General features: G+C 67.3%; 50 protein-coding genes, 1 tRNA gene and 1 pseudogene (2 of these 52 cut by a window edge). 25 read left to right on the top strand and 27 right to left on the bottom strand.

The window, feature by feature from the left end; all coding sequences use genetic code 11:
- Positions 1-400: the 5' portion of a GatB/YqeY domain-containing protein gene (locus tag FSB78_RS09315; protein ID WP_147082107.1), read on the bottom strand. Its footprint begins 53 nt before the window's first position; the window shows 400 of its 453 coding nt (coding positions 1-400); its start codon is at positions 398-400; its stop codon lies beyond the left edge, outside the window.
- Positions 401-539: 139 nt separating this feature from the next.
- On the opposite strand from FSB78_RS09315, the gene carA reads away from it, so the two are divergent.
- From carA to FSB78_RS09290, 5 genes are all read left to right on the top strand, one after another.
- Positions 540-1,805 (top strand): glutamine-hydrolyzing carbamoyl-phosphate synthase small subunit, encoded by a 1,266-nt coding sequence (gene carA / locus FSB78_RS09310; RefSeq protein ID WP_147082105.1) that lies wholly within the window; start codon positions 540-542, stop codon positions 1,803-1,805.
- Positions 1,802-2,224, top strand: a complete 423-nt coding sequence (locus FSB78_RS09305; protein WP_147082103.1) for a hypothetical protein — start codon at positions 1,802-1,804, stop codon at positions 2,222-2,224. Before carA ends, FSB78_RS09305 begins: the two co-directional genes overlap by 4 nt.
- A gap of 1 nt (position 2,225) precedes the next feature.
- Positions 2,226-5,558 carry a carbamoyl-phosphate synthase large subunit gene (gene carB, locus FSB78_RS09300; RefSeq protein ID WP_147082101.1) on the top strand — a complete coding sequence of 1,111 codons (3,333 nt, stop codon included), beginning with the start codon at positions 2,226-2,228 and terminating at the stop codon, positions 5,556-5,558.
- 74 nt (positions 5,559-5,632) lie between these two features.
- Positions 5,633-6,109: a transcription elongation factor GreA gene (gene greA / locus FSB78_RS09295; protein WP_147082099.1), complete on the top strand. Its 477-nt coding sequence runs from the start codon at positions 5,633-5,635 to the stop codon at positions 6,107-6,109.
- A gap of 2 nt (positions 6,110-6,111) precedes the next feature.
- On the top strand, positions 6,112-6,750 hold the full coding sequence (locus FSB78_RS09290) for a rhomboid family intramembrane serine protease (protein ID WP_147082097.1): 639 nt from the start codon (positions 6,112-6,114) through the stop codon (positions 6,748-6,750).
- A gap of 101 nt (positions 6,751-6,851) precedes the next feature.
- Here the strand turns inward: FSB78_RS09290 and FSB78_RS09285 are convergent, their stop codons facing one another.
- The 5 genes from FSB78_RS09285 to FSB78_RS09265 all read right to left on the bottom strand — a co-directional run bounded on the left by FSB78_RS09285 (position 6,852) and on the right by FSB78_RS09265 (position 8,824).
- Positions 6,852-7,082 (bottom strand): DUF4170 domain-containing protein, encoded by a 231-nt coding sequence (locus FSB78_RS09285; protein ID WP_147082095.1) that lies wholly within the window; start codon positions 7,080-7,082, stop codon positions 6,852-6,854.
- A 65-nt stretch (positions 7,083-7,147) separates the two neighbouring features.
- Positions 7,148-7,618, bottom strand: a complete 471-nt coding sequence (locus FSB78_RS09280) for a hypothetical protein (RefSeq protein ID WP_242008149.1) — start codon at positions 7,616-7,618, stop codon at positions 7,148-7,150.
- Between the two features lie 12 nt (positions 7,619-7,630).
- On the bottom strand, positions 7,631-7,930 hold the full coding sequence (locus FSB78_RS09275) for a DUF3618 domain-containing protein (protein ID WP_147082093.1): 300 nt from the start codon (positions 7,928-7,930) through the stop codon (positions 7,631-7,633).
- Positions 7,927-8,271 carry a phage holin family protein gene (locus tag FSB78_RS09270; protein WP_242008148.1) on the bottom strand — a complete coding sequence of 115 codons (345 nt, stop codon included), beginning with the start codon at positions 8,269-8,271 and terminating at the stop codon, positions 7,927-7,929. Before FSB78_RS09270 ends, FSB78_RS09275 begins: the two co-directional genes overlap by 4 nt.
- A gap of 4 nt (positions 8,272-8,275) precedes the next feature.
- Entirely contained in the window at positions 8,276-8,824 is a 549-nt protein-coding gene (locus FSB78_RS09265; RefSeq protein WP_147082091.1) for a hypothetical protein, read from the bottom strand.
- Between the two features lie 146 nt (positions 8,825-8,970).
- Here FSB78_RS09265 and eno point away from each other — a divergent pair, with 146 nt between their 5' ends.
- Complete coding sequence (gene eno / locus FSB78_RS09260) at positions 8,971-10,251, top strand: phosphopyruvate hydratase (RefSeq protein WP_147082089.1); 1,281 nt, start codon at positions 8,971-8,973, stop codon at positions 10,249-10,251.
- A gap of 29 nt (positions 10,252-10,280) precedes the next feature.
- The gene (locus FSB78_RS09255) at positions 10,281-10,604 is read left to right on the top strand and encodes an FtsB family cell division protein (protein WP_242008147.1); all 324 of its coding nucleotides are present in this window, start codon (positions 10,281-10,283) and stop codon (positions 10,602-10,604) included.
- 3 nt (positions 10,605-10,607) lie between these two features.
- On the opposite strand, the gene FSB78_RS09250 is transcribed toward FSB78_RS09255, so the two are convergent.
- Together FSB78_RS09250 and FSB78_RS09245 are read right to left on the bottom strand one after the other, a co-directional pair.
- On the bottom strand, positions 10,608-11,267 hold the full coding sequence (locus FSB78_RS09250; protein ID WP_147082087.1) for a hypothetical protein: 660 nt from the start codon (positions 11,265-11,267) through the stop codon (positions 10,608-10,610).
- Positions 11,268-11,419: 152 nt separating this feature from the next.
- Positions 11,420-12,244, bottom strand: coding sequence for an alpha/beta fold hydrolase (locus FSB78_RS09245; protein WP_147082085.1), 825 nt, complete (start codon positions 12,242-12,244; stop codon positions 11,420-11,422).
- A gap of 132 nt (positions 12,245-12,376) precedes the next feature.
- Here FSB78_RS09245 and FSB78_RS09240 point away from each other — a divergent pair, with 132 nt between their 5' ends.
- Positions 12,377-14,101 carry a DUF885 domain-containing protein gene (locus FSB78_RS09240; protein WP_147082083.1) on the top strand — a complete coding sequence of 575 codons (1,725 nt, stop codon included), beginning with the start codon at positions 12,377-12,379 and terminating at the stop codon, positions 14,099-14,101.
- Positions 14,102-14,238: 137 nt separating this feature from the next.
- On the opposite strand, the gene FSB78_RS09235 is transcribed toward FSB78_RS09240, so the two are convergent.
- Entirely contained in the window at positions 14,239-15,636 is a 1,398-nt protein-coding gene (locus FSB78_RS09235) for an MFS transporter (protein WP_147082081.1), read from the bottom strand.
- A 122-nt stretch (positions 15,637-15,758) separates the two neighbouring features.
- On the opposite strand from FSB78_RS09235, the gene FSB78_RS09230 reads away from it, so the two are divergent.
- Positions 15,759-17,864: a prolyl oligopeptidase family serine peptidase gene (locus tag FSB78_RS09230; protein ID WP_147082079.1), complete on the top strand. Its 2,106-nt coding sequence runs from the start codon at positions 15,759-15,761 to the stop codon at positions 17,862-17,864.
- Between the two features lie 99 nt (positions 17,865-17,963).
- Here FSB78_RS09230 and FSB78_RS09225 read toward each other — a convergent pair whose 3' ends face one another.
- The 7 genes from FSB78_RS09225 to FSB78_RS09195 form a co-directional block, all read right to left on the bottom strand.
- On the bottom strand, positions 17,964-18,392 hold the full coding sequence (locus FSB78_RS09225; RefSeq protein WP_147082077.1) for a cupin domain-containing protein: 429 nt from the start codon (positions 18,390-18,392) through the stop codon (positions 17,964-17,966).
- Positions 18,392-18,937, bottom strand: a complete 546-nt coding sequence (locus FSB78_RS09220; protein ID WP_147082075.1) for a glycine zipper 2TM domain-containing protein — start codon at positions 18,935-18,937, stop codon at positions 18,392-18,394. Before FSB78_RS09220 ends, FSB78_RS09225 begins: the two co-directional genes overlap by 1 nt.
- A 59-nt stretch (positions 18,938-18,996) precedes the next feature.
- Complete coding sequence (locus FSB78_RS09215; RefSeq protein ID WP_147082073.1) at positions 18,997-19,278, bottom strand: hypothetical protein; 282 nt, start codon at positions 19,276-19,278, stop codon at positions 18,997-18,999.
- Positions 19,279-19,393: 115 nt separating this feature from the next.
- Positions 19,394-19,996: a septation protein A gene (locus FSB78_RS09210; RefSeq protein WP_277872704.1), complete on the bottom strand. Its 603-nt coding sequence runs from the start codon at positions 19,994-19,996 to the stop codon at positions 19,394-19,396.
- Between the two features lie 120 nt (positions 19,997-20,116).
- Positions 20,117-21,052, bottom strand: a complete 936-nt coding sequence (ftsY, locus tag FSB78_RS09205) for a signal recognition particle-docking protein FtsY (protein ID WP_147082071.1) — start codon at positions 21,050-21,052, stop codon at positions 20,117-20,119.
- Positions 21,049-22,311: a tRNA (N(6)-L-threonylcarbamoyladenosine(37)-C(2))-methylthiotransferase MtaB gene (gene mtaB, locus FSB78_RS09200; RefSeq protein WP_147082069.1), complete on the bottom strand. Its 1,263-nt coding sequence runs from the start codon at positions 22,309-22,311 to the stop codon at positions 21,049-21,051. Before mtaB ends, ftsY begins: the two co-directional genes overlap by 4 nt.
- An 85-nt stretch (positions 22,312-22,396) precedes the next feature.
- Complete coding sequence (locus FSB78_RS09195) at positions 22,397-24,019, bottom strand: putative bifunctional diguanylate cyclase/phosphodiesterase (protein ID WP_147082067.1); 1,623 nt, start codon at positions 24,017-24,019, stop codon at positions 22,397-22,399.
- Positions 24,020-24,362: 343 nt separating this feature from the next.
- On the opposite strand from FSB78_RS09195, the gene ffh reads away from it, so the two are divergent.
- The 3 genes from ffh to rimM all read left to right on the top strand — a co-directional run bounded on the left by ffh (position 24,363) and on the right by rimM (position 27,144).
- Positions 24,363-25,877, top strand: a complete 1,515-nt coding sequence (ffh, locus tag FSB78_RS09190) for a signal recognition particle protein (protein WP_147082065.1) — start codon at positions 24,363-24,365, stop codon at positions 25,875-25,877.
- 120 nt (positions 25,878-25,997) lie between these two features.
- Complete coding sequence (rpsP, locus tag FSB78_RS09185; RefSeq protein ID WP_147082063.1) at positions 25,998-26,444, top strand: 30S ribosomal protein S16; 447 nt, start codon at positions 25,998-26,000, stop codon at positions 26,442-26,444.
- Positions 26,445-26,622: 178 nt separating this feature from the next.
- Positions 26,623-27,144 carry a ribosome maturation factor RimM gene (gene rimM, locus FSB78_RS09180; protein ID WP_147082061.1) on the top strand — a complete coding sequence of 174 codons (522 nt, stop codon included), beginning with the start codon at positions 26,623-26,625 and terminating at the stop codon, positions 27,142-27,144.
- A 99-nt stretch (positions 27,145-27,243) separates the two neighbouring features.
- Here rimM and FSB78_RS09175 read toward each other — a convergent pair whose 3' ends face one another.
- Entirely contained in the window at positions 27,244-28,149 is a 906-nt protein-coding gene (locus FSB78_RS09175) for an NAD(P)/FAD-dependent oxidoreductase (protein ID WP_147082059.1), read from the bottom strand.
- A gap of 86 nt (positions 28,150-28,235) precedes the next feature.
- On the opposite strand from FSB78_RS09175, the gene FSB78_RS09170 reads away from it, so the two are divergent.
- Genes FSB78_RS09170 through rplS form a run of 4 tightly spaced genes read left to right on the top strand, consistent with a single transcriptional unit; the run spans position 28,236 to position 30,001 of the window.
- On the top strand, positions 28,236-28,508 hold the full coding sequence (locus FSB78_RS09170) for an AbrB/MazE/SpoVT family DNA-binding domain-containing protein (RefSeq protein ID WP_147082057.1): 273 nt from the start codon (positions 28,236-28,238) through the stop codon (positions 28,506-28,508).
- A complete protein-coding gene (locus FSB78_RS09165; RefSeq protein ID WP_147082055.1) occupies positions 28,501-28,884 on the top strand; it encodes a type II toxin-antitoxin system VapC family toxin in 384 nt (127 codons plus the stop codon). Before FSB78_RS09170 ends, FSB78_RS09165 begins: the two co-directional genes overlap by 8 nt.
- The gene (gene trmD / locus FSB78_RS09160; RefSeq protein ID WP_147082053.1) at positions 28,881-29,612 is read left to right on the top strand and encodes a tRNA (guanosine(37)-N1)-methyltransferase TrmD; all 732 of its coding nucleotides are present in this window, start codon (positions 28,881-28,883) and stop codon (positions 29,610-29,612) included. The genes FSB78_RS09165 and trmD overlap by 4 nt, the downstream gene beginning before the upstream one ends.
- Entirely contained in the window at positions 29,609-30,001 is a 393-nt protein-coding gene (gene rplS, locus FSB78_RS09155) for a 50S ribosomal protein L19 (protein WP_147082051.1), read from the top strand. The genes trmD and rplS overlap by 4 nt, the downstream gene beginning before the upstream one ends.
- A gap of 193 nt (positions 30,002-30,194) precedes the next feature.
- Here rplS and hspQ read toward each other — a convergent pair whose 3' ends face one another.
- Positions 30,195-30,572 carry a heat shock protein HspQ gene (gene hspQ, locus FSB78_RS09150; RefSeq protein ID WP_147082049.1) on the bottom strand — a complete coding sequence of 126 codons (378 nt, stop codon included), beginning with the start codon at positions 30,570-30,572 and terminating at the stop codon, positions 30,195-30,197.
- 135 nt (positions 30,573-30,707) lie between these two features.
- On the opposite strand from hspQ, the gene FSB78_RS09145 reads away from it, so the two are divergent.
- A tRNA-Ser gene (locus FSB78_RS09145) sits at positions 30,708-30,797 on the top strand.
- Positions 30,798-31,050: 253 nt separating this feature from the next.
- Here FSB78_RS09145 and FSB78_RS09140 read toward each other — a convergent pair.
- On the bottom strand, positions 31,051-32,700 hold the full coding sequence (locus FSB78_RS09140) for a carboxylesterase/lipase family protein (protein WP_147082047.1): 1,650 nt from the start codon (positions 32,698-32,700) through the stop codon (positions 31,051-31,053).
- Between the two features lie 339 nt (positions 32,701-33,039).
- The gene (locus tag FSB78_RS09135) at positions 33,040-35,370 is read right to left on the bottom strand and encodes a membrane-bound PQQ-dependent dehydrogenase, glucose/quinate/shikimate family (RefSeq protein ID WP_199743150.1); all 2,331 of its coding nucleotides are present in this window, start codon (positions 35,368-35,370) and stop codon (positions 33,040-33,042) included.
- Positions 35,371-35,865: 495 nt separating this feature from the next.
- Here FSB78_RS09135 and FSB78_RS09130 point away from each other — a divergent pair.
- The 3 genes and pseudogenes from FSB78_RS09130 (at position 35,866) to FSB78_RS09115 (ending at position 41,010) form a co-directional block, all read left to right on the top strand.
- Positions 35,866-38,193, top strand: a pseudogene (locus tag FSB78_RS09130) (TonB-dependent receptor).
- A gap of 76 nt (positions 38,194-38,269) precedes the next feature.
- On the top strand, positions 38,270-40,423 hold the full coding sequence (locus tag FSB78_RS09120; RefSeq protein ID WP_147082039.1) for a glycoside hydrolase family 3 C-terminal domain-containing protein: 2,154 nt from the start codon (positions 38,270-38,272) through the stop codon (positions 40,421-40,423).
- Between the two features lie 44 nt (positions 40,424-40,467).
- Entirely contained in the window at positions 40,468-41,010 is a 543-nt protein-coding gene (locus tag FSB78_RS09115; protein WP_158637987.1) for an SRPBCC family protein, read from the top strand.
- A gap of 8 nt (positions 41,011-41,018) precedes the next feature.
- Here FSB78_RS09115 and FSB78_RS09110 read toward each other — a convergent pair whose 3' ends face one another.
- Together FSB78_RS09110 and FSB78_RS09105 are read right to left on the bottom strand one after the other, a co-directional pair.
- Positions 41,019-42,119, bottom strand: coding sequence for an alpha/beta hydrolase (locus FSB78_RS09110; RefSeq protein ID WP_147082035.1), 1,101 nt, complete (start codon positions 42,117-42,119; stop codon positions 41,019-41,021).
- A gap of 26 nt (positions 42,120-42,145) precedes the next feature.
- Entirely contained in the window at positions 42,146-43,372 is a 1,227-nt protein-coding gene (locus FSB78_RS09105; protein WP_158637986.1) for an MFS transporter, read from the bottom strand.
- 199 nt (positions 43,373-43,571) lie between these two features.
- Between FSB78_RS09105 and FSB78_RS09100 the strand changes: the two genes are divergently transcribed.
- Both FSB78_RS09100 and FSB78_RS09095 read left to right on the top strand, forming a co-directional pair.
- Positions 43,572-44,744: an FAS1-like dehydratase domain-containing protein gene (locus tag FSB78_RS09100; protein WP_147082031.1), complete on the top strand. Its 1,173-nt coding sequence runs from the start codon at positions 43,572-43,574 to the stop codon at positions 44,742-44,744.
- Between the two features lie 261 nt (positions 44,745-45,005).
- Entirely contained in the window at positions 45,006-46,289 is a 1,284-nt protein-coding gene (locus FSB78_RS09095; protein WP_199743149.1) for a CaiB/BaiF CoA transferase family protein, read from the top strand.
- Positions 46,290-46,343: 54 nt separating this feature from the next.
- On the opposite strand, the gene FSB78_RS09090 is transcribed toward FSB78_RS09095, so the two are convergent.
- Positions 46,344-47,393 carry an SMP-30/gluconolactonase/LRE family protein gene (locus FSB78_RS09090; RefSeq protein WP_147082029.1) on the bottom strand — a complete coding sequence of 350 codons (1,050 nt, stop codon included), beginning with the start codon at positions 47,391-47,393 and terminating at the stop codon, positions 46,344-46,346.
- Positions 47,394-47,494: 101 nt separating this feature from the next.
- Positions 47,495-48,679, bottom strand: a complete 1,185-nt coding sequence (locus tag FSB78_RS09085) for a (R)-mandelonitrile lyase (RefSeq protein WP_158637985.1) — start codon at positions 48,677-48,679, stop codon at positions 47,495-47,497.
- Positions 48,680-48,845: 166 nt separating this feature from the next.
- On the opposite strand from FSB78_RS09085, the gene FSB78_RS09080 reads away from it, so the two are divergent.
- A complete protein-coding gene (locus FSB78_RS09080; protein WP_147082025.1) occupies positions 48,846-50,501 on the top strand; it encodes a carboxylesterase/lipase family protein in 1,656 nt (551 codons plus the stop codon).
- Between the two features lie 9 nt (positions 50,502-50,510).
- Here the strand turns inward: FSB78_RS09080 and FSB78_RS09075 are convergent, their stop codons facing one another.
- From FSB78_RS09075 to FSB78_RS09065, 3 genes are all read right to left on the bottom strand, one after another.
- Positions 50,511-51,308, bottom strand: a complete 798-nt coding sequence (locus FSB78_RS09075) for an IclR family transcriptional regulator (RefSeq protein WP_147082023.1) — start codon at positions 51,306-51,308, stop codon at positions 50,511-50,513.
- A gap of 77 nt (positions 51,309-51,385) precedes the next feature.
- Positions 51,386-52,900 carry an MmgE/PrpD family protein gene (locus tag FSB78_RS09070; RefSeq protein WP_199743148.1) on the bottom strand — a complete coding sequence of 505 codons (1,515 nt, stop codon included), beginning with the start codon at positions 52,898-52,900 and terminating at the stop codon, positions 51,386-51,388.
- Positions 52,897-54,318, bottom strand: coding sequence for a serine hydrolase domain-containing protein (locus tag FSB78_RS09065; RefSeq protein ID WP_158637984.1), 1,422 nt, complete (start codon positions 54,316-54,318; stop codon positions 52,897-52,899). The genes FSB78_RS09070 and FSB78_RS09065 overlap by 4 nt, the downstream gene beginning before the upstream one ends.
- 182 nt (positions 54,319-54,500) lie before the next feature.
- Between FSB78_RS09065 and paoC the strand changes: the two genes are divergently transcribed.
- Together paoC and FSB78_RS09055 are read left to right on the top strand one after the other, a co-directional pair.
- Complete coding sequence (gene paoC / locus FSB78_RS09060) at positions 54,501-56,702, top strand: aldehyde oxidoreductase molybdenum-binding subunit PaoC (RefSeq protein WP_147082019.1); 2,202 nt, start codon at positions 54,501-54,503, stop codon at positions 56,700-56,702.
- Between the two features lie 270 nt (positions 56,703-56,972).
- Positions 56,973-57,255, top strand: the start of a protein-coding gene (locus FSB78_RS09055; protein WP_147082017.1) for a TonB-dependent receptor plug domain-containing protein. The gene runs 2,675 nt beyond the window's last position; 283 of the gene's 2,958 nt are visible here — the first part of the coding sequence; its start codon is at positions 56,973-56,975; its stop codon lies beyond the right edge, outside the window.

The raw sequence follows: 57,255 nt of genomic DNA, 5'->3' as shown, positions 1-57,255 counted from the left end.
TCGCGTGGCGCGCCTTCAGTTCCGCCATGACGCGGCCCATGTCCTTCATCCCCGCAGCCCCCAGCTCCGCCTTGATCGCCTCGATCGCGGCCGACGTCGCCGCCTCGCTCATCTGCTGCGGCAGGAAGCGTTCGATGACCGCGACCTCGGCGGTCTCGGCGTCGGCCAGTTCCTGGCGGCCACCCTTGGTGAACATGTCGATCGACTCCCGGCGCTGCTTCACCATCTTCTGCAGCACCTCGATCACCAGCGCGTCGTCGCTCTCGGGCGCCTTGCCGGTGCGTGCCTCGATGTCGCGGTTCTTGATCGCGGACTGGATCAGGCTGACGGTGTTTCGCGTGTCCTTGTCGCCCGCCTTCATCGCGGTGATCTGGGCAGCCTTGATGTCGTCGCGAATCATGTGTCGGTCTTTCAGGGGTTTCGGGATTGGGCGGGAGGATAGCGCAACCCTTCCGGGTTTAACAGATTGACGCTCCGGCGCGGGGGGCTTAGCGGACGCGGCTTAGCGACATCATCGAGTTTTCGGAGTGCCCAGCCTCATGGCCGACACCAAGCCAATAGCCATGCGCGCCACCGAGCAGCCGGGGGGCGCCACCGGCGTCCTGGTCCTCGCGAGTGGTGACGTGATCTGGGGCCGCGGGTTGGGCGCCGAAGGCACCGCGGTCGGCGAAGTGTGCTTCCACACCGCGATGACCGGCTATCAGGAGGTGCTGACCGATCCGTCCTTCGCCGGCCAGATGATCTGCTTCACCTTCCCGCATATCGGCAATGTCGGCGCGAACCCCGACGACATCGAGGCGGACGATCCCCATGCGCTCGGCATCATCGTCCGCGAGGACGTCACCGCGCCGTCGAACTTCCGCGCGGTCGAGAACCTCGACGGCTGGATGAAGCGTCACGCGCGCATCGGCCTGTCGGGCGTCGATACGCGCGCGCTGACGCGGCGGATCCGGGTGGGTGGGGCCCCCAACGCGGTGATCGCGCATTCGGCGGAAGGACAGTTCGACATCCCCGCGCTGGTCGAGATGGCGCGCGGCTGGCCGGGGCTCGAGGGGATGGACCTCGCGAAGGCGGTGTCGACCGAGACGCATTACGGTTGGGACGGCGGGATCTGGAAGCTGGGTTTCGGCTACGGAGAATCCCCCTCCCGCCTGCGGGAGGGGTTAGGGGAGGGCCTGTCCCCGAACGACGGCGCTGATGGACAGGCCCTCCCCCAACCCCTCCCGCAAGCGGGAGGGGAGCAGAAGCCGCACGTCGTTGCGATCGATTACGGCAGCAAGCGCAATATCTTCCGCAACCTTGCTGATGCGGGGTCGAAGGTATCGGTGGTGCCCGCGACCGCGACGTTCGAGCAGGTGATGGCGCTGGAGCCCGACGGCATCTTCCTGTCGAACGGCCCCGGCGATCCCGCGGCGACCGGCGAATACGCCGTGCCGGTGATCCGCCAGCTGCTGGAGACGGGCAAGCCGCTGTTCGGCATCTGCCTCGGCCACCAGCTGCTCGCGCTCGCGGTCGGCGCGACGACGACCAAGATGTTCCAGGGCCACCGCGGCGCCAACCATCCGGTCAAGCGGCTGTCCGACGGCACGGTCGAGATCACCAGCATGAACCACGGCTTCGCGGTCGAGCGCGACAGCCTGCCCGCCAACGTCCGCGAGACGCACGTGTCGCTGTTCGACGGGTCGAATGCGGGTCTCGAACTGACCGACCGCAACGCGTTCAGCGTGCAGTATCATCCCGAGGCAAGTCCGGGGCCGCAGGATAGCTTGTATCTGTTTGAACGGTTTGTGGGATCGCTTCGGTGAATGGAGCTCAAGACACCGATAGAAACATCAGTGTCTTACTGCGTCTTCATGACGAGCTTGATGAGGCGGCCGGTCCAATGACAGCACAGGCAATCGCCGCTAGTTTCAGGCCACCTGTGGCGGTTCAAACCGTTGAAAACGCTTTAGCGGACCTTCTAATCAAGGGATGGGTCATATCTACGCGCCGTTTCCCCCTTATGACTTACAAGATCAGCCGTAATGGTATTCTGGAAGTCGAGCGAACTCATGACATATCAACGACCGTCAATCCCGGTGATGGTATGATCTACAGGGCCTACAATTCTCGCCAGCCAGGCGATGTGCAATCGCATTTCGACTGGACAAAGTGGGGCACCATCGCGGCCTCGATTTTTGCCGTCATAGCAATCGTTGTCGCCATCTGGTTGGACTATAATTAAAATGCCAAAACGCACCGACATCTCCTCGATCCTCGTCATCGGCGCAGGACCCATCGTCATCGGCCAGGCGTGCGAGTTCGATTATTCGGGCACGCAGGCGATCAAGGCGTTGAAGGAGGAGGGCTATCGCATCGTCCTCGTCAATTCGAACCCCGCGACGATCATGACCGATCCCGAGCTGGCCGACGCGACCTATGTCGAGCCGATCACGCCCGAGATCGTGCGGAAGATCATCATCAAGGAGCGGCCCGACGCCGTCCTGCCGACGATGGGCGGGCAGACCGCGCTCAATACCGCGCTGGCGCTGTTCAACGACGGGACGCTCGCCGAATATGGCGTGCAGATGATCGGCGCGGATGCCGAGGCGATCGACAAGGCCGAGGACCGGCTGAAGTTCCGCGACGCGATGGACAAGATCGGGCTGGAAAGCGCGCGCTCGCGGATCGCGCATACGCTCGCGGAAGCGATGGAGGCGCTGGAGTTCACCGGGCTGCCGGCGATCATCCGGCCGAGCTTCACGATGGGCGGCAGCGGCGGCGGCATCGCGTACAACCGCGACGAGTTCATGGCGATCGTCGCGAGCGGGCTCGATGCGTCGCCGACCACCGAGGTGCTGATCGAGGAATCGCTGCTCGGGTGGAAAGAGTATGAGATGGAGGTCGTCCGGGACCGGAACGACAACTGCATCATCATCTGCTCGATCGAGAATGTCGATCCGATGGGCGTCCATACCGGCGATTCCATCACCGTCGCGCCGGCGCTGACGCTGACCGACAAGGAATATCAGATCATGCGCAACGCGAGCATCGCAGTGTTGCGTGAAATCGGCGTGGAAACAGGCGGTTCGAACGTCCAGTTCGCAGTCAATCCGAAGGACGGGCGACTCGTCGTCATCGAGATGAACCCGCGCGTGTCGCGGTCGTCGGCGCTGGCATCGAAGGCGACGGGCTTCCCGATCGCCAAGGTCGCGGCGAAGCTCGCGGTCGGCTACACGCTCGACGAGATCACCAACGACATCACCGGCGCGACGCCGGCGAGCTTCGAGCCGACGATCGATTACGTCGTCACCAAGATCCCCCGCTTTGCCTTCGAGAAGTTCAAGGGCGCCGACAACCTGCTCGGCACCGCGATGAAGTCGGTCGGCGAGGTGATGGCGATCGGCCGGTCCATCCATGAATCGATGCAGAAGGCACTCCGCGGGCTCGAGACCGGGCTGAGCGGGTTCAACCAGATCGATCACCTCGTCGGCGCACCCCGCGGCGAGATCGAGGCGGCGCTGGCGCTGCCGACGCCCGACCGGCTGCTGGTCGCGGCCCAAGCTCTCCGGGAAGGCTTCACGGTCGCGGAGATCCACGCGATCACCTTCTACGACCCCTGGTTTCTCGAACGGATTGCGGAAATCGTCGCGGCCGAGGCCGAGGTGATGAAGGACGGGCTGCCGATCGACGCGCCCGGCATGCGGCGGTTGAAGGCGATGGGGTTCAGCGACAAAAGGCTCGCCTGGCTGGCGCTGCAGTCGGCGAACCTGCGCGGCATGAGCCGCGGGATCGCGCGTGGGTCGGGGCTGGTGCACGAGGTCGTCAAGGCGATGACCGGCGGCGTCACCGAGGACGAGGTGCGCGCGCATCGGCACAAGCTGGGCGTGCGACCGGTGTTCAAGCGGATCGACACCTGCGCGGCCGAGTTCGAGGCGAAGACGCCGTACATGTACTCGACCTACGAGGCGCCGAGCTTCGGCGAGCCGGAGAACGAGTCCGAGCCGAGTGCGCGGCGGAAGGTCGTGATCCTGGGCGGCGGGCCGAACCGGATCGGGCAGGGGATCGAGTTCGATTATTGCTGCTGCCATGCGTGCTTCGCGCTGGCGGACGCGGGCTATGAGACGATCATGGTCAACTGCAACCCGGAGACGGTGTCGACCGACTATGACACGTCCGACCGGCTGTATTTCGAGCCGCTGACGGCCGAGGACGTGCTGGAGATTCTGCACACCGAGCAGCAGAATGGCGAGCTAGTCGGCGTGATCGTGCAGTTCGGCGGCCAGACCCCGCTCAACCTCGCGCGGGCTCTGGAAGCGGCCGGGATCCCGATCCTGGGGACGACGCCCGACGCGATCGACCTGGCGGAGGATCGCGAGCGGTTCGCCGCGCTGATCACCAAGCTGGGGCTGCGCCAGCCGGCTAACGGCCTCGCGCGCAGCCGCGACGAGGCGGTCGCGGCGGCGGAGCGGATCGGCTACCCCGTGCTGATGCGGCCGAGCTACGTGCTCGGCGGGCGCGCGATGGAGATCGTCGACTCGCTCGAACAGCTCGACAACTACATCTCGACCGCGGTGCAGGTGTCGGGCGACTCCCCCGTGCTGATCGACCAGTATCTGCGCGACGCGATCGAGGTCGATGTCGACGCGATCTGCGATGGCACCGACGTGGTGGTTGCGGGCGTGTTGCAGCATATCGAGGAGGCGGGCGTCCATTCGGGCGATTCCGCCTGCTCGATCCCGCCTTATTCGTTGTCCGCCGAGATCATCGCCGAGATCGAGCGGCAGACGGTGGCGCTCGCGCATGCGCTGTCGGTCGTGGGTCTCATGAACATCCAGTTCGCGGTCAAGGACGGGCTGGTCTACCTCATCGAGGTCAATCCGCGCGCGTCGCGGACCGTGCCGTTCGTGGCCAAGGCGATCGGCGTGCCGATCGCCAAGCTTGCGTCGCGCGTGATGGCGGGCGAGAAGCTCGCCGACCTGCCGCCCGTCGACCGGCACATCGATTATTATGCGGTCAAGGAGGCGGTGTTCCCGTTCAACCGCTTCCCGGGCGTCGATCCGGTGTTGTCACCGGAGATGAAGTCCACCGGCGAAGTCATGGGGATCGATCCCGATTTCACGATCGCGTTCGCCAAGGCGCAGCTCGGCGCGTCAACCATCCTGCCGAAGAGCGGCACGGTGTTCGTCAGCGTCAAGGACGGCGACAAGGCGATCATCGTCGAGGCGGTGAAGGCGCTGGTCGAGACCGGCTTCACGATCGTCGCGACCGCGGGGACGGCGGATCACCTGGCTCGGGCGGGGTTGCCGGTCGAGCGCGTCAACAAGGTGGCGCAGGGGCGGCCGCATATCGTCGACCGGATCAAGGACGGCGAGATCGCGCTGATCTTCAACACAACCGAGGGCTGGCAGAGCCTGCGGGACTCGCAGCCGATCCGCGCGTCGGCGCTCAAACAGCGGATTCCGTACTTCACCACCGCCCCGGCGGCGCTGGAGGCGGCGAAGGCGATCAAGGCGTTGACGACGCGCAGCCTTGAAGTGCGGCCCTTGCAATCCTATTATTCGCAGTCGCACACCTGATCCCGACATAGTTGCGAGATGTGCGGGCGAATCCCTGTGATTCGCGCGGGGATATGGAATTTGGGGACGAAGACATGGCGACCGTCGAGAAGATGCCGATGCTGCAGGAAGGCTATGAGACGCTCAGTGCGGACCTCAAGCGCCTGAAAGCCGAACGTCCGACGATCGTCGACGCGATCGAGGAAGCGCGCGCGCATGGCGACCTGAGCGAGAACGCGGAATATCACGCGGCGAAGGAGCGCCAGGGCCAAGTCGAGGCGTCGATCTCGGACATCGAGGACAAGCTGTCGCGCGCGCAGATCATCGACCCGAAGGACCTGTCGGGCGACAAGGTCGTGTTCGGCGCGACGGTGACGTTGCTCGACGAGAACGACAAGCCGGTGACCTACCAGATCGTCGGCCAGACCGAGGCGAACGCCAAGTCGGGCCGAATCTCGTACAACTCGCCGCTCGGTCGCGGGCTGATCGGGCGCAAGCTCGACGAAGAGGTCGAGGTGACGGTGCCGTCGGGTGACCGCTATTACGTCGTGTCGAAGATCGAATTCATCTGATCATGCGCTTTTTCGAGGCGCGGGCGACGGCGATCCTGACGATCGCGACGCTGGTCGTCTCGGGACTGATCCTCCTGACCGGTTCGCTGCCCTGGTGGGCGGTGAATGCCGGGTTCATCCCGTTGCGAGTCGATGCCGCATTCGCCGCGGCCGCGCATAACTTCGCCGTGCCGATGTGGGCGACGCCGTTGACGGCGACGTTCGTGCATGGCGGCGTGGCGCACGTCGCCTTCAACATGGTGATGCTCGCATTCTGCGGTCTCGCGGTCGAGCGCGCCATCGGGTCGGCGGGCGTCGTTGTGCTGTATGTCGTCGGCGCCTATGCCGCGGCACTGGGCCACTGGGCGTTCGGACCGCATTCGGTCGCGCCGATGATCGGTGCCAGCGGCGCGATCTCCGCCATCGTGGGGGCGTATGCGCTGCTGTACGGCGAGCGGCAGGCCAAGGCGCTGGGGCCGGTGCCCGCGGGCGTGGTGCATGTCGCGTGGCTGGCGGCGGCGTGGATCGGGATCCAGTTGCTCACGGGTCTCGCCGGGTTCGGCAGTGGCGCGCCGATCGCGATCGGGGCGCATATCGGCGGGTTCGTCGCGGGACTGATCCTCGCGCGGCCGCTGTTGTTGTGGAAGTATCGGGCGGCGTAGAGTCCGCCTTCGTCATCCCGGGCTTGTCCCGGGATCCAGAGTTTCAAACGTTGCGCTCCGTAACCCTGGATCCCGGGACACGCCCGGGATGACGGTCGGTATCAAGCGGCTGGTGGTGCCGTGAGGCTCGGCTCCATGAGCCGGTGCAGGTGGACGACGACGAACTTCATCTCTGCATCGTCGACCGTGCGCTGCGCTGCAGCACGCCAGGCCTTCTCGGCGGTGGGGTAGTCGGGGAACACTCCGACGAACTCGATCGCGTCGAGATCGTTGAAATCGAGCGTGCGGGGATCGGCAACGCGGCCGCCGAATACGAGGTGGAGCTTGCTCATGCGCGTGCTTTCCTGATGGAGGGGGTCGCGAGCGCTCCTAGCGTGTCCGGCGGCCCGATTAAACCTTAGACATCGGCCTTTTGCGTCGCGCCCTTCGCAGCTGCAGCACCGGCGGTGGAGACGGCTTGCACGACACCCTCGATGAGGTTGCGCACCTGGTCGCGGGCACCGTCCTTGGTCAGGCCGCGGGTTTCGAGTTCGCCCTGGCCGGCTTCGCGCGCGGACTGGACGGCGGCGCGGGCGCTGTCGCCAATGCGCTGGCCGAGCGGGGCAAGCAGGTCCTTCTCACGCTGCGACCGCGGCAGCAGCGCGCCGGCGATCAGGCCGACGGCGAGGCCGCCGACGAGGATGCCGACCGGGCTCGATTCGAGGCCGTGGACGGCGTCCGACGCCTTGTCGATGCCGGTATGATAGGCGTTCGACACGGTTTCCCGTGCCGTGTCGATGCCGTCGCGAACGCGGTTGGCGGTGTCGTGGCTGGCGGTGTCGTGGTTGGTGGTGTTGGGCATGATGCTGTCCTTTTTGTCGGCAGGCATGAAGGGGCGGGTCTAGAGAATGCCGTCCGGATCGATCTGGTCGCGCGACCTGCGGCGGAACAGGCCGGCGATGCGGTGGCGGGCGAGGAACAGGCCGGCGACCGCAGTGGCGCCGGCGACGGCACCCGGGTTGCGCTTGAGCGTGTGCGCGCCCTTGTCGGCGATAACGCTGCCCGCCTCGGTCAGGTCGCGTGCGGCGTTGCGTGCGAGCGTCCTGGGGTTGAGCCGGTCCTGCAGCTCGCCGAGCGTCTGCGTGACACGCGCGCGCGCGGCGTCGCGCTCGATCTCGGCCTGGGTGAGCGATTCGGTCATGACGGGGCTCCGGGTGTCAGCTTCGACTTGCCGACGAGGCCGAGGACGACCGCCAGGACGAGTACCACCCCCACGACGATCAATGTCGCGAAGCCGGGACCGACCAGCGGCGTCAGTGTCATGATCAGCCCGACCAGCAACGCGATCAACGCGGCCAGCGCAAGCACGCCCGCGACCGCGAAGAACATCGCCGCGGTCTTGTAGGCGGCCAGCGTGATCCCAAACCGCGCCTTGTAAACCGCGATCTCGGCGCCGGCGAGCGCGCGCGTCTCGCCGGCGAGCCGCGATACCATCGCCGGCAGCGTCTCGTCTTCGCTCAGGAACGGCACGGGATCGGCCAAGGGGTCAGGCTCCCGACTTCGGATCGGATGCCGTCGACGCGCCGGGCGCTGCCTCGATACCCGACTGGATCAGTCGCGCGACGACGAACCCGACAGCAGCGGCGGCGCCGATCGCGATGCCCGGGCTCTTGCGCACCAGTTCGCGCGCGTCGTCGACCAGTTCGTCGATGTCCTTGGCCTTCACTTGGTCGGAAAAGCCGGTGATCGAGGTCGCGGCAGTGCGGGCATAGCCGCCATATTGCGCGCCGAGCTTGTCGTCGACCTGGTCCGCGGCGTCGTTCAGCAACTGGGCGAGCTGGTCGAGCGCACCGCCGGCCTTCGCCTTGCCGTCCTCGGCGAACAGGCGGGCCTTGTCGGCGGCCTGGGTGCCGTAAGTGCCGACCGTGTCCTTGAACGCGGTCTTGGCGTCGCCGGTCGTTTCGGCAAGTGCGCTGCCCGTAGCGTTGCCGCCTTGGCTATCGGTCGTCGCGCCCTTCAGCGGCGCGGCCTGCGATGGCGTGTTGCTCGCGGAGACGTCGGTGTCGCCCATGGGCTGTACGTCGTTGTCTGGCATGACCATCCCTTTCAATAAATCGTTGCGGACTCAACCCCGTCGCTTCGCACACGTTCCATTCCGCCGGTGCGATTGCCCGATTACGCCCGAGCCGGTAAAGCGCGATCCGACGGCCTGAACGGTCGAAATCGTAGGAGCATCGTTACGTGACCGCAATCATCGACATTCATGCCCGCCAGATCCTCGACAGCCGTGGCAATCCGACGGTCGAGGTCGACGTGCTGCTCGAGGATGGCAGCTTCGGCCGCGCGGCGGTGCCCTCGGGCGCCTCGACCGGCGCGCACGAGGCGGTCGAGCGCCGCGACGGCGACAAGAGCCGCTGGGGCGGCAAGGGCGTCGACCAGGCGGTCGAGGTGGTCAACGAAGAGATCACCGACGCGGTGCTGGGCATGGATGCCGAGGACCAGGCCGATCTCGACCGCGCGATGATCGAGCTCGACGGCACCGAGAACAAGCGCCGGCTGGGCGCGAACGCGATCCTGGGCGTCAGCCTGGCGGTGGCAAAGGCCGCGGCCGAGGCGCGCGGGCTCCCGCTCTACCGCTATGTCGGCGGCGTGCAGGCGCATCTGCTGCCGGTGCCGATGATGAACATCATCAACGGCGGCGAGCATGCCGACAACCCGATCGATTTCCAGGAATTCATGATCGTGCCGGTCGGCGCGACCAACATCGTCGAGGCGGTGCGCTGCGGCTCGGAGATCTTCCACACGCTCAAGAAGGGCCTGAGCGAAAAGGGCCTGTCGACCAGCGTCGGCGACGAGGGCGGCTTCGCGCCCAACATCGGCAGCACCACCGAGGCGCTCGACTTCATCATGTCGAGCATCGAGAAGTCCGGCTACACGCCGGGCGAGGACGTGATGCTGGCGCTCGATTGCGCGGCGACCGAGTTCTACAAGAACGGCAAGTACGACATCTCCGGTGAAGGGCGCATCCTCGAGAGCGCCGAGATGGCCGAATATCTCGCCGACCTCACGCGCCGCTACCCGATCTTCTCGATCGAGGACGGCATAAGCGAGGACGACTGGGAGGGCTGGAAGGCGCTGACCGACCTGATCGGCGACAAGGTGCAGCTGGTCGGCGACGATCTGTTCGTGACCAACCCGGTCCGCCTCAAGCGCGGCATCGACGGCGGCATCGCCAACTCGCTGCTGGTGAAGGTCAACCAGATCGGCACGCTGACCGAGACGCTGGAAGCCGTGTCGATGGCGCAGCGCGCGCGCTACACCGCGGTGATGAGCCATCGTTCGGGCGAGACCGAGGACGCGACGATCGCGGACCTCGCGGTCGCGACGAATTGCGGGCAGATCAAGACCGGCAGCCTTGCGCGCAGCGACCGGCTCGCCAAGTACAACCAGCTGATCCGCATCGAGGAAGAGCTGGGCGACGCCGCGCGTTACGCGGGGCGCAGCATCCTGATCGGGGGCTGATCCCGAGAGACCGGAGACGAGGGCTGGGCATGGCACGCGCGACGAAGAGTTCGAAATTCCGCAAGACGATGCGCAAGGCCGTGTGGCCTGCGGTCGGACTGACGCTGATGGCGTTCTTCGGCGCGTATGCCGTGCTCGGGCCGAACGGGATGTTCGCGTACGGCGACTACAAGCGGCAGCTCGCGTTGCGCGGGAAGCATTACGCCGTGCTCGACCACCGGCGCGAGGTGCTCAAGAACCGGGTCGCATTGTTGAACCCAGACCACGCGAACCCGGACATGGTGGACGAGATGGTCCGCAAGGAACTGAACGTCGCGCATCCCGACGAGGTGATCGTCCCGCTGGGGAATTAGGGTTCACCACCACTGCGCATAGGCGGGGCACGCGAACACCGTCTGCGGGCCGGAGCGGCGGGCGCGCGGGGGAAACCACACCCGGACCGCCTCGTAACTGGCTTGGCGCCGGAGCGAGACACAATAGCGCCACGGCCGGCGAAGCGGGGCTGCGGCGGCCAGGACGTCGTGGTCGCGGTTCGATATTCCTATGGCGTCGGATTCACCGTCGGATCCGATCGACAGATAGGGACTACCCTTTGCCGATCCGACGGATCGGACCGGGAATGCGACCTCCGTGACGGGCGCGTCTGATCTCCAGAACAGCGCGACGTCGGCAAGCAGGTAAGCAACCGTGCTCCCGACGATGGCGCCGCAGAAAAACCCGAGCGCAGCGAACATGACGCGGGTCGCACGAGGTCGCGCCTTTTCTCGGTGGCGGGCGGCGGCGGCCTCCACCATGCCGATCGTCACGCCGATCTTGAGTCCTGCCATGCCGCCGAGCGTCGTTACTGCACGGATGAACCAGGGGTTGATCGGCGACACGATGATGGTCGAGGTGGCGTTGATCACCACGATCCATGCCAGGAAGGTCGCTACCGCGGTGCCGATCGCGGTCCGATAGGCTCGGCGCGACGGAAGTAGCCGGCGGCGGGTGCCGATTGTTGAAGAAATGAGGGGCACGCGGCCCTCATGGACCGAAGTCGTAAAGTTCCGGTTCTTGCGCCGCCCTCGTCATCCCGGGCTTGTCCCGGGATCCAGAGTTACAGGCGGTGTCGCTCGTTACCCTGGATCCCGGGACGAGCCCGGGATGACGGACGCGGGGCGGGCCGGTGTCAGCGCCCCAGGAAGGTCAGCAGGTCGTTGGTGAAACGGTTGCTTTCCGTGATGGTGAGGCCGTGGGGTGCACCATCATATTCGACGAGCTGCGAGCCGGCGATGCCCTTCGCCGCGGCGCGGCCGGTGGCGTCGATGGGCACGGTCTTGTCGCTTGTGCCGTGGACGATCAGCGTGGGGACGCGGAACGCGGCGAGGTCGGCGCGGAAGTCGGTGTGGCCGAAGGATTCGGCACAAGCGAGCGTCGGCTTGAGACCGGCCTGCATTGCGAGACGCCAGGCCCAGTCGACGACTTCGTCGCTGACCGGCGAGGTGATGAACCCGACGCCGAGGAACTGCTGCAGGAAGGTGCGGAAGAAGGCGGGGCGGTCTTCCTTGATGCCGTCGCCGATGCTCTGCAGCTGCGCCTCGGGCACGCCGTCGGGGTTGTCGTCGGTCTGCAGCATGTAGGGGACGACCGAGGCGATCAGACCGGCGGCGATGACGCCCTTGCCGTCATGGCGGCTCATGTAGCGCGCGACTTCGCCGCCGCCCATCGAGAAGCCGACGAGCGTGACGTCCTGCGTCGCGCCGGTGGCTTCAATGACGTCGGCGAGATCGTCGGTAAGGGTGTCGTAGTCATAGCCGGTCCAGGGCTGGCCCGACCGGCCGAAGCCGCGGCGGTCATAGGCGATCGCGCGGAAGCCGGCCTCGGCGAGCGCCATCGCCTGCGCGTCCCAGCTGTCGGACGACAGCGGCCAGCCGTGCGTGAGGACAACCGGGCGGCCGGTGCCCCAATCCTTGACGTAAAGGTCGGTACCGTCGCGGGTTTTTATATAGGGCATGGTCGCTCCGTCGTTCGGGAGATGGTCCGGGGGTAACGGTCGGCGTCAGCCCGCGTTCCGGTGCTGGCGCTGCCGTCCGGCGTCTGCCAGCATCGGCCCGACGACGAATTCGCGACGAATCAGGAGAATGGAATGCGGCTCGGTCTTGCACTGTCGGTGGCGGCGCTTGCGCTGGTGGGGGCGACGATGCCCGAGCGGCCGGCTGTTGCCGCCCAGTCCGCTGCAACGCCTGCCGCAAGCTGGGCGGGGTTCCGCGACGGGTTCATCGAGGGCTGGTTCAGGATCGACCCGGCTGGGGCGGTGTACCAGGGACGGCATGATTTCGACGGGGGGCTGGGCGACTGGAGCCCCGCCGGGTTGAAGGTGCAGGGCGATTTCCTGCGCGCGTCGATCGCGAGAGCGAAGGGGTTCACCGCGCTGACCGGCGCGGACGCGTTCGAGCGCGATTATCTGATCACCGTCGCGCAAGGGAAGCTGTTCTGGCTCGAGGATGCCGACCAGCCGCATCGCAACCCGGCCTGGTACGTCAACGCCGGGCTCGACCCGAACGTCTATGTCGCGCGCAACTATGCGCCCGCGGCGGTGCGGCTGAAGGCGCTGACCGTGTTCCTGGAGAAGGTACCGACGGCGACGGCGAACATCCGCGCGAACCTTAAGGCGCCGATGCCGCTCAGCTACGTCAATTTCGGCGCGGCGGCGTTCAATGGCTTTGCCGATTATTATACCGGCGATGCGAAGGCGGCATTCGCCAGCGTCAAGGACCCGGCGCTGCAGAAGCAGTTCGACGTCGCGGCGGCGGCAGCGTCCAAATCGATGAAGGCGCTGGGCGCGTGGCTGGAGAGCCAGCGGGCGACCGCGACGCAGGACTTCGCGCTGGGGCCGGATCGGTTCGCGCGGATGATCCAGGCGACCGAGGGGGTGGATACGCCGCTCGCGACGCTGACCGCGGTCGGCCAGGCGGATTTGAAGCGCAACCAGGCGGCGCTGGCGGAGGCGTGCGGAAAGTTCGCGCCGGGTGCGACGATCCCCGCCTGCATGGCGAAGATGAACGCGAACAAGCCGGTCGGCGGGCCGGTCGCGGCGGCGCGGCTGCAGATTCCGACGTTGCGCAAGTTCGTGGTCGATCACGACCTGGTGACGATCCCGGGGACCGAAGCCGCGCTGGTCGAGGAGAGCCCGCCCTATAACCGGCAGAACTCGGCCTATATCGATCCGCCGGGGCCGTTCGATAAGGGCGTGCCGTCGGTCTATTACATCTCGCCGCCCGATCCGAGCTGGACCAAGGCGGTGCAGGATGCGTTCGTGCCGGGGAAGCAGGACCTGCTCTTCACCTCGGTGCACGAGGTGATGCCGGGGCATTTCCTGCAGTTCCTGCACGCCAATCGCTCGCCGTCGCTCTTCGGCCGGTTGTTCGTCGGCTATGCGTTCGCCGAGGGCTGGGCGCATTATACCGAGGAGATGATGTGGGAGGCCGGGCTCAATGACGGCGATCCCGAGACGCATGTCGGGCAGATCTCGAACGCGCTGCTACGCGACTGCCGGTTCCTGTCGGCGATCGGGCTGCACGCGAACGGGATGACGCAGGAGCAGTCGTTTCGGATGTTCGTCGACCAATGCTACCAGGACGAGGGCAATGCCCGGCAGCAGGCGGCGCGCGGGACCTATGATCCGGCGTATCTGAACTATACGCTCGGCAAGCTGATGATCCGCAAGCTGCGGACCGACTGGACCGCGACACGCGGCGGGCGGAAGGCGTGGAAGGCGTTCCACGACCAGGTGCTGAGCTATGGCGGGCCGCCGATCCCGTTGCTGCGCCAGGCGATGATGGGGGAGGCGAAGGCGACGTCGGCGTTCTGACGGCTGCCTGAACCCAGATCCGTGATTCCCGCGGACGCGGGAATCACGGATCTGGCTGCCGTCGCGAATTGGTGTCGATGGCAGAGGATATGGATCCCCGCCTTCGCGGGGATGACGGAGTGGGTGGGGGGCTCCCTTTACCGCACCGTCGTCTGCGCGGGTTGGACGTCCTCTGCTTCCTCGGTCGGCGGGTTGCGGATCGAGGGGCGGAGGCGTGCGACACTGCACAGGCCGGCGATCAGCGCGAGGCCGGCGGCGACCAGCGGAGGCGCCATGCCTGCGCCGATCCCGCTCGCCAGCAACGCGGCGACCAGCGTCGCGCCGGTGGTCTGCCCAACCAGACGGACCGTCGAGACGAGCCCGCCGGCAGCGGCAGCGCGTTCGCGCGGTGCGCTGCCGATGATCAGGCGGGCGTTGGGGGGCATGAACATCCCGAACCCCGATCCGCACAGCGCCATCCGCCAGGCGACGTCGAAATAGCTCGGGTCCGCGGGCATGAACGCGATCAGCAGCAGCGCGGTGATCGAGATGCTCATGCCGATCCCGCCCAGGATACCGGCGGGATAGCGATCCGACAGCCAGCCGGCGAGCGGGGCGACGATCATGTTCGTCAGCGGCCACGGCGCGATCGCCGCGCCGACCTCGGCTGCTCCCCAGCCGAAGCCGTGCGTCAGCCGGAACGGCGTCGAGAGCAGCAACGTCATCGACGCGATGAACGCGGTATAGGCGCCGATCGCGGACAGTGCGAGGACGGGGCGGGCGAGCAGGTCGATCGGCAGGATCGGCTTGGTCTCGCCGCGTTCGCGCCGGACGAAGAAATAGCCGATCAGCATGCCGGTCAGCACGATTGCGGCCGAGACCACCGGGCTGCTGCCGTGCACCGCGGTCTCCGCGCCGCCGATGACGAGTCCGAACATCGCCGCGCACATGACTGCGCCGAGCACGTCGAACTTCTCCTCGCGCGGGACGGGATCCGGCAGCGCGCGACCGAGCACGAGGCTGGCGATCGCGAACGGCACCGCGCTGGCGAACACCCAGGGCCAGGGCGCGATCGCGAGCACGAGGCCGCCGATCGTGGGGGCGAGCGCGGCCGAACTCGACACCACGACCGAGTTGATGCCGAGCCCGCGGCCGAGCTGCTTTGCCGGGTAGATCGATCGGATCAGCGCCGATGATACGCTGAGTGCGGCGGCGGCGCCCAGTGCCTGCGCGGCGCGGACCACGAGCAGGAAGGGCAGGCTCTTCGCGAAGAAGCAGAGCAGCGTCGCGACGGTGAAGATCAGCTGGCCGTACTGGTACATCCGCTTCAGCCCGATGCGGTCGCCGAGGCCAGAGAAGGGGAGCAACGCCATCGCCAGGATCAGCTGGTAGACGGTGACGACCGTCACCACCGCGCTGCTGTCGACGCCCAGGTCGCGCGCGATCGTCGGCAACGCGACGGTCGCGATGCCGCCGTCGATGATCGTGAGCGCGGTCCCCGCCGAGATCGCCGCGACGGCGAGATAGCGGCGCGGTTTGGGAAGGCCGTCGTTCATCTACGCCCATACTCCGTCACCGCGGACTTGTTCCGGGGTCCATGGTGCCGCACACTCGACGCGGGCTGCTTTGCGGCACGGTGGACCCCGGAACAAGTCCGGGGTGACGATGGGGTTTTTGAATGCGCAAGATCTTGATGACGACGGTGGCGGCAATGCTTGCGGGCAGCAGTGCGCTCGCGCAAACGGGCGCGATGACGAAGATCGATGCCACCGACCCCTATATCTGGCTCGAGGACAAGGACGGCGCGAAGCCGCTCGCCTGGGTCGAGGCGGAGAACGCCCGCACCCTGCCGCGGCTGCAGAACGACCCGCGCTATGCGACCTTCCATGCCGAGGCGCTCGCGATCGCCGCAGCAAAGGACCGCATCCCGATGCCCGACCAGCGGTTCGGGCGAATCTACAATTTCTGGCGCGATGCCGAGCATCCTCACGGGCTGTGGCGCTGGACCAGCGAGGCGGACTATGCCGCCGCTGCGCCCAACTGGACGGTCGCGCTCGACCTCGACGCGCTCGGCAAGGCCGAGGGCAAGCAATGGGTGTGGAAGGGCGCGACCTGCCTGCAGCCCGAGGAGCGGTTGTGCCTCGTCGCGCTGTCCGAGGGCGGCGAGGATGCGGTGACGTATCGCGAGTTCGACCTGTCGACGGGCAAGTTCGTCGAGGGCGGCTTCACGCTGCCGACATCGAAGCAGAATGCGAGCTGGGTCGACAAGGACACGCTGCTCGTCGCGCGCGACTGGGGGGCGGGGACGACGACCGCGTCGGGCTATGCGTTCGTGATGAAGCAGGTGAAGCGCGGCCAGCCTTTGTCGGCCGCGACCGAGGTCTATCGTGGTGCCGCGACCGACCAGGGCGGCACCGCCGCCTCGGTGCTGACCGACGACAAGGGGAACCGGCTGGTCGTGATCCAGCGCCGCTCGACCTTCTTCGGCGCGGACAAGCTGATCTGGACGCCGTCCGGGACCAAGCCGATGGCGCTTCCGCCGCGGACCTTCCCGGTCGCTATGGTCGACGGGCAGGTGATCTTCTCGACCAGCGAGCCCTGGGGCAAGGTGCCCGCGGGCGCGATCGCGTCGGTGCCGCTCGCCGATGTCGAGCGCGGCACGATGACCCCAACGATCATCTTCGCGCCGAACGCACGGCAGTCGGTCGACGGCGTCGCAGGCACCAAGTCGAAGCTGATCGCGGTCGTCACTGACAATGTCCGCGGCCGCGCGATGGTGTTTGCGCACGGCGCCAAGGGCTGGACCTCCGCGCCGCTGACGCTCCCCGACAACGCCTCGATCGACGTGGCGAGCAGCAGCGATCGCAGCGACCATGCCTATCTGACCGTCACCGGCTTCCTGACGCCCACCTCGCTCTGGACGCTGGACGCGGCAGGCGGCGCGCCGAAATCGATCAAGACGCTGCCGCCCAAGTTCGATGCATCGAACGACGTGGTCGAGCAGTTCGAGGCGACCTCCACCGACGGCACCAAGATCCCGTATTTCATCGTCCACAAGAAGGACATCGTGCTCGACGGCACGACGCCGACGATCATGACCGCCTATGGCGGGTTCGAGGTGTCGATGACGCCCAGCTATTCGGGGTCGACCGGCAAGCTGTGGCTCGAGCGTGGTGGCTCCTACGTGCTCGCCAACATCCGCGGCGGCGGCGAGTTCGGGCCGGCGTGGCACGATGCGGGTCGCAAGACCAAGCGGCAGATCATCTACGACGATTTCGCGGCGGTCGCGAAGAACCTGGTCGCGCGGAAACTGACGAGCCCGGCGAAGCTCGGCATCTATGGCGGGTCGAACGGCGGGTTGCTGATGGGCGTCGAGTTCAACCAGCATCCCGACCTGTGGAAGGCGGTGACCATCCAGGTGCCGCTGCTCGACATGATCCGCTACGAGGGGATCGCGGCGGGTGCGTCGTGGGTCGACGAATATGGATCGGTGTCGGTGCCCGCGGAGAAGGCGTTCCTCGAGACGATCTCGCCCTATCAGAACATCAAGCGCGGCGTGGCGTATCCCGAGCCCTATATCTGGACGACGACCAAGGACGACCGCGTCGGGCCGCAGCACGCGCGCAAGTTCGCGGCGCGGCTGAAGGAATATGGGCTGCCCTATCTGTTCTACGAGGACACCGCGGGCGGGCATTCGGGCGATGCGGACATCGCGCAGGGCGCGCGGTTGCAGGCGCTGCAGATGACCTATTTCGCGCAGAAGCTGATGGGGCCGGCGAAGTAGCGTTTACTCCCCTCCCTGGAAGGGAGGGGCAGGGGGTGGGGTGGCCCGACGGGGACCGTCGCGTCCGCCCCAAGCCGACCCACCCCCGACCCCTCCCTTTCAGGGAAGGGAGTCTGGTGGCGTCCAGCCTGGGGGTGCAAGCTCGAAGCCGGCAAAGTCGAAGCCGGGGGTGACAAAGCAGCTGACCAGCGCCCAGCCATGGTTCGCTTCCGCCGACTGCCAAGCATCAGGCGGTACCAGCCCCTGCGGCTGCTCGCCGGCCAGCACGTCACCGCCGAGCAGCAGTCGCGCGTCGTCGATCAGCAGGTCGAGCGGGTGGCCGGCATGCCACATCCACATCTCGGCGGCGTCGACGCGGTGCCAGTGCGAGCGGGCGCCGGCGGGTAGCAGGAACAGGATCGTCGTCGCGAGCGCGCGGCCGCCATCGGAGCCGGGCTGGCGGAAGGTCTCGCGGTAGAAGCCGCCCTCCGGATGGGGGGCGAGGTCGAGCCGGGCGATCAGCGCGTCGACCTCGCCGTCCCGGGGCATCAGCGGCAGCGGACCTGGCTGTTGTTCTGGTCGACCGCACGACCGGCGAGACCGCCGACCGCGGCGCCGAGCAGCGTGCCGACGGTGCGCGACCGGCCGCCATCGATGACGTTGCCGAGGATGCCGCCGCCCGCCGCGCCGACGATCAGGCCCGTCGTGCCGTCGCTGCGCTTGCAGTAATAACGGCCGTCCTGCCCCGCATAGACGCGGTCGTCGTTGCTCAGCACGCGCTCGCGATAGTTCGGGCCGACGCGATAGTCGCGCGCGGGGTCGTAATTGCCCTCGTCGCGTTCGTCGGCGTAAACCTGGGTGTCGTAGCGGGCATCGGGCGCCTGGCGGTACGGGCCAGTCGATCCCTGGGTCTGGTAACCGCCGCGCGCGGAGCGGTAGCGGTCGGCTTCCTGGCGATAGAGCTGGTATTCGCGGTCGAACCGGCTCTGTGCCTGCGCGAAGCGGGCGTCGTCGGCGGTGCTCTGGGCGAGCACGGGGGCGGCAGCCCCGAGGCAGGTCGCAGCGATCAGAGAGAGGGTGACGGGCAGGCGCATCGTGGGTCCTTTCACATCAACGTGCGGGCGGCGACATCATGCCACCGCCCGCGATTTGATCAACGGCAGCGCTGGATGCGCTGGCCGCCGCGCGTCTCGAAACGGCAGCGCTGGCTGTAGCCGTTGCGGCGATCGTCGCGCCCGCGATAGCGACGGTCGTCGCGGCGGTCGTGGCGGTCATGCCGGAAACGGCGGTCGTCGCGACGGTCGTTGCCGTAATGGTTGCCGCGGTGGTCGCGGCTATAGCCACGGTCGTGGCGCTGCGCTTCGGCCGGGGCGGTGGCCCCGATGCTCAGCGTGGCGAAAGCGAGGCCGGCGGCGAGCAGCTGGGTGAACTTCATGCGGTATTCCCTTCGGACCCGAGTATCGGGCTGTGACGGGTGATACGGTTATGAAACGACATCGTTCCTGAACGGAGTTGTCGGCTGCGGTACAGGTTGGTCCGTGCGGCGGGTCTCAGTCGGCGGGCGGCAGGTCGAGCTTCTCGCCGGTCTGCAGGCCGTGCTTGAGCAGCATCGGGATGTTGGCGAACGCGAACAGCAGGGTCAGCGGGATCGCCCCCCAAAGCTTGAAGCCGACCCAGAAATCCCAGGTCGTGTTGCGCCACACCGCTTCGTTCAGCACCGCCATGAAGGCGAAGAAGATCGCCCAGTTGCGCGTGAGCTTGCGCCAGCCCTCGGGCGTCAGGCCGGGATAGGCGGTCTCGAGCAGCGACTGGAGCAGCGGGCGTCCGGTGACCAGCCCGAAGGTCAGGATCGCCGAGAACATCGCGTAGACGATCGTCGGCTTCATCTTGATGAAGCGTTCGTCGTGGAAATAGATCGTCAGCCCGCCGAACACGACGACCAGCGCGCCCGACATCCACAGCATCGGCGAGATGTGTCCGGCCTTCACCTTCGACACGATCATCGCGATCACGGTGGCGACGACGAACGCGGTGGTCGCGGCGATCACGCGGACGATCGGGAGGCCGGGGGTGAGGAAGTTCACCGCGAAGAAGATCGCGAGCGGACCGTAGTCGATCGCCATGCGCAGGCCGGGGGAGGGGGATTTGGTCACTGTGTCATCCAAAATATGGCCAATCGCCGTTCGTCCTGAGCGTAGTCGAAGGACCTTGCCACGAGCTGACCTGTCCTTCGACTGCGCTCAGGACGAACGGGGGGCGGTACGTGCCCCGCGCTACTTCCGAACGCCCTCGACGCCCGCAATGATCCGGCTGACCTCGTTCGCGTCGAACGGGCGCAGGTCGGTCATGCCCTCGCCGATGCCGATCGCGTGAATCGGCAGGCCGTATTTCTCCGCCGCGGCGACCAGCACGCCGCCGCGCGCGGTACCGTCGAGCTTGGTCATGACGAGGCCGGTGACGCCCGCCACCTCCTTGAACACCTCGATCTGCTGCAGCGCGTTCTGGCCGGTGGTCGCGTCGAGGACGAGGACGATGTCGTGCGGGCTTGCCGGGTTGATGCGGCCGAGTACGCGGCGGATCTTCGCCAGCTCGTCCATCAGCTCGCGCTTGTTCTGCAGGCGGCCGGCGGTGTCGACGATCAGCACGTCGATGCCGGTCTCGGTCGCCTTCTTGACCGCGTCCCAGACCACGCCCGCGGCGTCGCCGCCCTCGGGCCCGGTGACGATCGGCACGCCGACGCGGTCGGCCCAGGTGCGCAGCTGGCCGATCGCCGCGGCGCGGAAGGTGTCGCCGGCGGCAAGCATGACGCCGTAATCCTGTTCCATCAGCAGGTGCGCGAGCTTGGCGATGGTGGTGGTCTTGCCCGACCCGTTGACGCCGATCACCAGGATCACCTGCGGGCGCGGGAAGGCGGTGACCTCGAGCGGGACGGCGACGCGGGCGAGGACCTTCTCGACCTCCTCCGCGACGATGACGCGGATGCCCAGCTCCTCCATGTTGCGCTCGAACGCGCCGTCGGCGAGCCGCGCGCGGATCCGGCCCGCGGTCTCGGGGCCGAGGTCGGACGCGATCAGCGCCTCCTCGATATCGTCGAGCGTATCGTCGTCGAGCCGCGCGGCGCCGAGGCCGGCGAGGTTGCCGACGAGGCGGTCCGAGGTGCGCTTGAAGCCGCCGAGGAGCTTGTCGTGCCAGGTGGAGGATGTGCTCATAGGGGCGTGCCTGTCAGATGTGTGGCGGTGGCGGCGGTGATGGCGACCGGGACGACAGTCCCAACCGCGGGCCCTTCGACTTCGCTCAGAGCGAACGGGGAGAGGCGTATGTCCGCGAAATTGGGCGCATGACCGCGATCGCCGGGGTTTTCAATGAGGACGTGCTGCGTGGTGCCGACGAGGCGCTCGTGCCACGCCGCGGTGGCGGCCGCGGCGGTCTCGCGCAGTTGGGCTGCGCGCTGTTTCCGGACCTCGGGTTCGACCTGCGGCATCCGCGCGGCGGGGGTACCGGCGCGGAGCGAATAGGGGAAGATGTGCGCGTGGACGATGGCGCAGTCGGCGATCAGCGCGCGGGTGTTTGCCGCCATTGCCTCGGTCTCGGTCGGGAAGCCCGCGATCAGGTCGGCGCCGATCGCGATGTCCGGGCGGGCGGCGTGGAGGCGGTCGACGAGCGCGACACTGTCGGCGCGGGTGTGGCGGCGCTTCATGCGCTTGAGGATCATGTCGTCGCCGGCCTGCAGCGAGAGGTGGACGTGCGGCATGATCCGCGTCTCGCCGGTCAGCAGGTCGAACAGCCGGTCGTCGATCTCGATGCCATCGAGCGAAGAGAGGCGCAGGCGGTCGAGCGCGGGGACACGGGTCAGGATGCGTTCGACGAGCTGGCCTAGCGTCGGGCTGCCGGGCAGGTCGGGCCCGTAGCTGGTCAGGTCGACGCCGGTCAGCACGATCTCGCGGTGGCCGGCCTCAACCAGCCCCGCGATCCGGTCGACGACCGCGCCGGCAGGGACCGACCGGCTGGGTCCGCGGCCGAACGGGATCGCGCAGAAGGTGCAGCGATGGTCGCAGCCGTTCTGGACCTCGACGAACGCGCGGGCATGCGCGGAAAAGCTGGCGGCGAGGTGTGGGGCGGTGTCGCGCACCTGCATGATGTCGCTGACGACGACCGGCGCGGTGCTCTGCCAGGCGGCGGGCGCCAGCTTGTCGGCATTGCCGATCACGCGGTCGACCTCGGGCATCGCGGCGAAGCCGGCGGGGTCGATCTGCGCCGCGCACCCCGTCACGACGATCTGCGCGTCCGGCCGGTCGCGCCGGGCGCGACGGATCGCGACGCGCGTCGCCTTGACCGCGGTGTTGGTGACGGCGCAGCTGTTGACCACCACCATGTCCCGCCCGGCGACGAGCGCGCGGATGGTCTCGCTTTCGGCGATGTTGAGGCGGCAACCCAGGCTGATCACCGCCGGCGCGGGGGCTGACGACATGCCGAGCGATCTAGGGGCGGTCAGGGGCGATGTCCATCGCGCTACATCCGGACGCCGTGGGAGACCGCGCCGGCGCCCGAGCGGATTACCGCGCCAACCGGATCGACGGTGTGTCGACGAGCCCCGAGACGGCGGGGTGCTGCGCCAGCAGTCGCTTCTCGGCGAGCAGCCGTCGCACATGCGCGGCGCCGAGCGGTCGGCCGTAGAGATAGCCCTGACCCTTGGTGCAGCCGATCGCGCACAGCCGCTTCTCGACCGCATCGTCCTCGATTCCCTCGGCGGTGATCGGCAGGTTGAGGCTGTCGCCCAGCCGGACGATCGTGTTGACGATCGCCGCGCTCTCGGCATTGTCGAGGATCGAGCCGACGAAGCTCTTGTCGATCTTGATCCGGTCGAAGGGCAGCGCGCGGAGATGGGCTAGGCTCGAATAGCCGGTGCCGAAATCGTCGAGCGCGAGCGCGATGCCCTGGTTCTTGAGGCTGCCGACGATCGACTGCGCGAGCGCGAGGTTCTCGAACAGCGCGCTTTCGGTGATCTCGATTTCGAGCCGGCTGGCGGGGAAGCCGGTCTCGACCAATGTCTTGATGATCTTCTGCGCCAGCCACGCATCGCGCAGCTGGATCGGCGAGATGTTGACCGACAGCGTCAGCCCGGCATCCCAGTCGCGCGCCGCGGTGAATGCCTGTCGCATCACCGACAGCGACAATTCGCCGATCATGCCGGTCTGCTCGGCGACCGGGATGAACATGTCGGGCATGATCAGCCCGCGCGTGGGGTGTTCCCAGCGCGCCAGCACCTCGAACCCGGTGATGCGGCCGGTGGCGAGATCGACCTGCTGTTCGAAGAAGGGCACGATCTGCGCCTGGGGAATTGCGATGCGCAGGCCCGTTTCGAGTTCGGCGCGGGCCTGGATCGAGCGCTCCATCGCGCGGTCGAACCAGGCGTGGCGGTTGCGACCTGCGACCTTGGCGGCGTGGAGCGCGATGTCGGACGTGCGAAGCAACGCGTCGATCGCACCGCCGTCGCTGTCCGACCGCGAAATGCCGATCGAGGCGCTGGGGTGGATCTCGACGCCACAGGGGCGGAAGGGGAGCGACAGGTCGGCGATCAGCCGCTCGGCGACGTGATCGACGGTGTCGGCATGCTGCACGTCGAAGGCGAAGGCGCAGGCGAATTCGTCGGCGCCGAGCCGGGCGACGAGTGCGCTCGACGGGATCGCATGGCGGATCGTGTCCGCGATCAGCGCGAGCAGCGCGTCGCCGATCGCGTGGCCGTGCATGTCGTTGACCGACTTGAACTGGTCCATGTCGATCGCGAGCAGTGCCACCGCCTTGCCGCGGCGCTGCGTGGTCGCGAGCAACTCCGCCGTCTCGTCGGCGAAGCAACGGCGATTGAGGAAGCCGGTGAGCGAATCGTGACGCGCGAGATGGCGCGCCTGTTCGCCGGCGTCGGTCAGCACGGTCAGCGCCAGCGTCATCGCGCGGTAGCGGAACCAGCCGAGCATGATCAGCGCGACGTTCAGCAGCATCGCGATCAGCAGGGTGCGGTCGACCGAGGCGTCGTTGCCGATCGCCTGCAGCACCTGCCACAGCACCGCGCCGCCGGTCCCGACGAACAGCAAGGTCGCCGCGCCGGTGACGGCACCGGTCAGGAATTCGCTGTCGAGCTTGGCAGGCCGGAAGATCGCCGGCGGTACTATCATCGGCATGTCGACCCTGTGAAAACTGGAACGGCACTGCGTATCGCATGGTGGAAGTGTAGGAGCCGTTAAGGCGTGCCGACACTTCGCCGTGCTTTGAAGGCATCCTGACGCACGGCAGGCGCTCAAAACCCAATCGTCCGCGTTTTCGCCGCTATCAGTCGTTAATGCCCTCGGGCCGGCGATCGAAGGGGCTGACGCAGGCGCGGCTTGCGATCCGGGCCGTCTTCGCCTAAAGCCGATGCCAGTTCCGTTGCGGAATGCAGATGACGAGCATCCAAGGGTGCACGCTGGCCGGCGAGGTTTCGCCCGCCGGCGCTTTTGCGTTTGGCGACACGAAAGGGTTTTGGCTATGTTCGACAGCTTGAGCGATCGTCTTGGCGGCGTCTTCGACCGTCTGCGCGGCCGTGGCGCTCTGACCGAGGCGGATGTGCGCGCGGCGATGCGCGAAGTGCGCGTCGCGCTGCTCGAGGCCGACGTCGCATTGCCCGTGGCGCGGGCGTTCGTCGACAAGATCACCGAGACCGCGGTCGGGCAGAACGTGCTGCGGTCGATCACGCCGGGCCAGCAGGTCGTCAAGATCGTCAACGACGCACTGGTCGAGATGCTCGGCGGCGGCGAGGGCGCGGCGACCGCCGAGCTCGAGCTGGGCGTCACACCCCCCGCCGTGATCATGATGGTCGGCCTGCAGGGCTCGGGCAAGACGACGACGACCGCCAAGATCGCCAAGCGACTGTCGGGCGGCCAGATGGGGCGCGACCGCAAGAAGGTGCTGATGGCGTCGCTCGACGTCAATCGCCCAAACGCGCAGGAGCAGCTGGCGACGCTCGGTACGCAGATCGAGGTCGCGACGCTGCCGATCATCGCCGGGCAGCAGCCGGTCGATATCGCCCGGCGCGCGCTGCAGGCGGCGAAGCTGCAGGGCTTCGACGTGCTGATGCTCGACACCGCGGGGCGCCTGCACGTCGACGCCGCGCTGATGGCCGAGATGCAGGCGGTCGCCGAGGTCGCGGACCCGGCGGAAATCCTGCTGGTGGTCGATTCGCTGACCGGCCAGGACGCGGTCAACGTCGCGCAGAACTTCAGTGACCAGGTGCCGCTAACCGGCGTCGTGCTGACGCGGATGGACGGCGACGCTCGCGGCGGCGCGGCGCTGTCGATGCGCGCGGTCACCGGCAAGCCGATCAAGTTCGCGGGCACCGGCGAGAAGCTCGACGCGCTGGAGGCGTTCCATGCGGAGCGCGTCGCGGGCCGCATCCTGGGCATGGGCGACGTCGTCAGCCTGGTCGAGCGTGCGGCGGAATCGATCCAGGTCGAAGACGCCGAGCGCATGGCCGCCAAGATGGCCAAGGGTCAGTTCGACATGAACGACCTGCGCGCGCAGCTCGCGCAGATGCAGCGCATGGGTGGCCTGGGCGCGCTGGCCGGCATGATCCCCGGCATGAAGAAGGCGCAGAATGCCGTGGCCGGTGCAGGCGGCGACAAGGTTCTCGTCCATATGGACGCGATGATCGGGTCGATGACGATCAAGGAGCGGAACAAGCCCGAGCTGATCAACGCCAAGCGCAAGATCCGCATCGCCAAGGGGTCGGGCACGACGGTGCAGGAGGTCAACAAGCTGTTGAAGATGCACCAGGAAATGGCCGGCGCCATGAAGAAGATCAAGAAGATGGGCGGCATGAAGGGCATGATGGCGATGCTCGGCAAGGGCGGCCTTGGCGGCGGTCTCGGCGGCATCGGCAACGCGCTCGGCGGCCCCAAGATGGGCGAGATGATGAACCAGGCGGGCGGCGGCTTGCCGGGCTTGGGCGGCGGCAAGATGCCGCAGATGCCCGCCGGGTTCGACGATTTTCTGAAGAAGAAATAACCCCCCATCCCCCCACCGTCACGCCAGCGCAGGCTGGGGTCTTCGGTGAGAGGGCGGGACCTACCAACCACAAGACCCCAGCCTTCGCTGGGGTGACGAAATTCAAGAAGGAAGACTAAAATGGCAATCAGCATTCGCCTCACGCGCGGTGGCTCCAAGAAGCGTCCCTATTACAAGATCGTCGTCGCCGATGCCCGCAGCCCGCGCGACGGCAAGTTCATCGAGAAGATCGGCAACTACAACCCGCTCCTCGCCAAGGACAACGAGCAGCGCGTCCAGCTCGACGGCGACCGCGCGAAGCATTGGCTGAGCGTCGGCGCGCAGCCGACCGACCGCGTCGCCCGCTTCCTCGATGCTGCCGGCATCCTCGAGCGGACCGCGCGCAACAACCCGAACAAGGGCAAGCCGGGCGAGAAGGCCACCGAGCGCGCCGAAGAGCGTGCGACCAAGGAAGCCGCTGCTGCCGAGGCGGCTGCTGCCGCCAACGCCGCGCCGGCGTCGGGCAGCAACGAAGAGACCGAGCAGGTCGTCGCTGCCGAGGTCGAGGACGCAACGTCCTCGTCGTAAGCACCCGATCGGGTCGTCATGCGTTCTTCGGGTTCAACTCAGGAGCGCATGATGACCCCACCAGATCCGAGAACCGCACCCGATGACGCAGACGCCGCCAAGACCGACGGGCACGAAACCGCGCCCAACGAAGGCGTCTCCGCCGATGAGCCCGCAGAAGGCGCCGACGTCGCCCCAGATGCCGGTTCCGCCAAAGGGTGACGCGACGGGCGAGCCGTCGGTGACGCTGGCCGCGGTCATCGGTGCGCACGGTATCGGTGGCGAGGTGCGGCTGAAGATCTTCGGCGAGAGCCTGTCCGGATACAGCAGCTTCAACGGCGGTACGCTGACGTTGAAGTCTGCGCGGGCGGGCAGCAACGGCACGATCGCGCGCTTCGCCGAAGTGCTCGATCGTAACGCCGCCGAGGCGTTGCGCGGAACCGAACTGACGGTGCCGCGCGCGTCGCTGCCGCCGCTCGAAGAGGGCGAATATTATCACGCGGACCTGATGGGTCTGGCGGTCGTGTCGAGCGACGGCGAGCCGGTCGGCCGAGTCGTCGCGATCGACGATTTCGGTGCCGGCGACGTGATCGAGATCGAACGCCCGGCCGGCGAGGACGGCAAGCCCGGCAAGCGCTTCATGGTGCCGATGCGGGTCGAGGCGGTTCCGGAATGGGATGCCGAGCGGTTGGTCGTTGCCGTGGACTTCATCGAAGTCTGAGCAACCGTCACCCTGAACTTGTTTCAGGGTCCACGTTCCCGCAATCGTTGCCACCCGTTTTGCGGTGGATGCTGAACCAAGTTCAGCATGACGGGGGCGCTACCGCCTCAGCGGCACCTTCTCCGCCAGCATGTTGCGGATCGTCGTCGCCGCGACTCCGGCCTCGCCCATTGCGTGGGAAATCTGGTCGAGCCCCTTCACGACATCCCCGGCCGCGAACAGCCCCGGCACCGATGTGCGCTGGTGGTCGTCGACCTCCAGGCAGCCGTCATCCGACGCGCGCGCACCGGCCGCGACCGCGAGGTGCGAGCGGATCACGGATCCCAGCGCCGGATACACGCTGTCGAACCGAAGCAGGCCTTCCGCCGTTTCGACCACGAACTGGTCACCCTCGATCGCGTACCCGCCGCACGGGCCGTCGACGCGGACGACCCCGGCCTCGTCCAGTGCGGCTTCGCACGCGGGGTCGAGATCGTGCACGTCGGGCGCGATCAGCGTCAGGTCGCGCGTGTAGCCGAGCAGGAACAGCGCCTCGCGCATGCCGTGATCGCCCGTGCCGATCACGCCGACGCGCTTGTCGGTGACCTCGTAGGCGTCGCAGATCGGGCAATAGCGCAGCAGGCCCTTTGCCAGCGCCGCGTCGTGGACGTCGTCCGCCAAGCCCGAAGGCCGGTTGTTGACGACGCCGGTCGCCAGCAGCACGCTGCGCGCGAGCAGGCGACGTCCGTCGGCGATGACCGCGAACCCCTCGTCCAGCGGCTCGATCGCGTCGACCGTGACACCCTCGCGGACCGCGCCGTACTTTTCCGCCTGCGCGAGCATGTCCGCGAGCAGGTCAGTGCCCTTGATGCCATCGGGATAGCCCGCATGGTTGCGCGTCAGCGGGATCAGCGCCGCACGACTGCTCCCACAATCAAGCAGCCGGATCGAAAGGTGAAATCGCGCGAGATAGATCGCGGCGGTCAGCCCCGCGGGGCCGGCGCCGATGATGATGCAATCGTCCATCGCCGCAAAGCGCGCGCGCGGGGCGGACGTTCCTTGTCGGGTTCTTCCGATCGATGTATATACAGACAGTAGATACGGAGGGTGCGATGACGAAGGAATATCGTGCGAAGGTCTTCAAGTCGGGTAATTCGGTTGCCTTGCGGCTGCCGAAGGCTCTCGGTCTCAGCGATGGCGACGAGATGCTGCTGCGTGAGGACGCGGGGAAATTCGCGTTCGAACCCGCGCCTGTCGCGCGCAAGACGATTGATCTGACAGGTATTTACGGGTCGATCCCTGACATGAAGCTGCTCACCGACGAGGATCGGGTCATGGAGCCGCGCGATCTCGACTGGGACGGGGCGTTGCTGGACCGTGAGTGAGCCGCGGTATCTGCTCGACTCCAACGTTCTTATCTATCTGTTGCAGGGCACATCCGAGCGATTACGGCACAGGATCGAGACGTGCGAGCCCGGTGAACTGGTGACATCGGCTATTGCCTATGCCGAACTAATGCGCGGTGTACCCGGCGGCGATCGGTCGAAGGCGGACGCGGCGGGACGGTTGTTCGGCGTGGTCGCAATTGAACCGTTCGGTCCCGACGCAGCGATCGCGTATCGCCGCGTTCCGTTCCGGCGCGGACGGTTCGATCGGCTGATCGCGGGGCACGCGCTCGCGCTCGGCCTTACGCTAGTAACGAACAACGAACGCGACTTCGCCGATGTTGACGGCCTTCGCATCGAGAACTGGACGCTATGATCTTCGCCGCCACTATCCTGACGCTCTATCCGGAGATGTTCCCTGGCCCGCTCGGCACGTCGCTCGCAGGCCGTGCGCTAGGTGAGGGACGGTGGTCCTGCGAGCCCGTGCAGATCCGCGACTATACGACCGACAAGCATCGCTCGGTCGACGACACGCCGGCGGGGGGCGGGGCTGGGATGGTCCTGCGTGCCGACGTTCTCGCCGCGGCGCTCGACGCGCAGGCGCCGGGTCGCCCGGTGCTGGCGATGACGCCGCGCGGGAAACCGCTGACGCAAGCCCGCGTCCGTGACCTCGCGGCGGGCCCCGGCGTGACGATCCTGTGCGGGCGGTTCGAGGGGTTCGACGAGCGCCTGTTCGAGGGCCGCGACATCGAGCAGGTGTCGATCGGCGACTATATCCTCTCGGGCGGCGAGATGGGCGCGCTGGTGCTGCTCGATGCTTGCATTCGGCTGCTCCCCGGCGTAATGGGCGCGGCTTCCAGCGGGGATGACGAGAGCTTCGAAAGCGGCCTTCTCGAATACCCGCAATATACCCGACCTCCGGAATGGGAAGGGCGCATGATCCCGCAAGTGCTGCGATCGGGGGATCATGCGAGGATCGCCGCCTGGCGCAAGGCTCAGGCGGAGACCGATACACGGCTAAGGCGGCCGGACCTTTGGGAGCGCCATGAGGGCGCTCGGGTCGGACCGCCCTCTGGCGCGCAGCGTACGAGGAAGACGACATGAACCTGTTGCAGACGATCGAAGCCGAGAACATTGCGAAGTTCCTGGCCACCAAGACGATCCCCGATTTCCGTCCCGGCGACACGCTGAAGGTCGGCGTGAAGGTCGTCGAAGGCGAGCGCACGCGTATTCAGAACTATGAGGGCGTGTGCATCGCGCGCTCGAACAAGGGCATGGGCTCGAACTTCACCGTTCGGAAGATCAGCTTCGGCGAGGGCGTCGAGCGCGTCTTCCCGCTCTATTCGCCGAACGTCGATTCGATCGAAGTCGTCCGCAAGGGCGCCGTGCGTCGCGCGAAGCTCTATTATCTGCGTGGCCGCACCGGCAAGGCAGCACGTATCGCCGAGCGTCGCGACACGCGTCCGGCCAAGGGCACCGCCGCCGCCGAGTAATCGGTTCGCAGCGACACGCGAAAAGGGCGCGGGGACCATGGTCTCCGCGCCCTTTTTCGTTTTGGGCGGCAAGACCCGCCAGCGTCTCTTACCCGATCGTCACCCTGAACGCGTTCAGGATCCACCTGGCTACGAACGCTATCGTCCGTGGTGCGGCGGATGCTGAACCAAGTTCAGCATGACGGAGGGTGGCTCAGTGCCGGTGCTGCTGCCGAAGGCGATAGCGGCCGTCCTCCAGCCCCGTGAACAGCCCCGCGATCGCCGGATGGTCGATCGGCTCGTCACTGTCGTCGGGCACCAGGTTCTGCTGGCTGACATAGGCGACGTAGCTCGACTCGCGGTTCTCGGCGAGCAGGTGGTAGAAGGGCTGGTCCTTCTTCGGGCGGATGTGCTCGGGGATCGCCTCGTACCATTCGTCGCTGTTGGCGAAGACGGGATCGACGTCGAAGATCACCCCGCGGAAATCGAACACGCGGTGGCGGACGATGTCGCCGATCGAGAAATCGGCATGCGCGATCGGCGGTGCGGTGATGTCGGCAACGGGAGCTTCAGGGATGTCGTGACGGGGCATGGATGCAATCTAATGGTTCTTTTGTGCCACACAAGCAGAACGCGTCGAGAGGTGCTTGTGCCCGCCGGATCAGTGCGCTAGAGGCGCCCCTCGACCGATCGACAGCGCTGTTTCGACAGCGTCCGATGACCTCGCGGAGAGGTGGCAGAGTGGTCGAATGTACCGCACTCGAAATGCGGCGTGCCCGTAAGGGTACCGTGGGTTCGAATCCCACCCTCTCCGCCAATCGGTCTACAAAGCCATAAGAAAAAGCGAACGAACCCGGGAACGGGCACGTTCCTGGCGGGGTGTGCCGATGGCCGTCTGCTTCCCGCTGAGCTTGTACGGAAGTGGTGGAGCAGGTTCGGGCCGGTCTCGCCAGTCACATCCCCGCCAGCGGTTCGCCGCTGGCGCTGGCACATGGACTAACGCGTCCATCTCCCGGCGTACGGTGTGGAAGAAATGAGGGGGCGGCCTCTAGCCGGCCCCCTCCGCTTCGTCATCGTGGCCGGGGCAGTCCGCCCACAGCCTCGGCCAGGTCGAGCCGATCCTTGCGGGGATCGGGGCCGGCGCCGGGGGTTCCGTTGGCGCGGAAGTCGAAGATCACGTCGATACTGACCCCGTGGCGCGGCCAGCCGGGCACCGTGCCGCCGTTCGGGTCGCCGGTCCGCGCGAAATTCGCCCAATAGGTATTGGTGATGCGCGAGACACTGCTGTCCTCTGCGGTCCGCGTGGCGGGAAGCGTGTCGAACACGAACGGTATCTCGGCTGCATGCGATACGCCGTCCGGCGACTGCGCGCGGCGCGCGGTCGGCACGTAGGAGAAGCGATAGAGATAGGTCGGGACGCCCGTGGCCGCGAAGGTGTTGGCGGTGAAGCGCGCGGGCTCGGCCTGCGCGCGGTCGATCCCGACCGATTGCAGCACGCGCTGGAAGGGCAGGGTTCCGTCGGGATCGTATGCAGCACGCGCCCGCGCCGCGTTGGCGCCGAACTGCGCGAACAGCTCGTCCTTGTTCGCTGCCGACACGAAGCCGATGAAGTCGTTGCTGTTGGTGCCGATCAGCAGCGGAACGCGGGCCTGTCGTCCGGCGCGATAGGCGCTCTCCGCGGTCTCGACCGCGAGCCGGCCGTCGAGGATCGGCCCCGGATAGGTGATCGGCCCGCCGGCGCCCGCGCTCTCCTGCCCGTTGTCGACCACCTGCGCGGTGTCGAGCGCGCGTACACGGGCGAGCGCGGCCGCGTCGCGGCCTTCAATGCCGTAGCGCCTTGCGAAATTGATGCCCACCGACTCTGCCGAGACCGGGTAGAAGGAATCGGTCCCTTCGCTGCGGATCGGCCGGCCGGTCAGCACGCCGTCGCGTCCGCCGCCGGATTGGATGATCGCCTTGTGGAACAGGCCGCGCGCCAGCGGCGACGTCAACAGCGTGTGCACCGAGACGCCGCCCGCCGATTCCCCGAAGATTGTCACGTTGTCGGGATTCCCCCCGAACGCGGCGATGTTGGTCCGCACCCATTGCAGCGCGCCGATCTGGTCGAGATAGCCGTAATTGCCCTCGACCTCGCCAGCCGTCGCGAGCCCGGGAAAGGCGAAGAAGCCGAGGCGTCCGAGCCGGTAATTGATGGTGATCAGGATGACGCCCTGGCGCGCGAACTGGTTGCCCGTGAAATCCGGCTGTGCGCCGCTCCCCGCGACGAAGCCGCCACCGTGAATCCACACCATCACCGGCAGTCGCGCGGTCGCCGCGGTGTCCGCCGGGCGCCAGATGTTGAGGAACAGGCAGTCCTCCGAGACGCCCTGCGTCGGCGGCGTGCCGCGTACCGCCTGTGCGCAGTCCGAACCGAACCGGGTCCCGTCGCGTTCACCGGTCCAGGGCAGCGCAGCCTGGGTCGGACGCCAACGATTGGCGCCGATTGGCGGCGCGGCATAGGGGATGCCCTTGAAGCTCTGCACGCCCGCCTCGGTCGCGCCGCGGACCGCGCCTAGCGTGGTCTGGACGATCTGGGGATCGGGGGCCGGTGTCGGGGTTGGGGTAGGCGCCGGGGCGGTCCCGACGGGCGGGGCCAAGACGTCGTCGTCGTCCGAGCCGCACCCCGACAGCAGGACAATCGCCGCGCTAGCCCACAGACAAGCGCCGAGAGTTCTCTTCATGGTCTTCCTCTCCCTGTTAGTTCCTATTTACGATCTTCGAGTCGTATATAAAGAAGGTATGGCAAGGATCGGCTATTGGCAAATGTCTTTCGCGCGGCGGATCATAGTTGGCATGCGGGGGCGGTGCGTTGCGGCAATAGGCTTTGAGAAGCCCCCGCGTAGAAAACTACGTTCGGTGAGGCGCCGTTGCCGCTGTTCCACCGGCAAGGGAAAGGGCGCCGATGGTGACGGAGGGCGAGGACGCGGACCGGGTGTCGCCGCCGCCGCTCGTCCGTTCGGCAATGTTTGCCCCGCTTGGCGGGGACCTGATGCCGATACCGGGTCGCGCTGCAGCGAACCCTATCGCCCCGGCAGGGCGTAGGCGATGACGTAGTCCCCGCGGATTTCCGTCGAGCGGTTTCCGCCGGCGCTGATCAGCACGAACTGCCGTCCGCTGCGCGGCGCGACATAGGTCATCGGCGTGGTCTCGCCGCCGACCGGCAGCCGCCCCTTCCACAATTCCCTGCCCGAGCGCAGGTCGAGCGCGCGGAGATAGTAATCCTGCGTCCCCGCCATGAATATCAGCCCCGACGCGGTGGTGATGGGTCCACCCAGCGTCGGCATGCCGATCGGGACCTGCAGCCCCGTGGCGATGCCGAGGGGGCCGGTATCCTGCACCGTGCCCAGCGGCTTCGACCAGGCGATCTTCCGCGTGGCAAGGTCGATCGCGGTGATCGTGCCATAGGGCGGTTCCTGGCACGGAACCCCGATCGGCGACATGAACCGCGTCTGCAGCAGCCCGAACGGCGTGTCCGCCTGCGGCGAGAAGATGTCGCCCTTCACCTTGGCCTTTTCGCGCGCGGCATAGTCCGCGCGGGGGACCAGCCGGTTGATCATCGGGACGCGGATGTCGTTGACGATGACATAGCCGAGATTCTCGGCGATCGAGGCCGAACCCCAGTTCATCCCGCCCGACCAGCCGGGCCATTGGAGCGTGCCCTGCGTCGTCTGTGGCGTGAAGTCGCCGTCGTAGCGTACCTTGCGGAACGCGATGCGGCACAGCAGCTGGTCGAGCAGCGTCGCGCCCCACATCCGCGATTCCGACAGCCGCTCCGTGCCGATCGACGGCATGCCGACCGAATAGGGCTGCGTGCGCGACAGCCAGTCGCCGGGCGCCGCGCCTTGCGGTACGGGGCGTTCCGCAACCGGTGCGATCGGACGCCCGTTGCGGCGGTCGAGCAGGAAGATCTGCCCGCGCTTGGTCACCTGCAACAGCGCCGGGGTCGATCCACCCTGGCCGTTAGGCACGTCGTACAATGCGGGCTGCGCAGGGATGTCGTAGTCCCAGACGTCGTGATGGACGGTGTTGAACTTCCAGCGCTCGCGCCCCGTGCCGATATCGAGCGCGACGATCGCGGACGAATAGGCATCGGCCACCGGGCTGCGCCGCCCGGCCCAGAAGTCGGGCGAGGAATTGCCCATCGGCAGATAGAGCAGCCCCAGCGTATCGTCATAGGCGGGCGGCGCCCAGACATTGGGGGTCGAACGCGTATAGGTCTGGCCCTCGGGCGGCCGCTTGGTGATCGCCGGATTGCCGAGGTCCCAGGCCCAGACAAGCTCCCCGGTCCGCGCGCTGAACGCGCGGATCACGCCGGACGGCACGTCGACATCCTGGTTGTCGTTGATCCGCCCGCCCATGATCACCAGTCCGCGCGCCACCAGCGGTGCGGAGGTCTGGAACAGCATACCCGAGCGGATCAGTCCCATGTCGCGCGTCAGGTCGACCTGCCCTTCGATACCGAAATTCGAGCAGGCACGGCCGGTGCGCGCATCGACGGCGAGCAGGCGCGCGTCGACCGTCGTCGACAGGATCCGCTGCGCGCATTCGTCGGTCTGCGCGAGGCCCGGTTCCCCGCTGCCGCCTGTCGTCGCGTCGAAATAGGCAACGCCGCGGCAGCGGGGGAACCGGATGCCGGTCGCCTTGGGGTCGAACGCCCATATTTGCCGGCCGCTCTCGGCATCGAGCGCGAACACCCGGCTGGTCGGCGTGCAGCCATAGAGCTTTCCGCCGACCTGCAGCGGCGTGACGACATGCGCCTGGCCGCCCTTGGGAATATCGCCGGTCCGATAGGTCCACGCGACCGCCAGCTTCGCGACATTGGCGGGGGTGATCTGGTCCAGCGGCGAATAGCGCGTGCCGGCGTTGGTCCGACCCCAGGCCGGCCACTCACCAGCGGGTGCACCATCGACGGCCTTGCCCGGGCGTGGTGCCGGTGCGTCCTGCGCGGCGACGATCATCCGCGGCTGGAACGCCGCATAGCCCGTGGCGACGAGCCCCAGCACGACCAGCACCGCGGCGGCCAGGGCGACGCGTGGAAACGGACGGGGCGCGCGATAGCGGAAGGCGGGCAGCAGCAACAGCGTCGGCACCGCGAGCACGGCGGGCGCGAACAGGCGCGAGAAGAGCGGCCAGAAGGCGACCCCGGCATCCACGAGAGCCCAGACGATGGTGGCCGCGAACACGACGAGATAGAGCACCGCGCCCAGCGGACGGCGCAGCATCGTCAGTCCGCCGGCGATGATCAGTCCGAGCCCGGCCGGCGCGAAGTACAGCGACCCGCCCAGCGACGCCAGGCGGATCCCGCCGACGAGCATGAACAGGCCGATTGCGAGGAAGACGAGCCCGAGCATACCCAAGGCCAGCGTCGCCCATGGCGAACCGCGGGACGTTCCAACTTTCCCGGCCGAAACCGCTGGACGCTCATCATCGATCATCGATCATTCCCAATTCGACCATGCGAAAGCGGTTTCGGCATCGAATTCCGGTGCCGCCGCCGTAACGTATTCCGTAAATACGAACCATGCTTTGTATGCGGGAACATAATTCGGTTGTGGGGGCGGTCAAGCACGAAACTCATCGCGCAGTTAGGTCAGCTATGCTGCCAAACCCACTACAGGGTTCGCCAGATTAGTCGTAGCAAAGCCGCCCGTTCGAGCCGCGCTCTATTCTACTGTGGCCACGCGAACACGCGGCAAGTGTCCCCGGATCAAGTCCAACCAGCGGTGATCACCGGTATCGTCTGCGCGCACCAAGTTGAAACCGCATTGACAGACAGGAGAACGGAAAATATGAAGACGCCAGAGTATGCATAAATACGACCGATAGATCGGATATGCGAACAGATAGTGGATGGGAGTCCACATCATGGGGGAGGTCACGTGAAGCTCGTTTCATATTTTTGCACTGCTTCGGCATTGGCGTTGACGACGGTTCCGGCGTTTGCCCAGGAGCAGTCGACGGGCCAGACGGCAGCAGGCCAAACGGCAGCGGGCCAGACGGCAACGGGCCAAGCGGCAGCGGGGCAGGCGCCGACCACCGATCCGACCGATGCACAGGACATCATCGTCACCGCGAACCGCACCGAATCGCTGCTGTCGAAGACGCCGGTCGCGATTTCGGCGATCACGGGCGACGGCTTGCGCGCGGCGGGCATCACCAACCCGACCGCGCTGGCGGACCAGGTCCCCAACATCTCGATCGATCGCAACAGCGGCGGCGTTCAGGTCACCATCCGCGGCGTGACGAGCACCGACGTGTCGGAGCGCGGCGATCCGTCTGCGGCGTTCCTGGCCGACGGCGTCTACATCGCACGCCCGCAGGCGCAGGAAGTCAGCTTCTTCGACGTCGCCCGCGTCGAAGTGCTGCGCGGCCCGCAGGGCACTCTCTACGGCCGCAACACCACCGCAGGGCTGATCAACGTGATCTCGAACCGCCCGACATTCGATCGGTTCGGCGGCTCGGTGGACGTCGGTTACGGCAATTACGATGCGTGCCAGGCAAGTGCCGCGGTCAATCTGCCGGTCAGTCAGAACCTGGCCTTCCGCGTCGCCGGCAATTTCGACCAGCGCGACACCTTCACGCGCTTCGGTCCGCAGGTGACGGGCCGAAGCGATCCGTTCCGCAAGAACCTGTCCGGGCGCGTGTCGGGTCTGTATAAATGGAACAGCGGCAACCTGCTGCTGCGCGGCGACTATTCGGATATTGGCGGCCACGTCTTCGATCTGCTGCCGATCCGCAACTTCTATGCCGACACCCCCACCGGCATCGATCCGATCCGGCTCAAGCGATCGCGCCGCGCCTACATGACCGAGAACGCGAACATCGGCTGGGACCTGTATCGTCGCAACTACAGCTGGGGCATCGGCGGCGAACTGACGCAGGATGTCGGCCCGATCACGGTCTCCTATGTCGGCTCCTATCGCCGGTTCAAGCGAGACGAGGAGGATGCGCGCATCTCCCCCGATGCGGCGCTGGCCTATCATTATTCCTATGACGGCCATTACCGCCAGCAGTCGCACGAACTGCGCCTCGCGACCAACGGCGGCGGCCCGCTGACGCTGCAGGGCGGCGGCTATTTCTTCAAGGAAGATTCGGACATTGTTCTCAAGGGGCTGATCGGCACGGCCAATCCGGGGCGCACCGGCGACGGCACGACGCTGGCCTTCTTTCAGGATCCCACCAAGGCGAAGTCCTACGCCTTCTTCGGACAGGGTACGTACGCGTTGACGGACTCGCTCCGCTTCACGGCCGGCGCGCGCTACTCGCACGACGACAAGTCGCGTGTCGGGTACACGGTCACCTGCGCATCGTTCTTCACCTGCGCACGGCCGGCGAACGCCGTGCCGAACAACAATGCGTCGGCGACGTTCGCCAAGACGACCTGGCGGCTCGGCCTGGATTACGACCTTACCCCGACGACGCTGCTCTACGGTACCGTTTCGACGGGCTACAAGGCGGGCGGCTTCAACGACGGGTGCGAGCGCGGGACTGGCACGGGCTGCACCCTCACCGCCGACGCGCTCTATTACGATCCGGAAACGCTGACCTCCTACGAGGCGGGCATCAAGACCCGGTTCCTCGACAATGCGGTCCGGCTGGACGCGTCGGCGTTCCACTATGACTACAACAACCTGCAGCTGTCGTAGCTCGTCAGCGATTGCGGCGGCGGCCTGTCCTGCCTCGTCACCACGAACGGTGGCCGGGCAAAGGTCAGCGGGATCGAGGCCGAAACCGTGCTGACCCCGGTCCGCTATATCCGCGCGGACTTCTCGGTCGCCTATCTCGACGCGCATTATGACGAGTTCGCGTTGCCGCCTTACAATTTCGCCGGGCGGCAGCTGGATCGCTCGCCCGACTGGGTGGTCACCGCGGGAACGCAGTACACGATTCCGCTCGGCAGTGCCGGCGAACTGGTGGCGGGCGCGCGGACGCGCGTCAGCGACAGCTATTCGCTGTTCATCATCGGCTCGCGCAACTTCTACCGCCAGCCGAGCTTCATGAAGACCGACCTGACGCTGACCTACAATGCACCGGACGCGCGCTTCTACGTCCAGGGCTACGTCAAGAACCTCGAGGATGCGGTGACCGTATCGACCGTCGTGGTGGGCGCGCGTGCCAGCGTGCAGGTCGCCGACCCGCGGACCTATGGCGTACGCGCCGGCTTCAAGTTCTGATCCTCCTCCTGAACCTGCGGCCGCACGCGGACCGCAGGTTCATTTTTTGTATCAGCGACGGATCGGGGTCGACGAGATGAAGCATATCGCGATGCTGGCCTGGCTGGTTGCGGCGGCAGGGCAGGCGCACGCGCAGACCGCGGATCCGGACGCGCGGGCGGCGGCGGTCGAGCGGCAGATGACCGAGGAGGAACGCTTCTCGCTCGTCTGGGGGTATATGCCGGTAGCGTCGCGAAGGGGGCCGGCGCCGACGCCCGCGTATGTGAAGCCGGCGGCGGGTTATTATCCGCCGATCCCGCGGCTCGATTTTCCCGGCATCTACGAAACCGACGCGAGCCTGGGCGTCACCAACCCGAAGATGAGCCGGATCGGCGACGTCGCCACCGCGCTGCCCTCCGGGCTCGCGCTCGCTGCCAGCTTCGACCCCGACCTGGCGCGGCGGACGGGCGCAATGATCGGCGGCGAGGCGCGCGCGAAGGGGTTCAACGTCCTGCTGGCGGGCGGCGTCAACCTGACGCGCGACTGGTTCGGCGGGCGCAATTTCGAGTATCTCGGCGAGGATCCGCTGCTGGCCGGCGTGCTGGCGGGGGAATCGATCCGCGGCATCCAGTCGCAGCGCGTCGTCTCGACTGCCAAGCACCTCGTGCTGAATGCGCAGGAAACGCTGCGGCATTCGATCGACGCGCGGATCGCCGAGGCGGAACTGCGTGAATCCGACCTGCTCGCGTTCGAGATCGCCCTCGAGCGTGGACGGCCGGGCGCGATCATGTGCGCGTACAACAAGATCAACGCGGCACATAGCTGCGCGAACGACTGGCTGCTGAACCGCGTGCTGCGCGGCGACTGGGGGTTCAAGGGCTATGTCATGTCGGACTGGGGCGCGACGCACGGCCCCACCGACATGGCGGCGGGACTCGACCAGCAGTCGGGCGCCCAGCTCGACTCGCAGGTGTGGTTCGACAAGCCACTCCGCGCGGCGCTCGGCAAGACGGTCCCGCGCGAGGCCTTGCCGACATCGGTCCGGCGCATCCTGCGCTCGCTGTACGCGGTGGGCGCCGACGCACCGCTGGCGGAAACACCGATCGACTATGCCGCGAACGCGCGGGTCGCGCGCGAGGCCGCGGGGGCCGGGATCGTCCTGCTCAAGAACGACGGCGTGCTGCCGCTTGCGACGACCGCGAAGACGATCCTGATCGTCGGGCGCTACGCCAATCGTGGCATTTGGTCGGGTGGGGGATCGAGTCAGGTGACCCCGGTCGGCGGACCGCTGGTACGGCTGCCGTTCGGTGGCAGCCCGTTTCTCGAGGTCAGTGGCTATCAGGTGTTGATGCCGTCCTCGCCGCTCGACGCGCTCCGGGCGCAGCTGCCGGGTGCGACGATCGAATTCGATCCCGGCTATTCGCCCGAGCTGGCGGCGGCGCGCGCCGCGCATGCCGATCTCGTCCTCGTCTTCGCCAATCAATGGCAGGTCGAGAGCATCGACAATCCGTCGCTCGCGCTGCCCGACGGACAGGATCGGCTGATCGAACTGGTCGCGGCGGCCAATCCGAACGCCGTCGTGGTGCTGGAAACGGGCAACCCCGTCGCGATGCCCTGGCTCGGCAAGGTGCGCGCGGTCGTCGAGGCGTGGTATTCGGGGCAGGAGGGCGGGGCGGCGATCGCCGACGTCCTGACCGGCAGGGTCAATCCGTCGGGCCGGCTGCCGATCACCTTCCCGGCGACCGCCGCGCAGGCGCCCCGTGCGCGTCCGGAAGGTCTCGGGCTTCCCGATGACGGAACGCACCAGTTCGGGGTCGACTATGTCGAGGGCGCGGACGTGGGCTATCGCTGGTACGCGGGGCAGTCGCGCAAGCCGCTGTTCGCCTTCGGGCACGGGCTCAGCTACACGCAATTTCGTCACAGCCAGCCGGCCGTCGATGGCCGTCGTCTGAGCGCCCGGGTCACGGTCACCAACACCGGGGCGCGGGCCGGCGCCGACGTGGTCCAACTCTATCTGACACGCCGCAACGGCCAAGTGCTGCGCCGTCTCGCCGGTTTTGCGAGGGTCGAGCTCCAACCCGGTGAAACGCGGGCCGTGACGATGGCGATCGATCCGCGGTTGCTGTCCCGATGGTCGGGCACGGGGTGGGCGCTCGACGCGGGCAACTACGCGTTCGCGATCGGGCGGTCGGCGGAGGACCTCGGGGCCACGACGACCGTGCGCCTGGCGGCGCGCACGATCGCACCCTGACGGCAAAGTCCGTCGCGCCCGCCGTTCGCAGCACGGAGCATGCCATGATCCGCACCAGCCTTTTCGTGTCCTGCCTTCTGTCCGCCACCGTTGCCTGGGGTCAGCTGTCGCCATCCGCGCCGCCGACCACACCGCTGGCGATCGCGGCGCCGAACTATGTGACGCAACGGCTGGAGATCGTGGTCGACCGGCCCGCGGCCGAGACGTGGGCGCGGATCGGCCGCTTCTGCGATCTCGAGGAATGGCTGCCGCGCGATTGCACGATCACCTCCGGAACGGAGGGCGAACTCGGCGCGGTGCGGACGCTGGCCGGCGGGACGATCGAAGCGATCGTGGCCACCACACCGATGTCCTACACCTATGCGTTTCCCGTGCGTATCGGCGTGCCCTACACGATGCAGCACAACACGCTGGAAGTCCGCGCCGCCGATGCCGGCAAGTCTCGGATCGTCTATTCGTTCTTCTGGGACAATTCCGTCGTCCCGCCGGCGCAGCGCGAGGTCGAATTCGCGGCGCGACGCGCGCGGCTGATGCCCGCCTTGCAGCGGATGAAGGCGATCGTGGAGAGCGGCAGGCCGCGACCGTAGTCGCAGGCCTAATCGAGATGTTTGGCGCGCAGGAAGGCGGACATGTGATCCGCGATCTGCACGTTGTTGAGGTCCGAAAAGGGAAAATGCGTGTTGCCGCGGATGCCGATCTCGGGGAGGTGGACGACGGTGACGTCGCCCCCGCGCCGGTTGACCGCATCGCGCCACAGCCGCGCCATCGCCAGCCGTGCGCGCCATCCATCCTGTCCGGGGTTGTCCACCGGCTTGGCCGGAATGTTGTCGCCATAGACGATGAGGATCGGCACGCGGGTGAGCTTCATGAAGTTCGACAGCGGTGTGCCGATCGCGGTGATCGCGGCCGGCGTGGCGGTCTGCGGCGGCGGGACCTCGCCTTCGGGAAAGACGAAATTGCTGCCGGGTTCGTAGGCGACGATGCCGCGGATGTTCGGTGCCTTCACCGCCGCCTGCCAGCCCATGCCGCCGCTGTGCGAATGCGTGACGAGCACGCCCGGACCGATCCTGTCGAACAGGGCGGCGACCGCGGTCGCGTTCACTTCGATATCGATGGGGCCGGTATCGGGCGCCATCTGCCGAAAATACTGGTTCAGCGTCTCGGGATCGCGCGCGAACTGGACGCCTGGGAAATAGTCCGGCCATAGGCCCACGCGGAAGATGTTGAACCATTTCTGGTCGTCGGGCGTGGTCGGGACGGGCGCCGCAACGGTGGTGCGCCCGGCATTGCCGCGCCGCGGCTGGTCGATGATGTAGACACCGTGTCCGCGGCGCAGGAAGATCGTCTGATATCCCTCGCGGCCGTCGGGCGTCGTCTCCCATGTCTTCGAGAATTGACCGATGCCGTGCCACATCACGAGCGGGTGCTTTTTCGCCCGTACCGGAATCTGGTAGAAGACATAGGCGTGGTCGCCGTGCAGCGTCTGGCCGTCGGCGCCTTGCCCGTAGGGATCGAAGATTCCAGGCTGAGCCACCACCGTGCCGCCGACCGCGAAGCTGCCCTGTTCCTGGATGACGAGCGGCGCGGGTCGGCCAGCCGCCGGCGTTTCCGCGAACGCATCGGGCACCGCGGTGGCTGCCGCGGACAGCCCGGTGCCGATCAGCAGCGAACGCCTGGAAACGGTTGGATTGGACATCGTGCCTTCCTTCAATAGCGTCGCGATCAGCGCGGGGTGATCATTCCGCTCGAGGCGTCGGCAACGGCAGGGCTGCGTGAGGTGCCCCGGATCCCGAACCAGAAGCTCGCCGCGGCGACCAAGTTCAGGCTGACGGTTGCGCCGAGCGCAAGGCTCACGGAGTTCGCGCCGCCCAGCTTGTCCGAGATGATACCGGTGATCAACGGACCGATCGCCGCGCCGCCGAGATTGGCGACGAGTTCCTGCATCGCCGCGACCGAGCCGCGCATCCGCGGCGGGGTGGCGGTCATGATGGCGGCCTTTGGCGCCGAATAATGCGTGCCGAGCGTCAGGCCGAGCACGAACACCAGCACGACCGCGATCGCCGGCGAGGGCGCGAACGCGATGCCGAACGCGGCCGGCACCGACAGCGTCAACGCACAGGACGGCACAACCCAGAGCCGGTCGACCCGTCCCTTGGCAATCCAGTCCGCCAGGAAGCCGGACAGCGCGGTCGACGCGAATTTCAGGACGCCCGCGGCGATGCCGACGACCAGGCCCGCGGCGGACAGGCTGAAACCGTGTTCGCGCACCAGGATCGGCGTGATCCAGATCCAGATCGACGCGATGTTCATCGCGACGATGGCGAGGCCGATCGTGTTGAAGAAGACGGCACGGGTGCGCACGAAGAATTTCGCGACCTGCCACATCGGCACGGCCTGTCCGGCGTCGCTGCTTTCATTGCTCTTCGGGGGCTCGGGGAAGCGCAGCCACATCAGGGCCGCCAGAATGACGCCGGGAAGCCCGACCACCAGGAACACCGCGCGCCAGCCCCAATGCTGCGCGACGAAGCCGCCGATGACGAAGGCGAGCCCGGTGCCCAGCGCCAGTCCGGAATGGACGATGCCCATCGCGCTGGCGCGCTCCTTCGCCGGGAAGATGCTGGCAACGAGCGACTGGGTGCCCGCGGCCGTCGACGATTCCGCGGCGCCGACGACCGTACGCATCGCGAAGAGCGACCAGTATCCGGTCGCGAGCGCGCCGAGACCGGAGACGGCGCTCCAGATGCCAAGCATCGTCGCCAGGAACTTGACGCGGTTGGTACGGTCCATCAGCCAGCCGACGGGCAGCACGCAGACGCAGAAGCCGATCGCATGCGCGGTGCCGCCGATCGCGCCGAGCTGGCTGTCGGTGAAATGGAATTCGTGGCGCAGCGGCTCGATGATCACGCCGAACACGTAGCGGTCCAGCGAATGCAGCGTGTAGACGATCATCAAGACCGCCGCGGCCGCCCAGCGCGCGCTTCTCCATGTAGGTGCTTCCGGCATTCGCCATCCTCATTGTGTTTTCCGGATGGTTGACACAGCTGCTCCCGGGCCACAAGTTCGTTTATGGAAAACGATAGACGTATATACGCACAGCATCGCCAGATACATCTGCTGGGACCGGCATAGACGCGAAGAGACCCCGATCATGACAAACCCCGTGACCGAACCCGACGCGCCCATCGCGCGCGAGCTGGCGACCGGTAAATTTACCGACGACATGCTGGAGTCGATGCGGGCGCTGATCGGCACCAACCTGCGCACGGCGGCGAGCATCAACAACGAATATGCAACGCGGACCGCGATCCTGCGGTTCTGCGAAGGGATCGGCGACGACAATCCGCTGTGGACCGATACGGACTATGCCGAGGCGACGCCGCACGGCAGGCTGATCGCACCGCCGAGCTTCATCTTCGCCTGCCTGGCCGGCATCCAGGTCGGCTGGCCGGGGCTGGGCGGGTTCCATTGCGAGACGACGATCGATTTCCATGCTCCGATCGGCGTCGGCGACAGGATCGATTGCCGCTGCGAGTTCCAGGGGTTCGACGGCCCGATCGAGCAGAGCCAGTTTGGTGGGAGGCGGATCAAGGACTATATCCTGCAGCAATACACCAACCAGGACGGCGCGCTGGTCGCCGATTTCATCTGCTCGCGCATGCGCTTCGAGCGCGGCGAGATGCAGAAGCGGGCCGAGACGCGGACGATCACCGTGCCGCATCCCTGGACCGACGAAGAGGTCGCGGCAATCGAGGCGGAAGTTCTGAAGGAAGCGCCGCGCGGTGCGACCCCGCGTTACTGGGAAGACGTCGCGATCGGCGACGAGATCGACGTGATCACCAAGGGGCCGCTGGGTCTGACCGACTTCATCGCCTTTATCGCCGGGGGCGCGGCGCCGATCCCCCGCGTGGCGGCGCATTCGGTATCGCTGCGCCGGTATCACAAGCATCCCAAATGGGCGTTCCGCGATCCCCGGACGCACGCGCTGGAACCGGTCTATTCGGTGCACTACAACGATTATGCGGCGGGGCTGCAGGGCGCGCAGATCGCCTATGACGTCGGCATCCAGCGGACCAGCTGGCAGATCCACTCGCTCACCAACTGGATGGGCGACACAGGCAGGCTCAAGCGGATTACCGGCCAGTATCGGTCGCACGTCTATCTCTCCGACGTCGTGCGGCTCGGCGCGCGGGTCGACGGCAAGGAGATCGATGCCGCGGGCGACGCGGTGCTGCGGCTGACGACCTGGGCGCAGAACCAGCGCGGCCAGAATGTGATGCCCGGCACGGCGATCATCGCGCTCCCCCGCCGTGGTCCCGCTTAGCGGCGCGCGTCGCGTTCGCGGCGCATTCGCTTGACAAGGAAACGCGATCCGATACGGTTGCTATATACGATCAGCATATCGCATATACGAATATTTATGCGGGGGCTGGCGGGGGAGGGCAGATGGATCGAGCCGTGATCAGTCGGTGCGGGAGGGTCAACTGGCCCTACCCGGTGCCACTGCCGCCAAGCCGCGGAGCACCGGGAGTCGATCGTAATCGGACACGCGCTTGCGTCGCAATCGTCGTGGCATAACAGAGACATGGACGAGGACAGAATGGCTGAACGGTTGAACGATGGCGCGGCGCGCGGTGACGACAGCGGGCTCGAGGACGCGCTGCCGGCGGGGGATGCCCGCTACCCCCTGTCGGGCATCACGGTGATCGATCTGTCGCATGTCTATAACGGTCCCTACGCTACCTTCCTGATGGCGCTGAGCGGCGCGACCGTGATCAAGGTGGAGCCGCTGCACGGCGAGACGTTGCGCAGCCGCGGCGATATGGGCGGCGCCGATTTCTCCTACGCGATGCTCAATTCCAACAAGAAGCCGGTGACGCTCAACCTGAAGTCCGAACAGGGCCGTACGCTGCTGAAGGAGATGGTCGCGCGTGCCGACGTTCTGGTCGAGAATTTCGCACCGGGCGTGCTCGATCGTCTCGGCGTCGGCGCCGAGGTGCTGCGCGCGGTCAATCCGCGGCTGATCTATGCGTCGAGTTCGGGGTACGGCAAGGACGGCCCCTACAAGGACTATCCGGCGATGGACCTGGTGATGCAGGCGATGTGCGGCATCATCGATTCGACCGGGTTCGCAGACCAGCCTCCGGTCAAGTCGGGCGCGGCGCTGTGCGACTTTCTGGCCGGCATCCATCTCTACGGGGCGATCATGACGGCGCTGTACGAGCGCGAGCGCACCGGCGTCGCTCGCGTGCTCGAAGTATCGATGCAGGATGCCGCCTATTGCTCGCTCGCGTCCAACCTCGGCATGTTGCACGCGCGCGGCGCGGCGGCGCCGCCGCGGACCGGCAATCGCCATGGCGGGCTCGGCGTTTCGCCCTACAACGTCTATCCGACGACCGATGGCTATGTGGTGATCAACTCGCCCGGCGACAGCCATTTCCGCTCGATCCTCGATGTCATGGGGCGGTCGGATCTCGCCGACGATCCGCAGTTCCGCACGCGCACCGATCGGGTCCGCAACATGGCGGCGGTGGACGCCCTGATGGAGGCATGGACGCGCCAGCACGGCCGCCACGAGATCGCCGACCGGCTGCTCGCTGTGAAGGTGCCGTGTTCCGCGGTGCGCCATCTCGGCGAGGTTATCGTCGACCGGAACATGCACGCCCGCGGCAGCCTGCAATGGGTCGAGCATCCCGACCTCGGCCGCGTCGTGCTGCCGCACTCGCCCTTCACCTTCGAGGGCGTCGCACGGCGCGAACTCGAACCGAGCCTGCCGCTGGGGGCGGCCAACGACGAGATCCTCGGCACCTGGCTCGGCCATTCCGCCGAGGAGATCGCCGAGTGGCGGGCCGCGGAAACGATCCTGTAGCGAATGCCCTCGGACGGCGACGGGGGCGGGCGGATCGCCGCCCCCGTCTCGCGGCTAGCGTTTGTCCAAAGCGGGAAAGATCGCCAAATGATCGGACCGCGACGACCCTACCCAATAGTCCGACCCGATCTGGATCGCGCCGGAGACGTGGACGAATCGCGGCGTGTCCGGCCGGCTCAGTAACGGCGTCACCTTGAGCGATACGGGATCGATCTTCGCGAGATAGCCGGCGGTATCGGTATGCCCGGCGATGAGCAGCATCCCGTCGGGCGCCCAGTGAAGATTGTCGGGGCGGAATCCCATCGGCACGATGTCGCGGCGGGGCGGCACCGCGCCCAGCGTCACGCGCATGAAGGTGCGCGAGCCCCATTGATTGACATAGGCATGGCGTCCGTCGGGCGAGAGCTCGATGCCGTTCGGGCCGGCGGACTCGGTGCCGGGGATCTGCGCCCAGCCCGTTTTCGGGTGCCAGGACCACAGTGCACCGGTGATGCCGCCGTCGAGGGCCTTTGCCCGCGATGCCTGCGAATTCGCGCCGGTCTCGTAGAAGCTCGAGACGATGAACCCGCCATCGCGCAGTCCGACGATCGAGTTGGCGAGGACGGTGCCCGGCGACGGCACGCATCCGATCCATGTCGCGCGGGGTTTCGCACGGACGTCGAGATCGAACACGTCCACGCCGCTGGGGCCCGGATAGCGCGTGACGTACAGCCGGTGCAGGCCGCGTCCGAGCGGCCGGATGTGCAGCCCCAGCGTCGAGAAATGCGCCTTTGCCGCGGCGTCCGGCGGCCCGGCGCAACTCGCATAGGTCCGCCTGTCGAACGTCTCGCGCGCATTGGCCGCCGGGTAGAGCGGGACGGGCCGCTTGTCCCGCGTGTTCAGGATATGGATGCCGCCGGCGAGCGACGTCGTGACGATCCAGTCCGTTCCCTCAACGCGGAACAGGTCCTCCGGCTTCGAAACGCCGCACAGCAGCTGCGCACCGCCTTCGGTGCCGCAGATCGGGGAGGGCGGGGAGGGCGGGGAGGGCGGGGAGGTTTGCGCGCGCATATCCCTCGCCGTCAGCGCCATCGCGGCGGAGACGGCAACGAGCGACAGAGCCATCCGCCGTACCCTGTGCGTTGCAAAGGCCGATCGAAGCATGTTCTTCTCCCCAACTCGCCGGACTTCTGCCGGCTTCGGATATGCGTGCCGCAAATGAAGGATCAGCGCGGGCCCGTGTATTGCGCGGCGGATACGGGCTCCATCCAGGTGACGCTGGTGCCCTCTCTGGATTCGGACGCCGCGACATGCGTCATCGCGCTGGTCGCGGTCGCGCCGTGCCAGTGACGGACGCCCGGGGCGGTCCAGACGATATCGCCCGGGCCGACGACACGTACGGGTTCACCCGCCGCCTGCACCCAGCCGCGGCCCGTGGTGACGACCAGCAACTGGCCGGTCGGATGCGTGTGCCAGTTGGTCCGTGCGCCCTTCGCAAAGCTGACCGTCGCGCCGCCCAGCCGCGATCCGCCACTGGCCTTGAACGGCGAGGTGACGGTGACCTGCCCGGTGAAATGCTCGGCCGGGCCGCGGCTCGGGTCCTGCCTTGGCGGAGTCACCGTCAGCGGTGGTGCGGCATCGGCGGATACGACCGGCTCGGCGGGCTTGCCCTGATCGGCGATCGCCAGCCGGATCGCGCTGTTGGCCTTGGGCCAGCCGGCGTAGAAGGCCAGATGCGTCAGCGCCTCGACGAGATCGGCGCGGGTCAGTCCGTACGCTGCGCTGCGCCCCATGTGCGACGCGAGCTGCGCCTCGTCACCGTTCGCGGCGAGCGCGATGATGGTGACCAGGCTGCGGTCGCGCGGGGTGAGGTCGGTGCGGCGCCAGAGGTCGCCGTAGATGACGTTGGCAGTCAGCGCCTCGAACTTGGGTGCGCCCTTCGCCATGGCGGGGTTGCTGTCGCGGGCGGTCGCCGGCTGTTCGGGTGCCAGCGCGGCAGCCGACACCGCGGCGCGTAACGCCGCCGTGTCGATCTTGCGCTTCGTGAATTCGGGCGCGATCACCGCCAGCGCGGAAACGGCGTTGGGCCAGCCGGTGTAGAAGGCCAGCTGCGTGACGAGGCCCGACACCTCGGCCGGCGTCACGCCATTGTCGAGCGCGCGGTTGAGATGCCCGGCGAGCTGCGCACTCTTGCCCGTACCGATGAGCACGGTCAGCGTGACCATGCTGCGATCGCGCGGGCTCAGCTGCGAGCGGACCCAGACATCGCCGAACAGTACGTCGTCGGTATAGGTGGCGAGCTGCGGCGCGACCTCCTGCATCGCCTTGGGTGCCACCGAGGGACGTTTCTGCTGCGCCGCGACGGGCGTAGCGAGGACGAGGATGAAGGCGGTGGCGCAGGCACGGTTCACTTGCAGTCTCCTTGATCCGGCTATGGTGCCAGCACGCGATGGTTGCCGTCCACCGGTCATCATTGCCGCCGCATATTTCCAGATACGATCGATTATGCGTATATATGGAAGACTCGCAAAGCGAGCAACGCCGATCGACGACGATCGCGACGATGGAGAGTGATCGATGGACGACACAGGCCCCGCGACCCGTCGCACCTTCCTGTCGGGCGCGGCGGTGCTGCTGGCGTTGCCGGCCTTCTCGGTCGCGCGCGCCGCGGCAGCCGACGGGACGGTCGTCGAGACCGCGGATGGCAAGCTGCGCGGTGCGGCCCGGGACGGCGTCGTCAGCTTCAAGGGGGTGCCCTATGCCGCCGACACGAGCGGGCGCAATCGGTTCATGGCGCCGCGACCGGTGGCGAAATGGGCCGGCGTGCGCGATGCGCTGGCGTTCGGCGATCGCTGCCCCCAGGCTCGGCGTGCGGGCGGGCGAGAAATCGTCGCTCCGCCCGTGCCGCCGCAAGGGGAGGATTGCTGCGTCCTCAACGTCTACACGCCCGGCGCGGGCCGTGACGCTGCTCGGCCCGTCATGGTGTATATCCATGGCGGCGGTTTCCAGGGCGGCAGCGGGGATGGCGCAACGCTCGACGGCACAGCGCTGGCGCGCGGCGGGGACGTCGTGGTCGTCACGCTCAACCACCGTCTCAACGTCTTCGGCTATGCCAATCTCGGCGGTCTCGATCCCGATTTTGTGGATGCCGGGAACGCGGGGCAGCTCGACCTGATCGCGGCCTTGCAGTGGGTGCAGACCAATATCGCCGCGTTCGGAGGCGATCCGCACCGCGTCACCGTGTTCGGAGAATCGGGCGGCGGTGCCAAGATCGTCGCGCTGTCGGTGATGCCGGCAGCCGATCCGCTGTTCCGCAATTCGATCAACATGAGCGGTTCTGGCGCGTTCTTCCTGCGGCCGAGCCAGGAACTGCGTGATCCGACCGACGAACTGCTCCGGGTGCTGGGACTGGGGAAGGGCGATCTCCGCCGTCTCCAGGCAGTGCCGGTGGCCCGGCTATACGCGGCGAACGTGACGGCACTCGCCAATCTCAAGGCCGACCAGTTGCGTCCCGTCGTCGACGGCCGCAACATCATCCACGCACCGCAGTCCGCCGCCGGCTGGGCAATGCAGGCGGCCAAGCCGGGCATCATGAGCTGCACCGCGACCGAGGCGACGCCATGGCTGTTGCGGGATCGCACCAATCTGGCGGTCACCGAACGGGAGCTCGCGACCCGCATCCAAGCGCAGTTCGGCATAGACGAGGCGCGCGCACAGGACGTGATCGCTGCGTATCGCCAAGATGGCCCGAAGCGGTCGGCTTGGGACGTGCTCGTCGATGTCGCTAGCGACGCGCTGATGCGGGCGCCGATGCGCAAGGCGACCGAGGCACGAGCAGCGACGGGCAAGCAGCCCGTCTATCTCGCCGGGTTCGACTGGCGGTCGCCGGTCGAGAACGGAATCTGGGGCGGGCCGCACGCGATCGACGTTCCGTTCGCGTTCGGCACGCTCGACAAGGACCGGCTGACGGCGGGCGGCGGAGCCCGGGCGGCGGCGGCATCGCGCAACCTGTTGGCTGCCTATGTCGCGTTCGCCACCTCCGGTACGCCGCAGAACCCGAACATGCCGGCTTGGCCCGCCTATGATCTCGCGCGGCGCCCCAGCATGCTGATCGATGAGACCTGCCGGGTGGTGAACGACCTCCATGCCGCCCGGCGGCAGATCGGCGAGACGCTCGCGCCGCAGTCGACGTTCGACGTCACCAACGGCCCGCTCGTCCACCCTGCGGCATAGCGCCGATCGCTAGATCGCCTCGCGCGCGGTGGCAGGGTGGTTGGCCCAGGTCGCGACCCGCTCGAGCAGCAGGTCGGCGAGCTTCTTCGCGCGCGGCTTGACCTTGGTAGTCGCGCCGACAAGCGCGACGGCTGCGGGCGCCTTGCCCGAGATGCTCGGCACCACCGTGGCGATCGCGTAGCGCGTGCCCGACAGCCGGACGTTCGTCGCGATGCCCGTGCGCTTGATCTCGTCATATTCGCTGAGGAAGGATTCGACGAGCGCGGCGTCGCTGCGGCTGTGCCGGCGCAGGAACGCTTTCAGTTCGTCCTGCGGACGCGCCGCGAGCAGCGCCTTGCCGGTCGCGGTGGCGAGAAGCGTTCGGCGGATGTTCCGTCGCGCCTCGATATCGGCGATCGAGTCCCCGCCGGCCTCGGCGATGTAGATCAGGTGGTCGCCCGCCTCGACGCCCAGGAAAACCGGAAGCCCGGTCTCGCGGTGCAGGTCGACCAGCACGTCCTGGCTCACCAGCCCCGCGCGCACCTGGCCGCTGGCGAGCGTCAGCCCGTGTACCGCGGGCCCCAGATAATAGCGTCGGTCCTGTTCGTAGAGCCAACCGGTCGCCAGCAGCCCCTGCATGAAGCCATAGACCGAACTCTTCGGCGCGCCGAGTGTCCGCGCGAGTTCGGCGAAGGTCAGACCCGGATGATAGACGACCTCTTCGAGGATCTGCGTAACGCGGTCCACGGTGCGGTGGTGCTGCGGCTGCCGCGTGGTCTCGTCCCCGGAATCCAGCGCTTCTGCCACACCGTCATCGTCTTTAGTCATTGCCGTTCTGCCAACCCCTTGTTCGTAATGGCGGACATAGCCGAAAATGACCGATTGCAATACCGTCTGTATCCCCGTTAGCCGTTGGTCCCCGCAAAGGCCGCGAACAGATCCTTCGCGCTCGTCAGCTTGTCGAGGTTCCGGGCGATCTCCAGCGCTCGGCCGGGGTCGCAATTGGGCAGTGAGCCGCGCCATTTCTCGGCGAGATCGTCCCACGAGACATCACCGCGCAGGCTGTGCCCGCGGGGATTGTCGATCCGCAGGACGTGGCGTTTGCCGTCCCGGGTGACGATGGTGACCCGCGCGCCGCGCCCGTTGGGGAATTCGCTCTGCAGCTCGGGGTCGACCGCCACCGAGATCAGCGTGCGCAGCCTCTTGTAGGTCGGGTCGGACAGGATCGCCGGGAAGGGTTCGTCGACCAGCTTCAATCCGCCCTTGGCGAGATTGGCGGCGACCATGTCCTGGACCGAGATATTGTGCATCTCGCGGTTGTCGACGACCTTCATCGCGTTCTGCGGCATGCCGATCAGGATCGACTGGATCGCGTCGTTGGCGATGGCATTCTGCCTGATGATCGTCTGGACCGCCTCGATCGGCGTATGGATCGGGTAGCCCGCGTTGTAGAACTTGAAGTTGGCGCCCATGATCTTGAAATCGCGACCGAGACCCGCGACGACCGCGTCGTCGTGCCGGCCGTCGCCCCAGGCGTCGAGCACGCCCTCGGCCGAGCCGATGATGTCCTCGTTCCCCTCCAGCCCGGCCTGCGCCATCTGCGCCGAACTGATCGCGGCGAAGGCGTATTGGCCGTTGCAGAAGGATTTGCTGATGTGGTCCTTCTCCGCATACAGCGCGTACAGGCCGTTTGTCTGGAACGTGACCAGCGCCAATGCATGGCGATGGCGCGTCGGCGAAAGCTTGAGGATACGCGCGGCCGCGGCGGTGCCGCCCATCGCGTAGAAGAAGTCGCTCGTGAGGTGCCGGCGATCGCGCACACTGAACTTGCCGCCGCACGCCTCGACGATGCGCACGCCGACATCGTAGGCTAGGATCACCGCGTTGAGCAGCTCCGCGCCCGATGCATTCTGCTTCTCCGCGATCGCGGTGACGGTGTGGACGATCGAGGCGCCGGGATGGCCGCCGACGACATGCGTACCATCGACCTCATAGCCGTGGCCCGCCGTGCCGTTGGCCATCGCCGCATAGGGCGCGGAGGCGCGCAGCGCTGTGCCATAGATACGCGCCTCTCCCGGGCTGCCGCAGCCGGCAACGTGGCGCGTCGCGGCGGTGGCGCCCGGACTTGTGCAACCGAAATAGGCGCAGGCCATTTCGTCGAACACCACCTTCCTGGCTCGATCGAGCACCTCTGGCGGAATCCTGGCGAGCGAGGTGGCGGCGGCATAGTCGGCGACCGTGGCGGTCAGCGTCCGCCCCTGGAACTGCCGCGCACGCGGGGGTGTTCTCGGTTTCGTGGCCTCGGCATCCTGTGCCGCGGCGGTATCGAGGGGGAGCATCGACACGGCCAGCAGGCCACCGGCGCTCTTCAACGCACCGCGCCGGTCGAGACCGGCGCGGTGCCGGGGATGAGAGGTCATCGAAGTTCCTTCCTGGAAGCGGGTTGCGGCGCCACTGCGTTCATCACATCGGCTGCAAACTTCTGGATCCTGAACGGCGGATCGTGGTCGAGCCCGCGGCGGACGACGACCAGGTTCCTCGACGGCACGATCACTGCATATTGCCCCATCGCGCCGAACGCGGAGAAGGCGTCGCTGGGCAGCCCGTCCATGCCGCCGAACAGCCAGAACTGCGCGCCGTAGCCGGCATCGCCGCCGATACTGGGCCTCTTCGGTTGCACGGAGAGGGGCGACGACACGTATGTCGTCCAGCCGGCGGGCAGAAGGCGTTCACCGTTCCAGCGCCCGTCGGCGAGATAGAGCATCCCCAGTCGCGCAAAGTCGCGCGCGGTGCTCCAGCATTGACCCGACACGATGAAGTCGTTGTTCCAGTCCGTCTCAACGACCGTCCGCGTCATGCCGAGCTTCCACAACAGCGCACGATACGGGAAGGCGGGGTAGGCTGCATCCTCCGACAGAGCCTGGCGCAGGCCGCGCATCGCCAGGTTCGTGTCGGTGCCGGCATAGACGAAGCGCGTGCCCGGCTGCGCGTCCATCATGTTGCGGGCGGCGATATCGGCGATCGCCGCGCCGGATCGATAGATCTCGACCTGCGGGTCCTGCGGGCCGTCACTGTAGAGCCCGCTGGTCATCCGCAGCAGATTGTCGGTGGTGATCGCGCCACGCGGATCGCCCGGCGTGCGCCATTCCGCAAGTGGCGCGGGGCGGTTGAGATCGACGCGTCCGGTCCGAACCCCGACGCCGACCAGCGTGGCGCCCAGACTCTTGCACATCGAATTGGTCCGCGCAGCGATGTGGCGTGCAAATCCGTGGCTGTAGCGTTCGGCGACGATCTTCCCGTCGTGCAGCACGACCACGCCCCAGGTCTTGCCGCCATACGCGCCCTTTTCGTCCTCGAAGGCGGCGTCGAGGACGCGCTCGACCGCCGCTTCGTCTCGTGCCGGCAGCGGCGCGCGCGCGTCGCGGTCGCCCATGGGCCAAGAGCGGTCGTCGAGACGTGGTGCCTCGAGCGGGACGCGGATCAGTTGTTTCGCCAGCGCGACATCCGCACCGATCGGCAGCATCGTGCAGCCCATGCCCGCCCGCGACACCGCGATGCGCGGCGGCATGTCAGCGGCGTAGCGGACCGAGACGGTGCGCGCACGTTCGTCGACCTCGGTGCGCATCGGGGTCGCGGGGGCAGGACCGGCATTGGCCTCGATCGTCGCATCGATCAGCGCGCGTGGCGCTTCGGTCGCGAAATAGCCCGTACACAGATGCAGGGCGCGCATGCCTGCATATTGCGCGGTGCCGTGCCGTGCGGTCCCCGGTGCGCGCTGAGCCGCGGCGGCGACCGTCACGGCGAGGATGGCCAAGACCGCGACGGGCTTCGCGTGCATCGGGCGATGCGGGACGTCCTTTCGGACCACAGGCTGTCCTCTCCGACCAGGCTGACTATGCTCGCTCGCTGCTAGATTCCGGACCAGAATTCTGGTTCGCATTATCGAACGAACGATCGTATATCAGCTATTACTGCTGACGGGTGCTGTCAACGACTGCCCGGGACCTTGGGAGAGGGTGGATGAAGTTCGACAAGCCGGAAGGCGCCAACCCGATCGACCGGATGAAGGTCGTGGGACAGGCCAAGGACCGGATCGACGGGCCGCTCAAGGTCACGGGACTCGCGCGATACGCCTATGAACGCCGCGATGCCGTGCCGGACGCGGTGTACGGTCATGTGATCGGCAGCGCGATCGCCAAGGGGCGCATCCGCACGCTCGACACGCGCGATGCGCTGGCGGCGCACGGCGTGCTCGGTGTCGTGACGGCGCGGGACGTCGGGCCGATGGGGGTCGGCGAGCTGTTCCGCGCGACGGTGCTGGGCGGGCCGGATATCCAGCATTACAACCAGGCGATCGGGGTGGTCGTCGCAGAAACGTTCGAACAGGCGCGCGCCGCCGCCGCCCTCGTGCGCGTCGATTACGCCCGGCAGTCGGGGCGGTTCGACCTGGCCGCGCAGATCGGTACGGCGGTGGCGCATCCGCGCTTCCCCGATACCGCGCGCGGCGATTTTGCCAAGGCGTTCGCCGACGCCCCGGTCCGGCTCGACACCCGATACACGACGCCCGACCAGAGCCATGCGGCGATGGAGCCCCATGCCACGATCGCCAGCTGGCAGGGCGACCGGGTGACGTTGTGGACCTCGCAGCAGGTGGTCTTCTGGGCGCGCCGCGATCTGGCGAAGATCCTGAACATCCCGATCGACCGGATCCGCATGGTCGCGTCGTTCGTCGGCGGCGGGTTCGGCGGCAAGGCGTCGGTGCTGGCGGACGCGGTCATGGCGGCGCTCGCGTCGCGCGCCGTCGGTCGGCCCGTCAAGATCGCGATCGGCCGGCCGCTGATCGCCAACATGGGCACGCACCGCCCGGCGACGGTGCAGCGCATCCGGATCGGGGCGACCGCCGACGGCCGCATCACCGCGTTCGGCCATCAGAGCTGGTCCGGCAATCTCCATGCCGACGGCGCTGCGGAGGCGGCGACCATTCCGACGCCGCTGATGTATGCGGGCGACCACCGCGCGACGCAGCACCGGATGGCGGTGCTCGACCTGCCCGAGGGCAACGCCATGCGCGCCCCGGGCGAGGCGCCGGGCATGCTGGCGATCGAATCGGCAATGGACGAACTCGCCGACCAACTGGGCATGGACCCGGTCGAACTGCGCATCCGCAACGACACGCGTGTCAACCCGACCGAGCCCGACAAGCCGTTCTCGACACGCAATCTCGTGCAGTGCCTGCAGACGGGTGCGGCGCGGTTCGGGTGGGACAAGCGTGTCGCCAAGCCGGGCGGGCGGCGCGAAGGCGCCTGGCTGATCGGCATGGGGGTCGCGGCGGCGGTGCGCGGCGCCCGGGTGCGGAATTCGTCGGCCCGGGTGCGACTCGCGGTCGACGGCCGCGTGATCGTCGAAACCGACATGACCGACATCGGGACCGGCAGCTACACCATCCTGGGCCAGACCGCGGCCGAGATGATGGGGGTGGAACTCGACCGGGTCGTCGTCCGCCTCGGTGATTCGGACTATCCCTTGTCGGTCGGATCGATCGGCCAGCGCGGTGCGACCAGTTCGACCTCGGCGTTGTACGCGGCGTGCGTGAAGCTGCGCGAACAGGTCGCGCAACGGCTCGGGTTCAACGGCACCGATGTCGATTTCGCCGACGGCGTCGTCCGCTCGGGCAACCGACGGGTCGCGCTGGTCGATGCAGCGAAGGCGGGCGAGCTGGTCGCGGAGGACATCCTCGAATTCGACGAGGCGATGAGCAAGACCTACGAACAGGCAGCGTTCGGCGCGCATTTCGTCGAAGTCGCGATCCACGCGATGACGGGCGAATTGCGGTTGCGGCGGATGCTGGCGGTGTGTGCGGCGGGGCGCATCCTCAATCCCAAGACCGCTCGCAGCCAGGTGATCGGCGCGATGACAATGGGGGCAGGGGGCGCGCTGATGGAGGCGCTCGCGATCGACAAGAGATTCGGCTTCTTCGTGAACCACGATCTCGCCAGCTATGAGGTGCCCGTCCATGCCGACATCCCGCATACCGAGGCGATCTTCATCGATGAGGTCGACCCGACCATCTCACCGATGAAGGCCAAGGGAGTGGGCGAGCTCGGCATGACCGGGATCGGCGCGGCGATCGCCAACGCGGTCTACAACGCCACCGGGGCCCGCGTGCGTGATTTTCCCATCACGCTGGACACCTATCTGGACAGGCTGCCGCCGATCGCCTGATTTGGCGCGCCGCGTGCCTCGACAGGCCGCCTTCGCCCTCGCTTATGCCCGAAGCCCGCTCCTCGTCGCCGTTGCCAGCGGCGGGATTCCTGTCCGCGTCAGGTCCACGCGCGGACCATAGCGCCCCCTATCGCAGCGTTCTCGCCGCACATGATTGACAACCCACCAAACCTAAATCATTGTCGTCATTACGATCAGTCATTCGTATTTGCGAACAAAGGCTGGCGACTCGCATCATCGCATCGCTGCAGGCGATACGGAGGGGATTGCATGAACGCTCATTTGAACTCGGATTCGACCACCCGCGGATCGGCACATCGCCGCGTCCTGCTGGCCCTGCTGTCGACCAGCGCGGCGTTCGCGTTGTCGCTGAACGCGGTGTCCGCGCAGACCGCGCCCGCCGCTTCGCCTTCGCCCAGCCCCACGGTGCCGACCGATGGCGCACCGCCCCCGACCGCGGAGGCGACCGTCACGCAAGCCGTGACGCAGGAGCCTGAATCGACATCGACGCAGGACATCATCGTCACCGGCTCGCGCATCGTCCGCGACGGGT

This window comes from Sphingomonas ginsenosidivorax, assembly GCF_007995065.1.
Taxonomy (GTDB): Bacteria; Pseudomonadota; Alphaproteobacteria; order Sphingomonadales; family Sphingomonadaceae; genus Sphingomonas; species Sphingomonas ginsenosidivorax.
This window is presented reverse-complemented; position numbering and strand designations above follow the sequence as displayed.

Coding starts and splice junctions, on each gene's coding strand:
- carA (WP_147082105.1), top strand. CDS start 540: ATGGCCGACACCAAGCCAATAGCCATGCGCGCCACCGAGCAGCCGGGG.
- carB (WP_147082101.1), top strand. CDS start 2,226: ATGCCAAAACGCACCGACATCTCCTCGATCCTCGTCATCGGCGCAGGA.
- greA (WP_147082099.1), top strand. CDS start 5,633: ATGGCGACCGTCGAGAAGATGCCGATGCTGCAGGAAGGCTATGAGACG.
- FSB78_RS09290 (WP_147082097.1), top strand. CDS start 6,112: ATGCGCTTTTTCGAGGCGCGGGCGACGGCGATCCTGACGATCGCGACG.
- FSB78_RS09285 (WP_147082095.1), bottom strand. CDS start 7,082: ATGAGCAAGCTCCACCTCGTATTCGGCGGCCGCGTTGCCGATCCCCGC.
- FSB78_RS09280 (WP_242008149.1), bottom strand. CDS start 7,618: ATGCCTGCCGACAAAAAGGACAGCATCATGCCCAACACCACCAACCAC.
- FSB78_RS09275 (WP_147082093.1), bottom strand. CDS start 7,930: ATGACCGAATCGCTCACCCAGGCCGAGATCGAGCGCGACGCCGCGCGC.
- FSB78_RS09265 (WP_147082091.1), bottom strand. CDS start 8,824: ATGCCAGACAACGACGTACAGCCCATGGGCGACACCGACGTCTCCGCG.
- FSB78_RS09255 (WP_242008147.1), top strand. CDS start 10,281: ATGGCACGCGCGACGAAGAGTTCGAAATTCCGCAAGACGATGCGCAAG.
- FSB78_RS09245 (WP_147082085.1), bottom strand. CDS start 12,244: ATGCCCTATATAAAAACCCGCGACGGTACCGACCTTTACGTCAAGGAT.
- FSB78_RS09240 (WP_147082083.1), top strand. CDS start 12,377: ATGCGGCTCGGTCTTGCACTGTCGGTGGCGGCGCTTGCGCTGGTGGGG.
- FSB78_RS09235 (WP_147082081.1), bottom strand. CDS start 15,636: ATGAACGACGGCCTTCCCAAACCGCGCCGCTATCTCGCCGTCGCGGCG.
- FSB78_RS09230 (WP_147082079.1), top strand. CDS start 15,759: ATGCGCAAGATCTTGATGACGACGGTGGCGGCAATGCTTGCGGGCAGC.
- FSB78_RS09225 (WP_147082077.1), bottom strand. CDS start 18,392: ATGCCCCGGGACGGCGAGGTCGACGCGCTGATCGCCCGGCTCGACCTC.
- FSB78_RS09220 (WP_147082075.1), bottom strand. CDS start 18,937: ATGCGCCTGCCCGTCACCCTCTCTCTGATCGCTGCGACCTGCCTCGGG.
- FSB78_RS09215 (WP_147082073.1), bottom strand. CDS start 19,278: ATGAAGTTCACCCAGCTGCTCGCCGCCGGCCTCGCTTTCGCCACGCTG.
- ftsY (WP_147082071.1), bottom strand. CDS start 21,052: ATGAGCACATCCTCCACCTGGCACGACAAGCTCCTCGGCGGCTTCAAG.
- mtaB (WP_147082069.1), bottom strand. CDS start 22,311: ATGTCGTCAGCCCCCGCGCCGGCGGTGATCAGCCTGGGTTGCCGCCTC.
- FSB78_RS09195 (WP_147082067.1), bottom strand. CDS start 24,019: ATGCCGATGATAGTACCGCCGGCGATCTTCCGGCCTGCCAAGCTCGAC.
- ffh (WP_147082065.1), top strand. CDS start 24,363: ATGTTCGACAGCTTGAGCGATCGTCTTGGCGGCGTCTTCGACCGTCTG.
- rpsP (WP_147082063.1), top strand. CDS start 25,998: ATGGCAATCAGCATTCGCCTCACGCGCGGTGGCTCCAAGAAGCGTCCC.
- rimM (WP_147082061.1), top strand. CDS start 26,623: ATGCCGGTTCCGCCAAAGGGTGACGCGACGGGCGAGCCGTCGGTGACG.
- FSB78_RS09175 (WP_147082059.1), bottom strand. CDS start 28,149: ATGGACGATTGCATCATCATCGGCGCCGGCCCCGCGGGGCTGACCGCC.
- FSB78_RS09170 (WP_147082057.1), top strand. CDS start 28,236: ATGACGAAGGAATATCGTGCGAAGGTCTTCAAGTCGGGTAATTCGGTT.
- trmD (WP_147082053.1), top strand. CDS start 28,881: ATGATCTTCGCCGCCACTATCCTGACGCTCTATCCGGAGATGTTCCCT.
- rplS (WP_147082051.1), top strand. CDS start 29,609: ATGAACCTGTTGCAGACGATCGAAGCCGAGAACATTGCGAAGTTCCTG.
- hspQ (WP_147082049.1), bottom strand. CDS start 30,572: ATGCCCCGTCACGACATCCCTGAAGCTCCCGTTGCCGACATCACCGCA.
- FSB78_RS09140 (WP_147082047.1), bottom strand. CDS start 32,700: ATGAAGAGAACTCTCGGCGCTTGTCTGTGGGCTAGCGCGGCGATTGTC.
- FSB78_RS09135 (WP_199743150.1), bottom strand. CDS start 35,370: ATGCTCGGGCTCGTCTTCCTCGCAATCGGCCTGTTCATGCTCGTCGGC.
- FSB78_RS09120 (WP_147082039.1), top strand. CDS start 38,270: ATGAAGCATATCGCGATGCTGGCCTGGCTGGTTGCGGCGGCAGGGCAG.
- FSB78_RS09115 (WP_158637987.1), top strand. CDS start 40,468: ATGATCCGCACCAGCCTTTTCGTGTCCTGCCTTCTGTCCGCCACCGTT.
- FSB78_RS09110 (WP_147082035.1), bottom strand. CDS start 42,119: ATGTCCAATCCAACCGTTTCCAGGCGTTCGCTGCTGATCGGCACCGGG.
- FSB78_RS09105 (WP_158637986.1), bottom strand. CDS start 43,372: ATGATCGTCTACACGCTGCATTCGCTGGACCGCTACGTGTTCGGCGTG.
- FSB78_RS09100 (WP_147082031.1), top strand. CDS start 43,572: ATGACAAACCCCGTGACCGAACCCGACGCGCCCATCGCGCGCGAGCTG.
- FSB78_RS09095 (WP_199743149.1), top strand. CDS start 45,006: ATGGACGAGGACAGAATGGCTGAACGGTTGAACGATGGCGCGGCGCGC.
- FSB78_RS09090 (WP_147082029.1), bottom strand. CDS start 47,393: ATGGCTCTGTCGCTCGTTGCCGTCTCCGCCGCGATGGCGCTGACGGCG.
- FSB78_RS09080 (WP_147082025.1), top strand. CDS start 48,846: ATGGACGACACAGGCCCCGCGACCCGTCGCACCTTCCTGTCGGGCGCG.
- FSB78_RS09075 (WP_147082023.1), bottom strand. CDS start 51,308: ATGACTAAAGACGATGACGGTGTGGCAGAAGCGCTGGATTCCGGGGAC.
- FSB78_RS09070 (WP_199743148.1), bottom strand. CDS start 52,900: ATGACCTCTCATCCCCGGCACCGCGCCGGTCTCGACCGGCGCGGTGCG.
- FSB78_RS09065 (WP_158637984.1), bottom strand. CDS start 54,318: ATGCACGCGAAGCCCGTCGCGGTCTTGGCCATCCTCGCCGTGACGGTC.
- paoC (WP_147082019.1), top strand. CDS start 54,501: ATGAAGTTCGACAAGCCGGAAGGCGCCAACCCGATCGACCGGATGAAG.